We start from the raw sequence: 48121 nt of genomic DNA, 5'->3' as shown, positions 1-48121 counted from the left end.
TCTCGCAGCGGGTGTACGTGATGGGTCACGGCGCGATCGTGTTCGAAGGCACGCCCGACGAGCTGCGCGCGAATGCGGCGATCCGCAAGGAATGGCTGGAAGTGTGAGGCCGCAGGCAAGCCAGCGCAGTTGAATGCAAGCGGGCGGCATGGCGGACGGGCCGCCCGTTCGCGTTTTATATCGAGTTGTGATCCGCAGCATCTCAGGGAGGCAGCATGGCATTCATCGGACCGGATGTGGTTCTCGACGAACCCGCTTATGTACACGAAAGTGCGGCACTCTATGGCAAGGTCAGGATAGGCAGGAATGCCTCGATCTGGATGAACGTGGTGGCCCGCGCCGAGCAGAAGGAAATCGTCGTCGGCGAGTACACCAATATCCAGGACTTCGTGATGCTGCATATCGGTGACCGCACGCCGACCGTCATCGGCAGCCATTGCTCGATCACCCATCACTGCACCATCCACGGCTGCACCATCGGTGACAACTGCCTGATCGGAATCAATTCCACCATCATGGACGGCTGCGTGATCGGCGAAAACTCCATCGTGGCCGGACACAGCTTTCTCAAGGAAGGTACTGTCATTCCGCCGAATTCCATCGTGATGGGAGCGCCGGGCAAAGTCACGCGCACGCAGAACAACTTCGTGCGCAACCGCATCAATGCCTACCTCTACTATCGCAATGCGCTGGCTTATGCGTCAGGGGATTACCGGGCGTGGGAAGCCGCCTCCTTCCCGGCGGACGTCGCCGAAGAAGTCAAGCGCCTGACCGCAATGCTGGGAACAGTCGAAAAACACGACTGAGCAGGACCACTTTCATCGGTCTCTTCCATTTTTCTACGTAGTAATACGTATTTCTCTTTGGTCCTCACTGCTAAATACTTCCCGGAAACTTTTGCCGCCGATTAGCTACAACAAAACTGGTGCGGCATTGCGTTCCGACCGTCCTGCAACTATGGGGCGGCCAATCCCGGATGTGAATCAAGGAGACTAATAATGCGGATTTCACGTCGGCGCCTGATGCGCGCGTCATGTGCGGTCGCCATCATGCAGGCACTATCCATTCCCGCGCTCGCGCAGACAGGCGAGCCGCTGCGCATCGGCGTGACCGGCCCGTTCACCGGCGGTTCAAGTCCAATGGGAGAAAGCATGCGCAACGGCATCCTCCTTGCCGTTGAGGAAATCAACAATATCGGTGGCGTCAACGGCAGGAAGATCGAACTTGTCGAACGCGACGATAAGGCCGATAACGATGTGGGCGCAAAGATCGCCGAAGAGCTGACCCGCGAAAAAGTGGTGGCCACGGTGGGCATCGTGAACACCGGCGTAGGATTGGCCTCGATCGATGCCTACCAGAAGGCGAAGATTCCACTGATGGTCGCGGTATCTACCGGTACGGTGCTCACTCGAAAATATGCGCCGCCGGCGGCGGCTGAGAATTACATATTCAGGATGGCGCCTACCTTGGACCTGGAAGCAAAGGTGCTGGTCGCGGACCTCAAGCGCAAGGGAATGAAATCGGCGGCGATACTGGCCGATGCCACTGCCTATGGCGAAGCCGGTTTGAAGGCATTCCAGCAGCAAGCGACGCTGGCAGGGCTCGACGTGGTATCCGAAGAACGCTTCAAGATCGGCGACCAGGACATGAGCGCCCAGGTGCGCCGCGCAAAAACCAGCGGCGCGCAGGCGCTTGTGGTGTGGGGAATCGGCCCGGAGATGGCTGCTATCGCCCGCAATCGCAGCGAGGCCGGATGGAAGGTGCCGATGCTGGGAAGCTGGACTTTTTCCATGCGCAATTTCATCGATCTGTCGGGCAAGGCCGGCGAGGGTGCGCTGATGCCTCAGACCTTCATCCAGGATTTTGGATCGAGCAGCAAGAACAGTTTCCTGCTGGCCTACAAGCGGAGGTTCAATACCGACCGCATTCCGTCGCCGATGAGCGCGGCGCAGGGGTACGACGGCATGCACCTGCTGTTCCTGGCATTGCGGCAGGCCAACTCGACCGAAGGTCCCAAGATACGTGCTGCGCTGGAGGACCTCAAGAGCCGCTACCAGGGCGTGATCACGAGCTATAACAAGCCGTTTTCAAAAGAGGATCACGATGCCATCACGCAAAACATGCTGGTCATGGGCATGGTGTCTTCAGGGCGCGTGGATTACGCCTATGCCGACGACCAGAAACGCGGCGCGCTTCTGCGCTTGAAGAGCCAGTGAAGAGCCATTAACGAAGCAAGCAGCGCATCAACGCCGCCGGGTGAGCTGCAACTCGCGCAGGCAGACCGGGTCTATTCGAGGCCCGGTTTTTTTTGCTTAAAATAATACGGCCGTGCTATTTTGAGTTATAGTTTTGAGCGTCGCACAATAAAACCAGCCTCGCCGAATCTCGATCCGCCGGCTCCGGCGCCGGGATTTCGGACATCTAATTTAAAGGAAGAGATATGACTGCCGAATACAAGGTCAATGGCGCGGTCGCCGTCATTACGCTCAACAATCCTCCGGTCAACGGTCTCGGCCACGCCACCCGCAGCGCCATCGTCAGCGGCATGAAGCAGGCGCTCGATGACAACGCGGTCAAGGCCATCGTCATCACCGGTGCGGGCAAGGCCTTTTCCGGCGGCGCCGACATCAAGGAATTCAATTCGCCCAAGGCGCTGGCCGAGCCGACGCTGCATACCGTGATCAATGTCGTGGAAAGCTCGACCAAGCCGGTCGTGGCGGCCATCCATACCGTCTGCATGGGCGGCGGGCTCGAACTCGCCTTGGGCTGCAACTACCGTGTCGCTTCCGCGGGCGCGCAGATCGCGCTGCCGGAAGTCAAGCTCGGCATCCTGCCCGGCGCCGGCGGTACGCAGCGCCTGCCGCGCGTGCTCGGCCTGGAAATGGCCCTGAACATGATCGTGTCCGGCAACCCGGTGCCTTCCGAAAAGCTGGCCAAGACCGCGCTGTTCAATGAAATGATCGAAGGCGACCTGCTCGAAGGCGCCATCGCCTTCGCCAACAAGGTGGCCGATGCGCGCCCATTGCCGAAGGTGCGTGACATCAAGATCGATTATCCGAACTACGAAGGCTTCCTGCAGTTCTCCCGCAATACCGTCAGGGCGATGGCCGGTCCTTTCCCGGCGCCGCTCAAGTGCGTCGAGGCTGTGGCCGCTGCGGTTACCAAGAAGTTCGATGATGGCCTGAAATTCGAGCGCGAGCTTTTCGTCGACCTGGTACAGACCACGGAGTCGAAAGCCCTTCGCCATGCCTTCTTCGGCGAGCGCGCCGCCAGCAAGGTGCCGGACGTGCCGGAAGATACGCCCACCCGTCCGATCAAATCAGCTGCCGTCATCGGCGCGGGCACCATGGGCGGCGGCATCGCGATGAACTTCGCCAATGCCGGCATCCCGGTCAAAATTCTCGAGATGAAGCAGGAAGCGCTGGACAAGGGCCTGGCCACCATCCGCAAGAATTATGAAAACACGCTGAAGAAAGGCAAGCTGACCCAGGAGAAGTTCGACCAGCGCGTCGGCCTGATCACCGGCACGCTGTCTTACGAGGAAATCGGCCAGGCCGACATCGTGGTGGAAGCGGTGTTCGAGGACATCGGCGTCAAGGAACAGGTCTTCAACAAGCTCGACGAAGTGATGAAGCAGGGCGCGATCCTCGCATCGAACACCTCCACGCTGGACGTCGACAAGATCGCCGGCTTCACCAAGCGGCCCCAGGATGTGATCGGACTGCATTTCTTCAGCCCGGCGAACGTGATGAAGCTGCTCGAGATCGTACGCGGCGCGAAGACTGGCAAGGATGTGCTGGCGACGTCTCTGCAGCTGTCGAAGAAGATCAAGAAGACCGGCGTCGTGTCCGGCGTCTGCGACGGCTTCATCGGCAACCGCATGATCGAGCAATACAGCCGCCAGGCCGGCTTCCTGCTGGAAGAGGGCGCGCTGCCGGAGCAGGTCGACAAGGCGATCGAAAAGTTCGGCTTTGCGATGGGCCCGTTCCGCATGGGCGACCTGGCAGGCAACGACATCGGCTGGTACATCCGCAAGCGCCGCTACGTCGAGAAACCCGAGGTGACTTATTCCAAGACCGCCGACCTGCTGTGCGAAATGGGACGCTTCGGTCAGAAGACTTCCGCAGGCTGGTACGACTACAAGCCGGGCGACCGCAAGCCGTATCCGTCGCAGGTCGTCAACGACATGATCATCAAGCATTCGGCGGATCTCGGCGTTGAGCGCCGCAAGATCAGCGACCAGGAAATCATTGAGCGCTTGGTCTATGCTCTGGTCAACGAAGCGGCCTACATCCTGGAAGAAGGTATTGCGCAGCGCGCTTCCGACATCGACATGGTTTACCTGACCGGTTACGGTTTCCCGCTGTTCCGCGGCGGTCCGATGTTCTATGCCGATACGGTCGGCTTGCCGAACGTCGTCATGGCGATGGAAAAGTATGCGAAGGGCCGCCACGGCGAGGCATGGAAACCTGCACCGCTGCTCGCCAAGCTCGCTGCGGAAGGCAAGAGCTTTAACTAAATCCGCAGCGTATATCAAGAGCCAGACGCAGTTGCGAAAGCCCGGATCGCTCCGGGCTTTTTTGTTTCCAATTGTTAACCAGCAGCCTGCAAGTTTGATCATTGTCAAACCGGTGAAGTTGTCATGCGGCAACATGATAAGAGAGCCGGCCAAGAATCCTCCGAATATGGGATACCGACAGCAATGAGATCGGACTATATTCGAACGATGTGCCCGGAGGTACTTCTAAGCTTGGCAGGGCCATCCTGGAAATCGGGCCCGGTAGTTTTTAAGAGTAAAGGGTCGACGCTACACCGGATGAAATGTTGGGTCATTCGTCCGTTGCTTCCGAATGAATTGAAGCGATCGCACCGCGAATCCGTGCGATTGAAACAGGCTGATATGGAAAGTGCTTTGCAAAAGACGGTTCTGATTGTCGATGACGAAGAAAGAAATCGCAGGTTGCTGGAAGTGTTTGCTAGCTCGGACGGGTACCGCACACTAATCGCAACCAATGGAGAACAAGGCCTGCTGCTGGCAAGGAAGGAGTGTCCCGACGTGGTGCTTCTCGACCTGATGATGCCGGGGATGGATGGATTCGAGGTCGCCAGGAGACTCAAGGCCCAGCCCGAAACAGCCGGCATCCCGCTCATTGTCGTGTCCTCGCTGGATGACGCCGCATCGCGCGGGCGCATGCGGGAATGCGGCATCGACAGGGTCCTTGGCAAGCCGATCGATCGCTGGGAGCTTTCGCGCAGCATCGCCGAGCTGACCGGGGGAGCGCCTGCCCGATGAAGAGAAAACAGGTTGCCAGCCTCGACCGTGCCAACCGCGTGCTGACCATGCTCAGCCGCATCAACCGGAGCATCATCCGCGCCGAGTCGCCGGACTCCGTTTATCGCGATGCATGCCGCATTGCAGTCGAATGCGGCATGTTCCGCTTTGCCTGGATCGGATTGCACGATCCGGCCACCGACAGGCTCCGCATGATCAGTGCCTTCGGCGATCCCTGCGGCCCGGAAGACGTCCTCGTGGCCGAAGGCGGATTTGCCGACCTCGTGCGCAGCAGCCGCAAGCCCTGTATCTACAATGACCTGATGACCCTGGGCGACAGGATGGGCGCAATCGAACTGGTCCACCGCGGCTTCCATGCGATGGCCGGACTGCCGTTGGTCGAAGATAGCGAAGTCGTCGGCGTGTTTCTCCTTTATACCGATCAGACCGAGTGTTTCGACGAAACGGTGGAAGACCTGATGCAGGAGGTGGCGGACGATATCGGCTTTTCGCTCGGCCATATCCTCAACCACCAGCAGCGTCTCGCCGCAGAGTCAAAGCTGTATTACATGGCGTTCTACGACGCCCAGACCGGCATGCCCAATCGGCTGCTGCTCGAAAACCGTCTGCCCGCGCTGGCCGAGCGGCATGGTGCGCTCGCCATGTTCGACATACGCCTGCTGCGGGTCGATCGCGCAACGGAAGTATTCGGACGCAGCGCGCTGGAGCAGGTATTGCGCACGACAGCTTACAGGCTTGATGCAAGCCGTGGCGAGGAAGGTTTCCTGGCCAGCATCGCCACGGACGAGTTTGTCCTGGTCGTGCCGGCACTGACCGATCCCCAGGCCATCGAGCGGCTGGCAGGAGAACTGATCACGAAAATCGAAGAGCCGGTGCCGATCGGCGACAGCGAGGTTTTTCTGCATGCCTCCGTCGGTGCAGTTCATTATCCGGAACAGGAAAGCGACCCGACGCAGCTGCTGCGCCGGGCTCGGGTTTCTGCGGACCGCCAGGGTGCGGACAGCGGCTTCCGGCTTTACGGGAAGGCGCTCGATGAAGGTGCGGAACAACGCCTGCGCCTCGAGGCGGAACTTCATCGCGCCCTGGAGCGCAATGAATTCCTCCTGTTCTACCAGCCGCAATTATCGTTGCGCAACGGCGAAGTGCTCGGCGTGGAGGCCTTGTTGCAATGGAAGCATCCGGAGCGCGGCATGCTGTCGCCCGGCTCCTTCATTCCGTTGCTCGAGGAGTGCGGGTTGATGCCGCAGGTCGGGGCCTGGGTGCTCGACACCGCCTGCAAGCAGGTGCTGCAATGGCAGGAAGCCGGTTTGCCTCGCCTGAGGATGGCGGTCAACGTGTCGGCCCTGCAGTTCAGGATGTCCAACCTGACTGCGGTGGTGCGGCAGGCGCTGGCCGGTGCAAGGCTGCCGGCGGAATGGCTTGAGCTGGAACTGACGGAAAGCCTGATTCTGGAGAATGCCGAAACGACGATCCGCGCCATGCATGAGTTGAAAGCGCTCGGAATCGCGCTGTCCCTGGATGACTTCGGGACCGGTTACTCTTCGCTGAGCTATCTGCGCCGTTATCCGCTGGACCGGCTCAAGATCGACCGCTCCTTCATCAATGAGATGATGAGTTATCCGAGCAGCGCGGCGCTGGTGCGCAGCATCCTCGCAATGGCGAAAAGCCTGGAGCTGATCACCATTGCGGAGGGCGTCGAAACGATGCCGCAGATGGAGTACCTTCGTACGCTGGGATGCGAGGAAATGCAGGGCTACCTCTTCAGCAGGCCAGTGCCGCCGGAAGGCATCGTCAGCCTGATGCAGCGAGGCGAGACCCTTCAGGTCAGGGCGGCGGAGATGCAGGATGTGGAACAGCGCTGAGGCGCGGGCTTGGACTGCCGGGAGCTTGGTCCAGGCCCGCATGCTTGACAGATCCAGTGGTCGGCGGTTGCCGCTGATTACCGCTGGACCCCATTACTCGCTATCATTTGCCCATGCTCCGCGTTGGAGTCAATCGGAATAGGAGATCCGAACGTGGATGTACAAGGCAGCACCTGGCATGAGGCGATCGAGATATTGATTGCGGAAGACAGTCCGACACAGGCCGGAAAGCTGAAATACCTGCTGGAAGGAAAAGGCTACCGTGCCCGCATCGCCGTCAATGGCCGGCTCGCCCTCGAAGCCATTCGGCACAGCAAGCCGCAGTTGGTGTTGTCGGACATCCTGATGCCGGAACTCGACGGTTACGGCTTGTGCCGCGAGATCAAGTCGCAGCCAGAGCTGCGCGATCTCCCGGTGATTCTCGTGACTTCCCTGATCGATCCGGAGGATATTGTCCGCGGCCTGGAATGCGGTGCCGACAATTTCATCCGCAAGCCTTACAACGACGATTACCTGCTGGCCCGGATCGAGCAGGTGCTGATGAATCACCGGCTGCGCGACGGCAGGCAGGATGAGGACGGCATCGCGGTGTACTTCAATGGCGCGCATCACCATATCAACGCCGAGCGCCGGCAGATCCTGGACCTCCTGATCTCCACCTATGAACAGGCGGTGCTGGTCAACGAGCAGCTGCAGGCGCGGGAACGCCAGGTCAACGAACTCAACGTCCGCCTCGCCCAGCATGCCGCGCAGGTCGAGGCCACCAATCGCGAGATCGCGCATCAGAACCTGCAGCTGGAACAGGCGAGCCGGCTGAAGTCCGAATTCCTGGCCAACATGTCGCACGAGCTGCGCACGCCCCTCAATGCGGTGATCGGCTTCTCGGAAGCGCTCCGTGGCGGGCTGCTGGGAACGCTGGCCCCCATGCAGGCCGATGCGATCGGCGACATCTACGAAAGCGGCAAGCATCTGCTGTCGCTGATCAACGATATCCTCGACCTGTCGAAGGTCGAAGCCGGCAAGATGGACCTGGAGCCAGAAGCAACCGATGTGCAAAGGCTGCTGCAGAGCACCGTCAATGTCTTCCGCGAAAAGGCATCTACAGCGGAGGTCCAGCTGCTCCTGCAAATGGAAGCGGTGGGCTGGGCCACGCTCGACCAGCGCAAGATGCGCCAGATCATCTATAACCTCGTCTCCAATGCCATCAAGTTCACGCCGCCGAAAGGCAGTGTCGTCGTGCGCATGTGCCTGGCGAAGGCGGCCGACATTCCGGCGACCAAGGTGGTCGGCGGCGAGATGGGCGCTGCCGCGACGGTATCGCGTTTTCTCATGATCCGCGTGACCGATACCGGCATCGGCATCAATGAATCCGACTGTGGTCGGCTATTCCAGCCGTTCGTCCAGCTCGACAGCGGCCTGGCTAGGAAATATGAAGGCACCGGGCTCGGTCTGGCGCTGGTCAAGCAGATGGTGGATTTGCATGGCGGCGTCGTAACATTGAGCAGCCAAGCCGGACAAGGATCGGAATTCACCGTGTGGCTTCCCTATATGGCGGCGAACGCACCCGGCACTGGAATTGTCACATCGCAGTAGTCCCGGGCTGTGAGGAGCGCCGCACCTTACCAGTAATTCTCGGTAACAAAGTGGCCGGGAAGGGCGCGCCGCACCGGCCGCATTCCGCGTTCATGCAGCAGGCGCCGCATGTCTTCAATCATTTCCGGATTGCCGCACATCATCACGCGCGTCTGCGCTTCGGAAAAGGGTAGGCCGGAAGCGGCTTCCAGCGCGCCGGATTGAAGCAGGCTGGTGAGGCGTCCGTGCAGTACCTTGCCGCCGGTGGGCGGTTCATCTCGCGTGACGGAACGTATCACCTGAAGCCGTGCCGAAGAAGGCACCGGCGGCTTTGCCTGAAGGCTTGCCAGTTCTTTTTCAAAAGCGAACTCGTCGGCATGGCGCACGCAGTGCAGCAGCACCAGATTGCGGAACCGCGTCCATACATAGGGATCTCTCAGCATGGAGATATAAGGACCGATCCCGGTGCCGGTCGACATCATCCACAAGTCTTCGCCGTCGCTGAAGCGATCCGGCGTCATGAAGCCGAAGCACTGCTTGTCCAGGTAGATGGAATCGCCTGTCTTCAGCGCCTTGAGACGGGTGGTGAACAGTCCGCCTTCCACGATGATGCCGTAGAACTCCAGCTGATCCGCCTGCTGCGGAGACGACGTCATGGAGTAGGCGCGCCAGACGATGCCATGCGCATCCGCTATTCCCAGCCGCGCATACTGGCCTGCGGCAAAGGAATACTCTGGCGGCCGCGTGGTCGTAAACGTCAGCAGTCGATCGTTCCACCAGGTCAGCCCGGTAATGGTTTGCCTGGTGGCCTTGGCGGCGATCTGTTCTTCGTTCAGCATCCTGTTCCTTACCGTAAGGTGAGCGGGGATTGGTATAAGATATATTGTAAATGAATCTTTAAACAAGGATAGCCAATGACGAAAATCGTCCTACTCGAAAAAATCCATCGCACCGCCGTCGAACATTTGAATGCGGCCGGCTTCACCGACGTGGTGCAGTTGCCGACCGCGCTCAAGCCGGAAGAGCTCAAGTCGGCGCTGGCCGATGCCGACGCGGTCGGCATTCGTTCGGCCACACACCTCTCCGCGGAATCCCTTGCGCAGCTGCCAAGGCTCAAAGCTATCGGCTGCTTCTGCATCGGCACCAACCAGGTCGATTTGACCGCAGCGGCCGCTCACGGTATCCCGGTATTCAATGCGCCTTTTTCAAATACCCGGTCGGTGGCCGAGCTCGTCATCGCGCAGGCAATCCTGCTGCTGCGGCGGATTCCGGAAAAAAACGCACGCACCCATCGCGGGCTTTGGGACAAGAGCGCCCAGGGCGCCTACGAGGTGCGCAACAAGGTGCTTGGCATCATTGGCTATGGCAATATTGGCGCACAAGTCGGCATTCTCGCTGAAAGCGTAGGCATGCGCGTGGCGTATTTCGATGTTGAAAGCAAGCTGCCGCTGGGGAATGCGAGACCGGCAGCCACCATGGAAGACTTGCTGCGTCAGGCCGACGTGGTGACGCTCCATGTCCCCGGAGGCAAAACGACGGAAAACCTGATGACCGCGGAGCGCATAGCCGCAATGAAACCGACCGCGGTCCTGATCAATGCCTCCCGCGGCGGCGTGGTCGACATCGACGCCTTGAATACCGCGCTGCGCGAGAAGCGCGTGGCCGGCGCCGCGCTGGATGTCTTCCCGGCCGAACCGAAGAACGAGAAGGAGGAATTTGTTTCGCCGCTGCGCGGGCTGGACAACGTGATTCTGACCCCGCATATCGGAGGCAGCACCGAGGAGGCGCAGGAAAACATCGGGCGGGAAGTGGCGGACAAGCTGGTGCGCTTCCTGTCCGCGGGCACCACCCGCTGGGCGGTCAACTTCCCCGAGATCCGCCATGTCGCGAAGGAAGCGAAGAGCCGCGTGCTGCACGTGCATCGCAACGAGCCCGGGGTAATTGCGCGCATGAATGCCGACTTCGCCGCGGCCGGCCTGAACATAGTGGCGCAACATCTGCAGACCCGCGGCCCCATCGGTTATGTGATGACCGATGTCGATGACGTGATCCCGCAGAGCTTGCTGAAGACGCTTTGCAACGAACCGGCTGCGATTCGCTGTGAGCTGATTTGAATGGCGGATCCGGACGACGGTTCCTGAATCGGAAATCTCCCGCGGGCAGGCGTCGGAAGATGCCGATGACTGCCCGCAAGGAGGCTGTTTATCCAGGACGCATCAGACCCGCTTGCTGGTCACCACGCGCGCTTCGCCGCGCTCGCCGACGGTATGCAGGGTCACCGGCCGGCGCCATACCCTGCCAATGTATTCCAGCACGCGTTCGGCGCGGCCCAGGTCAACGCCGCGTCCATCCGTCTGGTGATCATGGATCAGCTGCAGGCTGCCATCCACATGCATGTTGTTTGCCGCGATCCGGGGCGCGCCGAAATTGAATTTCGGTGCCAGGATCGCTTCATGCACCGCATGCACATCATTGTCGGAAATGCGGATGTCGCCATCGTTGCGGGCCTCGTAGACGAACAGCTCGAGTTTCTGAATAAGGTCCTTCGTCAGATAATTCCGGACGAAGCTGAAGTCGTCCTCTTCCTTCATGATGCGGCGCGCGTTGTCGAGACCCTTTTTCTCGACGATGTCTTCCCACATCGAAAAGCCGAGGTGGTAAGGATTGACCGCGAGCGCAAGCTGACGCTCCGCCGCATAGGGCCGCACCACGTCGGAATGCGCCTTGATGGCCGACAGGTACAGGTCGTGCGGCAGGAAATCGGCTTCCCGCAGGAGACGCGCGTGCCAGTAGGAAGCCCAGCCTTCATTCATGATCTGGCAGGCGAAGACCGGATAGAAGTAAAACGACTCCTCGCGCACCGCGAGGAAGATGTCGCGTTCCCATCCTTCAAGGTCGGGAGCGTAATTCGCGATGAACCACAGCAGGTCATACTCAGGCTGCGGCGGGATCATTTGCCGCTTGCCAGGGTTGCTTTGCTCGACGAACATCTTCTCGCCCGGCAGGCTGCGAAAACGCTTCTGAAAGGCGTCGAACTGAGGTTCCGCATCCCGCTTTTCCTTGTTAGTCGGATAAAGCGGCCGGTGCAGCTCGCGATTGATGTCGATATGCGGTTCCAGCGCCAGGGCCGCGTCCAGGACTGCTTCCACGCGCTCCTGCCCGTATTCCTGGATGGCGGTTTCGATCCTGTGAGCGCGCGCTGCCGCCTGTTCTAGAATATGGCCGCCGGCCATCTCCATGAACTTGGCGAATAAGTAATTGTTCTTCGAGAAGTCGGCATGGCCAAGCACATGGGCGGTCACCAGCGTGTTCTCGGGAAGCGTATTGCCGTTGACCAGATAGGCGCGGCAGGGATCGCCGGGAAACATCACCTCGAATATCCGTGAATGGCCCATGCCTTGCCGAATGAGCTGATGGATATAGCGTATGCCGAATGACCAGTGGTGCATGCGCACCGGCAAGCCGTAGACGGCGATCTCCATCATGAAGTTGTTCGGCACCAGTTCGAAGTCGACCGGGTAATAGTCAAGTCCGAGCTTGTGCGCGAGATCCTCGATCTGCGCCGAATACTTTTTCAGCGCCTCGATCGTTTCCGGCGAATTGGTGGTTGTGCACATTAAACCAGTCCTTATTCGGATTCCTGTTGCACGAAGAACTTGCGGATGGCCTTCCACACGTCTTCATGGCGGGTGAGGATGCTGCTCCCGATCGGAGCGCCGGTGCGTTCGATCTCGCCGCACAGCATTTTCATTTCCGTCTCGCTGGTGCGCGGCGAACCGGGAACGGTCTCGACGTAACCGACGTAGTTGAGCAGGCGGCTCAAGCGGCCGAGGTAATCCGTCGCCGCGGCGCGGTCCTCGGTGAAGTTTTCGCCGTCGGACGCGTAGAACAGGTAGCCGTTGTATTGCGACGGATCGTATTCGCTCTCGATGAGTTCCAGTGCCATCTTGAATGCGGTCGAGGCGCCCGTGCCGCCGGTTCCGGTGACATTGAAGAATTCGCTCTCGGTGAATTCCCAAGCCTGGGTGGTATGGGCGATGAAGCGGGTCTCGACCTTGCCGTAACGGCGCCGTATTCCCTGCAATACGAAGAAGAAGAAACTCTTCGCCAGCTTGCGTTCCGCATCCGTCATGCTGGCCGACACATCCAGCGCAAAGATCACCACCGCATTGGTGGCCGGCTTGCGCCGGTGCACCAGTTGCTTGAAGCGCAGGTCCTCATTGGTGAACGGCACCGGGTTTTCCTGGGTGGCGCGCCGCTTTACCGCTTCCTTCACGGTGCGGCGGCGATCCAGGCGCGCACGCGCGCCATGCTTGTCCCAGCCCTCGCGCACATATTCGTCGTCAGTAACGGCGGTATTGCGCTTGGGTTGCAGATCGGGCAGCTGCAACTCTTCCCATAGCCAGTCGATGATGTCGTCGACCTTGAACTCCAGCATCAGCTTGACTTCACCTTCGCCGCTGCCGCCTTCGCCTTCGTCGCCGCCCAGGTCAGGCTGTGCCTGGCGCAGGATATCACCCGGCTTGCCTTGTCCCTGGCCGGCGCTGGAGTGCGTCTGCGATGACGATTCGGACAGGCGGAAACGCGCATGTTCCAGCATCTTCACCGGGACCTGCACCGTCCTGTCCTGCGAGCCGGTAATGACATCCGGCCCTGCCACCAGGTTGGGAAGGTTCTGCTGCACCGCCTCGCGGACTTTCTCGTTGTGACGGAGCCAGTCGCGCGAGCCCCTGGAGAACAGGTCGTACCAGGGAGTTTCAGCAGAGATCGAAATAAATTGGGTCATAGCTTGCCCTTGTGTGCAGGATTACTCCTGCGCCATCAGCGTGGTGACGTAGTTGAGCGCTTCGCGAGCGCTGTGGCTGTCGTAACCGTATTCCTCGACGAGTCGTTTTTCAACTACCGAGATCTTCTGGCGCACTTCCTCGTCCGGTCGAGTCGTGGAACTGACCAGGCGCAGCACGTCGCGGCGCTGCTCGAACAGATATTGCTGGACTGCGTTATGCAGTTGCGCATGGCTGTCGAGCGTGAATTTCTCGCCGCGCTTGTAGGCGCCCATCGCCTTGCGTACGACTTCCTGGCGGAACGATTGCTTGCCCGAATCTGAAATATGAATCTTTTCTTCGACCGCGCGCAGGAAACGCTCGTCGGGCTTGCGTTCCTCGTTGGTGATCGGATCCTTGATGTGGCGGTTGTCCAGGGTCGCCTCGACTTCATCCAGGTACTTGTCAAGCAGGTCCTGTGCCTCCTGCTCGAAGGAGACGAATAGCGCCTTGTGCACGTCTTCCTTGACCCAGCGGTTGTAGAAGTCCTTGCGCGCCAGCACCAGGTAGTCAATCCATTTGCGCTTGCGTTTCGGATCGATTCGGGCATCGTTTTCAATCGAATCCTTCAAGGCCAGCAGCGCATCCATCGTGGTGATGCTTTTCGCATTGGACTGGATGATGGCATTCGACAGCGAATTGATGACGAAGCGCGGCGAGATGCCGGATAGACCCTCGTCCGGCATGCGCTGCCTCATGCGCGCGGTCTCCGCGTGCGCATAGCCGTCCACTTCCTCGTTCGCGTAGAGCCTGACTTTCTTGCCCATTTCCAGTTCCTTGTCCTCGCCGTCATGCAGGCGGGTAAGGATGGCGAACACCGCCGCAGCGTGCAGCACATGCGGGTCGAGATGGACTTCGCGGAAGGCGGCGGCCGCGGAGGAAATCAGCTTCTTGTAGATCCGTGCCTCGTCCTTGTAATTCAGCGTATAGGGAACCTGGATGATCACCATGCGATCGAGCAGCGCCTCGTTCTCGCTCTCCTGCAGAAACTTCCGGAATTCCGCCAGGTTGGTATGCGCAAGGATGGTCTCGTCGAGGTAGATCAGCGGGAAGCGGGACACCTTCACATTCTTTTCCTGCGTCAGCGTCAGCAGCAGGTAGAGGAATTCGCGTTTGACCTTGAGAATCTCGATCATTTCCAGCATGCCGCGGCTTGCCGCATAGACCGCCCCGGACCAAGACCAAGCGCGCGGGTCGCCCTCGTCGCCATACTCGGCCACCTTGGACAAGTCGACCGACCCCACCAGGTCGGCCAGGTCGGCCGTGGTCGGATCATGCGGCGCGTAGGTGCCTATGCCAACTCGTCCGGCTTCGGAGATGAAGACCCGCTCGACCGGCATGCGCAGGAAATCGCCCTCGTAGTCATTTTCCAGGCGGGTGCGGCAATGCGGGCAGACCTCACCCTTGATATCGACGCCATAGGTGTCGCGAAAGCGCGAGCGCAGCGAATGCGGCACCAGATGCAGCGGCGACTCATGCACCGGGCAACCCTGGATGCCGTAGATGGCGCCGGCCTCGGTGTGGCTGTATTCCTCCAGGCCGCGCTTGAGCAGGATCACCAGCGTGGACTTGCCGCCGGACGGCGGACCCAGCAGCAGCAGCAGTCGCCGGCCCACTTCGGAGCCCGCGGCAGCGGCCTTGAAATAATCGACCACGCGGTCGATCGATTCGTCGACACCGAACAATTCCTGGTCGAACAGGCGGCAACGGAAATTTCCCTTTTCATCCTCTCCGCCCATCCAGCGGATCATGTCCCACATGTACTGATGCGATGTGCGCGCTGCGCCCTGAGGATCGGCAGTCATGACTCTTTCGAGGAACTCCGAGAGGGTGCCGGACCAGTATGTTGCGCGATGGTCCTTGGTGAATGCGATCAGGCTTTTCAGAAGGTCTTCTTGCTGCTCGGTACGATTGACTTCACTTTGCGTCGTCATTGCATGTGCTCCCCGCAGGTTCATCGCATGTTCAGGATGGACACACGATATCGGTTTACGTTTCTGCCGCCCTCAAGTTAAGTATAGGGCGCGCTGGAAAAATTAAATGATGAGGATCGTCAATGATTTCACGTACATCCGGTGTCCTGCTCATTCGCGATGCTTGCGCACATGGAGTCTTCTAGCAAGATGCATGCGAGCACCAGGTGCGGAAAGGCGCCATGCAATACGCGGTGCCGCACTGCGGCGAAGGGGCAGAACAGCGCATGTTTGGCACTCGCCTGCTCCTGATCGCCTTGCGGCAATGCCTTGTTATAAGAAGGGAGTTTTCCGGCGCCGCGAGGCACCGGGAGTAAAAGATTTCCATTGAAAAAATTACAGGTGATACACGCCTTATCGCCCGATGACCCCGTTATCCCTAATGAGTCGATCGCCACTGCAATGATGCATGGATCGCTGCGATGCTTGATCGTGCTCAATAGCTGCTGGCACTGTGGCTTTGCTGCTGACAGACTGACGGCTTTCTGCGCTAGCGCAGAGGATATTTGACCGCCGCCGATAGAGTGGACGGACCAATAGCGTAAAGGGAGCGCATAATGAAGTCGGTTCTGTTTCCGTTGCCGGGAAATGAAGCGTTTGCCGCCTCAGTTTCCAAGGCAATGTCCTGCGAGCTGGGCGAACTCGAAACCAGGCTTTTCCCGGACGGGGAATCGTATGTGCGGCTGCTGACGCCGGTGAAGGACCGCGAAGTGACGCTGCTATGCACGCTGCATAAGCCGGACGACAAGCTGATTCGGCTGTACCTTGCCGCCAGCACAGCGCGGGAACTCGGCGCACGCAGCGTCGGGCTGGTCGCGCCATATCTCGCCTACATGCGTCAAGATTCCCATTTCAAGACTGGCGAAGGCGCCGCTTCCATGCATATGGCGCGCTTCCTGTCAGCGTCCTTCGACTGGCTGGTTACCGTCGATCCGCATCTCCACCGGCATCATTCGCTCGATGAAATCTATTCAATTCCGACCCGGGTCGTTCAATCCGCGCCCATGATCGCCGCTTGGATAAAGCAGAACGTCAGCCGTCCGGTCATCGTTGGTCCGGATGCGGAAAGCGAACAATGGGCACTGAAGGTGGCGCGCGACGTTGGCTGCCCGCATTCGATCCTGCAAAAGACCCGCCACGGGGACCGGGATGTCGAAGTGACGGCGCCGCAGACGGGCGGTTGGGAAAACATGACGCCTGTCATCATCGACGACATCGCTTCGACCGGAAAGACGATGATCGCAGCAATACAGCATCTCCGGGCCGCCGGATTGCCGGCACCAGTTTGCATTGCCGTGCATGGCGTGTTCGCAGACGGCGCGGTCGCTGACATGCAAGCCGCGGGGGCAGGACGAATCGTCACCTGCAATACCATTGGCCACGCGACGAACGACATTTCGGTGGAGGAAGCGGTGGCATCCGCGGCAGCCGAAGTGATGCCGCAGTTATCCTTCGCGGCATAGTTTTCACTGATCCCTCCGGTCTATGTGCCCGACGTCGGTCCATTACCCGAGGGAAGAGCGCGTATTGTCGTGACGGCGATTATTCTTCCTGCCTGTTCCGCACAATTTGCTACGATTCCTTCGCCCTGCCTATGCCGATTTCCATCTCCGCTGCCGCTTGGTCGCCCCATCCCGCGAAAGGTCTTTTGCCCCAGTTGACATTCGGGCGCATTTTCGATGCAATGAAGCTGAAAGTGGCGCTGGAGAAATCCTTGCACTTGGAACAGAGTTTGCATAGCCATGTGCATGTACTTGTGCAAGCTCGGCGGTTCCGGATGGCCAGCTTTCAGAAATGATGGGTAAACCACGACGCCCGGCGGTAAAGTCGGGACTATGCAGGCAGGGGAGCCGAAAGAATTTGTAGTTTTTGCCGGCACGGTCCCATGAAGATTGCATGCGATAGAGGAGGTACTTATGACGATTACACTCGCCCGCTCACATCCAATCTATGACATGAAGGAAGTCGAGAACGCCCAGGCGAGGGCACGCGCACTGAAATCGCCCGAACTGGAAGCGTTCTATGAAAATATGCTCGAACTCGGGGCGGAACGCTTCGTCACCACGCCATCGTCCACGACCGCGCTGGAACCGTTGTACGACGACTGTCCGAACTTCGGCGAAGTGCTCGATGATCTGAAGCGCTACCTTGGACTGGCGATTGCCGGCGGGGCCGGATTCAATGTAATGCCGGTGCTGCTGCTGGGCGATCCCGGGGTAGGAAAGACGCATTTCGGCAAGCGGCTGGCGGCGGTTCTTGGCACTGAGTTCGAGTTCATCAGCATGAATGCCTTGTCCGCGGGCTTCGTGATTACCGGCAGCTCCTCGACATGGAAGGGCGCCAAGTGCGGCAAGGTTGCCGAACGGCTGGTGCGCGGCAAGTTCGCCAATCCGGTGGTACTGCTCGACGAAGTTGAGAAGGCCACCGGTTCCACCCAGTCGGATCCGATGGCGGCACTCTATCAGCTGCTCGAGCCGGAGACGTCGCGCGCTTTCCATGATGAATTCATCGATGTCGATCTCGATGCCAGCCAGGTGTTCTGGGTGCTCACCGCCAACAGCCTCGATGGCATACCCGAGGCATTGTTGTCACGCATGGCGGTGTACGACGTGCCGTCTCCGACTCCGGAGCAATCGGCGGTCATTGCCCAGCGGGTTTACGAAGGCTTGCTGAAGGAACTTCGCCTGAAAGGCGTAGACGAGGAGCTGCCTGAAAATGTGCTCGACAGGCTGTCCGATATATCGCCGCGGGAAATGCGCAAGGCATTGCTCGATGGCTTGGGTTTCGCGGTCGCGGCCGGGCGGTCCTCGCTCATCCCTGATGATTTGCGGGTCAAGTCCGAGAGTGGCAAGCGCAGGATAGGGTTCTGATCATGCAGATGCCGTTCCGCACGGGATTTTCCGAGGCAAGCCCCCATGGCGGGACTGTCGCCCATCAATGGCTGCGCGGCGTCATGCTTGCCGCGTTTGCGTTCGTCATCATGCTGGTTGCCGGCTGCGACAGGCAAGGCCGGCCGGTAGAGGAGTTCGGATTGGATAAACTGGAGAAAGGCATTTCCTCGGAATCCGATGTGCGCATGGTCATGGGCAAGCCCGAGACCGTTTGGGAAGAAGAGGACGGCACGCGTGCCTTGCAGTATCCGAAAGGACCGGAAGGTGTCCGGACCTGGGAATTCGTCATCGATAAGTCGGGCACCTTGAAAGACTACCGGCAACTTCTGACCGAGGAAAGCTTTGCACGCATCAAGACCGGCATGACGCGTGACGAAGTGCGGCGACTGCTTGGCAAGCCGCGCACTGTCGTTCAGTACAAGCTCAAGAATGAGGAGGCTTGGGACTGGCGCTACCAAGCTCTTAACGAGCCACGCTTCTTCAGCGTGCATTTCGACATCACCAGCGGGCGCGTCACGGGAACCAGCACCCAGGATGCGCGCACTTATTGAGCCGTCGGATTTTATTGTTGATACGAAATCCTTCGCTGAAACCAGCGACGGGTTCGCGGGTCCTAACCGTAGACGCGCCGCCGCAGGCGTCCGGTGACATGCCGGGTTCGCCCGGCGGACTTTTCTTCCGTATTGCTCATGGAGGCAACAATGAAAAAATCGGCACTCGCAGCGCTTGTTTGCGGCCTTGCATTTGCAGGTTTGGCCCAAGCCCAGGGATCTGCATCCGAAATACGTGAAAGCACCGACCCCGCCCGCGTAGCGGACGTTGAACAGAGGGCCGCCGACCTGCAAGCCCGCCAGCAGGCTGCGCGCATGGACATGACCTCAGGAAATGGGACAGGCAGCAGCAGTAGCAGCGGCGCCAGCGGAACGGGCGAAGGGCACACGCGCGACAAGCCGCATTCCGGACATGGAAGCGGTCATGGAAGCGGCCATGGTGCGGGCCACGGCTCCGGGCATGGCTCGTCAAGCGCGCAGGGAGGCGGTTCGTCTGGAAGGTAGGAGCCCGGCGGGCAGGCTGGGCGCCAATGGCCTCAATGCCATTCGCGCGCAACGTCGCTGGTCCAGGCCAGCACTTCCGGCCAGATCTCGGCATGGGCGTTGTGTCCAACCAGTGCGCCGACGTGCGCCAGCGCCACACCGGTATCGCCGCGATAGGCGATCAAGCGCTTGATCGGGCTGGCGGTCGCCTCGTGAAATGCGATGACAGACTCGGGTGGGATGATGGTGCTGCGCGGGTCGTAAATCGCCAGTATCGGAGAAACGATGCTTTGCGGACCGATGCGCTGTCCGGCAATGTCGAGAACGCCGCGCATGAACGCATCCTCGCGGTAAAGCCGGTCCAGCACTTCCTCGAACAAGGCCGGCGCCATCGGCGCCTCGTCCAGCGTCCAGCGCTCGACCAGCAGATGGCTGCGCATATGCCGGTTCGAGCCCATGCTGGCGAACATGTCCGCCATCCGTTCGGAACCGAAGGTCGATGGCGAAGCCACCATGCTGGCCAGGTTCAGCACCGAGCCGGGAATGCAGCCGAACACCCGGGTAACATTCTCAGTCGGCGGGCCGAAGGCGACCAGTGGTCCGAACGAGCCGGAACCGCGCGCGAAATGCAGGGGGGATTCAACCTGCACCAGTCCGGAAACGTTCTCCGGCCGGAGCGCCGCATAAACGGTGGCGAACACGCCGCCGAGAGAATGGCTGTACAGGCCGAGTCTTGTCGGGCCGCCTTCCTTGCGTATGGCGTCCAGGCAAAGATCGAGCATGTTCAGCGCATAGTGCTCGAGACCGAAGTGCCTTTCCGCCTCGCCGGGTTCCGTCCATTCCGCCAGCCATACCTGAAAGCCTTCGGAGAGGAGGCGCTGCACCACGCTGCATTCCGGGTCCAGGTCCCAGATATAGTGACGCTTGATCGGCGCCGGAACAATCAGGACGCCCTTGCCCTTGCCGTAGCCGGGAGTCCCGCTATAGCGCCGCAGGCGCATGCCCGGCACGGACAGGATGGTTTCATGCGGCGTCTCCACCGGGCCGTAGCCCATGCGGTCCATGGCCGCGCCGCGGTTACGGCGCGCCCGGTCCATCGACTCAAACCACCAGCGAATGCCGGATGACATGGGTTGCATGCGTTTCCCTCCACGAAAATGATTAATGCTGCAAGTGTTGCTTGGTCAACGCCGGGAGGCAATTGTTCAATCCGATCGTGCAACGCCGGGAGGCAATTGTTCAATCCGATCGTGAGCCATGGTTTGTGGAGAGTATGCTCCGGGCATTCGCTCGGGCGTTGACGGGCAATGCCAAATCAAGGGAACAGCGGCAATGCTTGGTTAAATTGCTTCGATGCAAACCTTGGAGTGCGCGAGGACACTACGGCAGTTGGAAAAGCCCGGGAACTTATCGCCAGCTCCGCCTTCCGTAGATAGAGGATAGTCGACTGGATGCTTCACGCTTCGAATCTGATGACCTTGCCCATATCGCCGGAAGACAATCAGGCCCAAGCCCGCCGGATGCGGGTGATAGTCATCGAGGACAACGAGGACCTGGCCAAACTGTTTTGTGACCTGCTAGAGGTTATGGGATGCGCCACCCAGGCCGCATTCAATGCCCGCACGGCACTCGAATACATACGCAGCGAACTGCCCGACCTGGTGTTCTGCGATCTGCGGTTGCCGGGCGATAAGAATGGGTTCGATGTAGCCCGGGAGCTCCGGGCAGACCCGGCCTGCGCCCATATCCCCCTGATTGCCGTCACCGGTTTTGATGATCCGGTTGAACACCAGCGCGCCCGGCAGGCCGGCTTCGAACAAGTCTTCGACAAACCGGTCAAATTTTCCCAGATCCAGGGCGTGCTCAACGGCTACGTCAAGCGAGTGCAGGCCTGAGCAGGACGCGCTTGACTGGAGCATGACGCTACTAGCCCGGTCGGCCTTGCCGGGATTTCCCGTGCATTGCCCAAGGACTCAGGCCGCTACGCGCACGCCGACGGGTCCGCCCGTCACTTCGCCAATGACAGCGGCTTCGCTGAAACCTTGCTCCCTGAAGATCGCTAGCACCTGGTCCACCGACTCGGCACTGCATGAGACCAGCAGGCCGCCCGAGGTCTGCGGGTCGGTAAGCAGGGCTTGCTGGACAGGGGAAACCGCATCGTCGAGATGCACATCCTTGCCGTAGCCCGTCCAGTTGCGGCCCGATGCGCCGGTGACAAAGCCTTGCGCCGCCAGATCCGCGACGCCCGGAAGCAGGGGAACGTTCGACACATCGATCCGAACGCCGAGGCCGGCACCGCGCGCCAGTTCAAGCGAATGTCCGAGCAAGCCGAATCCCGTGACGTCGGTGAGCGCATGTACGCCCGGGAGATCGGACAAGGCCTTTCCGGGCTTGTTGAGCTTGGTCGTGTTGGCGATCATCGCCTCGTACCCCGATGCATCCAGGGCTTCCTTCTTCAGCGCCGCCGACAGGATGCCTACGCCCAGCGGCTTGCCGAGTACCAGCTTGTCGCCGGACCTGGCATCCGCATTGCGCTTGACCCGGGAAGGATGAACAATACCCATCACCACCAGCCCATAGATCGGCTCGACGGAGTCAATCGTATGGCCGCCGGCGATAGGTATGCCCGCCTCGGCGCAAATTGACTCTCCGCCCTGGATGATCTTGCCGATCACGTCCACCGGCAACTGGCTAATCGGCATGGCAACCAGCGCCAATGCCATGATCGGCGTTCCGCCCATTGCATAGACGTCCGAGATGGCGTTTGTGGCGGCAATGCGGCCGAAGTCGAACGGATCGTCGACGATGGGCATGAAGAAATCGGTCGTCGCAATCAGCGCCTGTTCTTCATTAAGCTTGTATACGGCTGCATCGTCCGCGGTTTCGATGCCCACCATGAGCTCCTTGGGAACGGGAAAACCGCTCGACTTTTTCAGGATGTCGGCAAGGATGCCTGGCGCAATCTTGCACCCGCAGCCTCCGCCGTGGGAGAACGATGTCAGGCGGAGTGGGGACGTTGAAGGTGAGCTCATGATTGTGGAAAATGAATTATTGGGGATTTGCGAAGCTGGAGATTATCGCTGATGTTTGGCCGCGATGCGTTTGGCCGCGATACGGCTTGAGTCGGGCTGCCGGCGGTTCCGGACGGGGGCCATTCCATGAATCATGGGGGTTGGAGGGAGAAACCCTTTACAATAGCGCGGCTATGTACGATTACAAATCCTTTGACCTGATCATCGACGCGCGCAGCCCGCGGGAGTTCGATGAAGACCATATTCCCGGCGCGGTCAACCTGCCGGTGGTCGACAATGCCGAGTTTGCCGAAGTCGGCACCCTGCACCGGACCAATCCGCTTGCCGCCTACCAGCTGGGGGCGCGCTACTCCCTCGAGAACATATCAAGACATATCGAGACCCACATTTCCCGCTACGGCAGCAAGAGCCGGATCCTGGTGTACTGCTTCCGCGGCGGCAAGCGCAGCAAGGTCTGGCAGGACGTCTTGGAAACCATCGGCTACCGAGTCGAGCGGGTCAAGGGCGGGTGGAAGGCTTACCGCCGCTGGGTCAACGAGCAGCTGGCCGTGGCGCCTTCCGGTTTTCGCTACATCGTCGTGAGCGGTCCGACAGGTTGCGGAAAGACGCGCCTGTTGGCGGCATTGCAAGATAACGGGGCGCAGGTGCTTGATCTTGAAGCGCTGGCAACCCACCGCGGCTCCATCATCGGCGCAGTGCCGGGCAAGCCGCAGCCCACGCAGAAACTGTTCGACAGCCTGCTTCTCGCGCGGCTTCGCTCCTTCGATCCCGAGCGCCCGGTATGGGTCGAATCCGAGAGCAAGAAGATCGGACAGGTCCAGTTGCCCGATGCCTTGCTGAACGCCATGCGTGCCGGCATGACGGTCGCCGTCGATGCGCCAATGGCACTGCGGGTACAGCTGTTGCGCGAAGACTATGCCCATTTCGAAGACGATCCGGGGTCGATGATCGAGCGGCTGCGCTATCTGAGGCCGCTGATCGGCGGCGAAGAGTTCGACCGGTGGGAGAGCCTGGCGACCGAAAAGCGAGTGCCCGAACTGTTCGAGCGCCTGATGCGGCACCATTACGATCCGACCTACCGCCGTTCCATCCTGCGCAATTATCCGGATATAGACGCGTCGCCAAAGATCATGCTCGATGGCCTGTCGCTGGCTGAGCTCCAGCCTGTAGCGCAGGAACTTATAGCGCGCATGGAACAGCCTGCCACGCAGAATTGATTGATCAACCGGCGCCGGACGGCAGAAAAACAAAAAAGCCCCGCAGCGCTGCAAGAATGCGCTACGGGGCTTTTGAGCAAAGGTCAGTCAACCCGATCAATCAGCCTGAATAGCTACGTCAGGCAGCCTTTCTCGGCGGTTCGGTCAGTTCGGCGAGCAGCGCGAACACTTCATCTTTTGACAATACATAGCGTTCAAGCAAGGTGCCGGTCAGTGCGCTGATCAGGTCCTTGTAGTCCTTCATGGCGTCCAGGGTCCGGGTATACAGTTCGTCGGCCTTGGCTTCGACCTGGCGCAGCGCATCTTCCGGAGAGTGTTCCGACTTGAGCTGGCTGTAATCGAGCTTGGATCGCGAATACATGGACAAGCGGTTGACCATCAGGTCCAGCATCGAGGTCACCTTCTGGATATCGTTCTGGCTGCCGGTCGAAATGCCGCGCGCGCCATAGAACAATTCTTCAGCGGCAACGCCGCCATACAATTGCACAACATCCTGCTCCATTTCTTCCAAAGTGCGCAGCGAGACATCGCTGGCCGAAGAAAGCACATAGCCGAGGGCACCGATTTTCGATACCGACTCGGTACTGATCTTGAGCAAGTTGGATTTCGCCTTGACCTCATCCCAGGTCAGTCCCTGGCGGACATAAGGGTCGATCTGCATGAAAAAGTGACCGAGTTCATGTAAGGCCACGCGTTCACGTTCCTTGTTCTTTTCGGCCGTGGTTGCACGGTCGGTCAGGCCGATCGATGCACGCTCGAAGGCGCGGAACAGGACGTCGGTATCGATTAGGGTTTTTTCCTGGATGGCGATCATGCTGGCGCGATCAACCACCGTTTCCAGCAGCGCCGGGCTCAGGTTCGCCGTAATTTCGGCAACATAGTCGAGATTGAGATTGCTCCAGTCGATGCATTCCACGTTCTTGCGCGACAGGAAGACGTTGAGCAATTCCCTGCGTTCGGACTTGTTCGGCAGGCGGAAGTTGATCTTCACGGCGAAGCGGCGCAGCATCGCCTCGTCCATCTGGCTGTTGGCATCGTCGAAGTTGGAGGCGACGACCCAGATCACCCCCGAACCTTCTTCGCTCTTGACGCCGTCGAGCAGGCCGAGCAGGGTATTTGCAGTGTCGTCATCCCATTTCTTGTCTCCGCGTCCGCGCGGCATAAACAGGCTCTGCGCCTCGTCGAGGAAGATGATGCAGCGGCCCTGGGCAACGGCTTTCTTGTAGATGGCATTGAGCGCCTTGGAGCCGCCGCCGACAAAGCCCGATTCCAGCCCGGAGCCTGAAGCCTGGATGAGCGGAATATCGAGTTTCTTTGCAAGATAACCGGCCAGCTTGGTCTTTCCGGTGCCTGCGGGGCCCGTCAGCATGACATTGAACGGCTTGTCGATATTGTGCGAACGGTAAAGGTCGCGGTTGATGATCATTTCTTCAAGATGGGCGACTTCACGCTTGATGTCTTCCATGCCGACGAGGTCGTCCATGCTGCCCTTGAGGTTTTCCGGCTTGATTACGGAAGCGCCGCTTCCGAGGCCGAGGCTGGGCATCCCCTTGCGCAGGCCGATGAAAAGAAATACGAGCAGTGCGATGCCGATCGCATTCCGGGCAAGGAAGGCGCCGGCTTCGGCCAGGGCGCTGCGCTGCGCTTCCTCGTCTTCCAGAATCGCGCGATTGGCGTTCAGGAATTCATCCTTGGCGATTGCGTAGGGAATGGCATGCTTGAGCAATACCTCGCGCTCGAGATTGGTATGAGAGGTGCTCGGCACCTTGACCACATTGATTTCGTCCGCGTCTTTGTACTTAAACACATACCGGGGAAAATCCGACAGGGGCTGCGCGAGCAGCAGGTATTCCAGCTTGTGGCGGTTGCCGACGAGCTTGGTGATTTCGGAAATGTCCTGCGACTGGACGACGGGATTGCTTTTGGTGGTGAGCGGCTTGTACACCACGGCGGCCACCGCGATGAAGGCTAGAAGAACGGAAAGCACCGCAACGACATAACCGTTCTTGAATGAGTCATAAAGCTTGGAAAAACTGGGCATGCGTGTTCCTGTGGAGAGTCAATATTTGCGAGCAGCTCAATGGACTTCGGTACCCGGTGCGCGCAAAGTTTCTGATAAGCAGTGATAGGACAAAGCAAGCCGGCATTGGTTGCCTCGGACAAAATTTTTTCGCCGCATTTTTTCTATGGATGCGATGAGATCTTCCTATCTGGACCCCGAAAGGCCGAAAGTTGGCAAGTTTCCTTATCTCCCTTATTTAAAGGTTAATGACGTGGCACATGCGCCTTGGCTGGCGGAGCCAATATTAAGTCGGGTAACAGAAGCTTGATTAAGCGCAATCATTTCCTATGTGCAAATGCTTAAATGGGCAAGCAATCCTCGTCCATACCAGGAAACTGACGGAGGCCAATGATGGTTTCACTGATCATACTGCTGTTGGGCTTGTTTACCGCTGGAGTCGTCGTCGGTGTCTTCATCATGGCTCTACTTGAGTTCAGGCAGATCGATGCCGTAAGCGGCAAGAAAACCGGGGCGGGTACTGGCAATGCATCGCAGCCGCCAGATAATGCGACTACGGTCGCGACTACGGTCAAACAGACGTAGTCTAACGAGATTAAGGGGCCGGATCAACGCATACTCCCGTGCAATGACGGCGGTCGACAGCGGTTTGCAATAGCGCCCTGAGCTACGGAAATACGCTTGTCGGTACTGAATATCTCAGCACAAGCCTTTCTATCCGCTGGTCGTTACGGTGTTGCAATATCGGTTAAGCCAGTTAAGCCTGTGCCACAGGTCACCAACGCAGTTTCAAATTGCGCGGAGTCTTATTACAAATCCGGATTACTGCCCAGTGGTAACATTGCAGGCATGGAAAAATATCTCGTCCTGCCGGTGTCCCCGAGCCGGCAACCCGCACGTTCATCGTCGATCGGCATTCTGCGCCAACTCGCTGACGGTGCGGGCGTCATCGTGTGGGAAGCGAAAATCGACGGCTCTTATCTCTATATTGGTTCGGCGGCACAATTCGGCGCCTCCTTCGGTGAAGTGCCGGAGCTTGCCATTTCGGACTGGCTTGCATTCGTTCATCCGGATGACGCGGACCGGGTGGAGCGGAGCGCGTTTCAGGCACGACAGGAGCGCCGGGAGTACCAGATCCAGTATCGAATACTGTGCAGCGACGGCGTCGTGCGATGGATAACCGAAGCCGCGGCGCCCAGGTTCGGACCGGATAGCGCTTCGGATACTTACGTGGGCACCTGTTTCGATATATCGGACAGCCACGAGGCGAGAGCAAGACTTGTCCGCAGCGAAATGGAGCATCGTCTCCTGACGGAGAATGCGCGCGACATGATTTCGCATACCGATGCGAACGACATCTATGTCTATGTCTCGCCATCGCACAAGGATACCCTCGGCTACGAGGCGCATGAACTGCTGGGCACGCGGCTGTACGACCATATTCATCCGGACGATCTCGCGCCCAGGCGCGAACAAACCAAGCGACGCGGCCTTCTGCATATCCGTTTCCGGCACAAGAACGGCTCCTGGATCTGGCTGGGCGCAACCACGCGCACGCTGCGCGATCCGGTCACAAATGCCAAGCTCGGCACGGTATCGATCGCCCGCGACGTAACAGCGCAGATCGAGGCGAAAAGGGAGCTCGAACGCAGGGAAGAGCGCTTCCGCAGCCTGATATCGCTTTCCTCCGACTGGTATTGGGAAACGGATGCCGACCTGAGATTCACATTCTTTTCCGACGGCATTTATCAGAAGTTGAGAGTCAAGCCTGAACAGCTGCTCGGTTCGAATTTCCGCGAACATGCGCAAGACCCGCATGCGCCGGGCCTGCTAATTTGCCTGGAAAGCATACGCGAACTTCGCTCGTTCCACGATGTGATCTTTCCGGCGGCATCGCCCGCCGATCCGGAACTGGTTCGCTTTCTGCGGATATCCGGCGAGCCCGTCTTCGACAACGGGACTTTCCGTGGATACCGTGGCGTCAGCCGCGACGTCACCCGCGAGGTGCGCACATCCCGGGCGCTCGAAAGACTGGCAACCCGCGACATCCTCACCGAGCTGCCCAACCGCGCCCTGTTGCAGACCACCCTCAGGAGGCGCCTGGACAGCAGGGAGGCCGGAGTCTCTCTTGCCGTATTCTTTATCGACCTGGACAATTTCAAGGAGGTAAACGATTCCTTCGGGCATGCTGCCGGCGATTTGATGCTCAAGGAAATTGCCCTTCGTCTGAACCGATGCGTGGGCTCCGGCGACACGGTGGCAAGGCTTGGCGGCGACGAGTTCGTGGTGGTCGCGGAATGCCTGAACGGCGAGGTCTCGGCAAGAAGACTGGCGGAAATGCTGACGCGTTCGCTCGATCAGCCGATCTTGATCAAGGGCCATGAGGTCAACGCCAGTGCATCTATCGGCATCAGCATGTATCCCCAGGATGGTGACACCAGCGACTCCCTGCTGCAGAGTGCCGACACCGCGCTTTACCGGGCAAAGGCATTTGGTGGAGGCACTTACCGCTTCTTCACCGCCGACATGGGGGCCGCGTCGCGCTCCCGTATCCTGATGCAATCGGCGCTTCGGCATGCGGTGGCACGCAACGAACTCCTGGTGTATTACCAGCCGCGCGTACATCTGAAGAGCAACACCATTACCGGAATGGAGGCCTTGCTGCGCTGGGTGCATCCAGAGCTTGGAGCGGTGTCACCAAGCGATTTCATTCCGCTGGCGGAGGAAATCGGCCTGATTGACGAGATCGGGGAATGGGTGCTTCGCCGCGCGACCATGCAGACGCAGCAGTGGAGCCGGCGCTTCGGCAGGCCGCTCAAGATTTCGGTGAATCTCTCGGCGCGGCAGATCCGCACCAGCGCGTTGGTGAACTCGGTCACCGAAGCCTTGCACGCCAGCGGCCTTCCATCGTCCCAGCTGGAGCTTGAATTGACGGAATCGGCTCTGATGGAAGATACCGATATTGCTGCCGGCCTGCTCAAGGAACTCAAGTCGCTCGGTCTGCGCCTCTCGGTCGATGATTTCGGCACCGGATATTCGTCGCTGGCCTACCTGGGCCGGTTTCCGCTCGACAGCCTTAAACTTGATCGTTCCTTCCTGGCTCAAGCCGTAAAGGATGGATCATGGAAACTGGCGGAAGCCGTCATCAATCTCGCGCATACCCTGGACCTGTCGGTCGTGGCCGAGGGAGTGGAAAACGAGGAACATCTCGCATTCCTGCGCACCACGGCCTGCGATGAGATCCAGGGCACCTGCATCAGCGAACCGCTGGCGCAGCAGGACGCCGAACGGCTCCTGGAAAATGCATTCCGCCAGCCGCCGCGGCGTCAGGAGGCATTTGCAAGGCGGTCGTCCGAGTCGCGATAAATCCGTTCACGCCATTCCGCGTGTGCAACGCCGGAAGACCAGACATTGAAATGCAGCCTGGACATGGCGAGCGGATCGTCGAGCAGGATCTTGCAGTCCGCTGCACTCAGGGCGCCTGGCCCTTCCTGCAATGCCGTGTCGGCAAGCGCCTGGCGCGCTTCTATGGCTGGCCGGGGCAGGCCAGGGTGGGGACGCGCCGCAGCGCACACCACGGCATTGAGCAGCGGGTCCACGACCGCTTCCACGAAATCCGGACTTGGTTGCCCGGCCTCATTCCTGGCATAGGCATAAGTCGCGGTGAGCTCCTTCGGAGGAGTCGATTCCTCGGGAATCAGGAACAGGCCGGCACCGCGGGTCCGACGTCCAAGCGATACCCGGCTCGACAGCACCGATATCGGAATCGACAGTGTCAGCGCTCCGGCGATCGGCAGCAGCCACCACAGGAAGGACGGGTTCAGGTAATAGACCGCCGCTCCCCATGCGATCCCGAGAACCATGTGCAGGCCGTGTTTGCGGAAGGCTTCGCCCCAAGTGGTTTCGGTGTCATCGCGCGGAGGCGATTTCCAACGCATTTCCCAGCCAAGGAAGGCGGCGGTGACGAACATCGTGTGGAACAACATGCGGACCGGCGCAAGCATCATCGAGAACAGCAGCTCCAGCAGCATGCTCGCGGTGAGGCGCAGCGTTCCGCCGAAGCCCCTTGCGTCACGCAGCACGATGACCAGAACACTCAGGAACTTCGGGAGAAACAGCAAGGTCGCAGTGGCGCTGAACAAGGCCAGCGCCTTTTCCGGATGCCACTGCGGCCAGATCGGGAACAGCTGGCGCGGCTCGACGAAGTATTGCGGCTCGACCAGCGTATGCATGGCGAGCATGGCCGTGGAAAAGGCAAGGAACAGGAACCAGAGCGGCGCCGACAGATAAGCCATGACGCCGGTGACGAAAACCGCGCGGTGCACAGGATGCATGCCGCGTGCCGGGAACAGCCGGAAATTCATCAGGTTGCCATGGCACCAGCGGCGGTCGCGCTTGAGTTCGTCCAGCAGGTTGGGCGGCATTTCCTCGTAGCTGCCGTGCAGATCGTAGGCGATCCAGACCGCCCATCCGGCGCGGCGCATGAGGGCAGCTTCGACAAAGTCGTGCGACAGGATTTCACCGGCCAGCGAGCCGCGCCCGGGAAGGGGCGCAAGCGCGCAATGACGAATGAAGGGCGCCATGCGAATGATCGCGTTATGTCCCCAGTAATGCGATTCTCCCAGCTGCCAGTAGTGCAGGCCCGCCGTGAACAAGNATGAAGGGCGCCATGCGAATGATCGCGTTATGTCCCCAGTAATGCGATTCTCCCAGCTGCCAGTAGTGCAGGCCCGCCGTGAACAAGGGACCGTAGACGCGGGTGGAAAACTGCTGGATGCGCGCATAGAGGGTATCGCGGCCGGCCGCGATGGGGGCTGTCTGAATGATGCCGGCACCCGGGTTGACTTCCATCAGCCGGACCAGGGTCGTGAGGCAGGAGCCGCTCATCACGCTGTCGGCATCGAGCACGACCATGTAGCGGTACTGGTTGCCCCAGCGCCGGCAAAAATCATCGATGTTGCCGCTTTTGCGCTTGACCCGGCGGCGGCGGCGGCGATAGAAGATGCGACCGAAACCGTTCACTTGCCGGCACAGTTCATTCCAGGCGGCGAGTTCGGCAGCGCAGGTATCGCTTTCGTTGCTGTCGCTCAGAATGAAGAAATCGAAACGCTCAAGCTCACCGGTGGCGGCCACGGATTCATACGTCGCCCGCAGTCCGGCCATCACGCGGTCGACGTCTTCATTGCAGATAGGCATGACGATCGCCGTGCGCGCGCCTTCGTCTATCGGTTTGTCGTCCGCATCATGGCGCGAGATCGTGAAGCGGTCAGTGCCGCGCAGCATGACGAGAAAGCCGGCCATCGCGGTCCAGAAGCCGGCGGACACCCAGCAGAACAGGATCGAAAACAGTGCGAGCAGGGCGATCTCGTCCTTGGCGGTACCTTGATAGGGCAGCACCTTGCTCATGAACCAGGTGGCGACGGCAGTCTGCGCCAGCATGAGAGCAAGCAGGATCATGCGTCTGACATTGCCCTGGTGCTGCCAGCGGCCATGGCCGTCGGGCCCGTCGGCGGATTCGTCGGGCGGCACCTCGGCCGGCCACGGGCGGCGGCCGTTTTCATGACGGCGCTCGACCCATTGCGCGCGCCTCCGGGTCACCGCTTGTGCCCAGCGCTTGACCGGATTAAGCGGATTCCAGGGGTGCGGCACCATCGAGGCCCGGTTCAGCGGCGGCGCCAGCGGCAGGATGGCCGCGCTCTCTTCGGCAGGCATCGACCGCGGGCTTCCGCAGGCAAGGCTTACCCGCGCGCCCAGCGAATGAAACGCCGGGTTGCCGTTCATCGAGGTGTCGCCGGCAAGCGCATCGTGCAGGATGGCGAGGGCTTCGTCTTCGGTTTGGGGAGCCGCCGCATCGATTGCGGCGACGACTTGGCTGCGTTGGTTCGCCGAGAGGCGCAGTCGCTTCATGTATAGGCTGCATAGCGGCGAGCTGCTGTACACGCGTTTCAATCGGGCGGAAGAATGTAGCTCCACGTTTCTGACAGTGTAGTGTTGTTGTGGCGCAGATAGCCGCGCAGTTCGACTGGCTTCTTGTCATCGATTCGCTTGAAGCGGACCGCGGTTCGCCAGCCACCTTTCATCTGGTTCGGATACGTATTTGTTTCCAGCACCTTCGCATTGGCATCGGTTGTAATGCTTGCTTCGAGTTTGGTGCCTTCTTCCAGTTTCTTCAGCGCCGGGCCTTCGAAATCGATGAAGAGCGCGATGCTGTCGTCCGGTTTGCGTACATAACCATGACCGCGCCTGGTCTGCGCTACCCATGCCAGTGGCGGCTTCTTGTCGACATCCTTTTGCCAGAGCATCCGGTATTCCAGGTTCAGCGGCGAACCGGGCTTCGGCGGCACATCGGGAATCCAGTGGGCGACGATGTTATCGTTGGTTTCATCGGGCGTCGGAATCTGTACGAGTTCGACGCGGCCGGGTCCCCAGTTTCCGCGCGGCTCTATCCATGCGCTCGGCCTGCGCTGATAATGTGCTTCGAGGTCTTCATAACTGGAAAATTCCCGATCGCGCTGCATAAGACCGAAACCTTGAGGATTATTAAGCGCAAACGAGGTGATCAGCAGGCGTTTCGGGTTCACCAGCGGTCGCCAGATCCATTCCCCGGTACCTGACTGGATCGAAAGGCCGTCGGAATCATGCACTTCCGGGCGGTGGTCGTCGATGTTCGGACGGTGGTTTTCGCCGAAGAAGTACATGCTGGTCAGCGGCGCAATGCCTAGCTTCGAAACGTTTTCCCGCAGATACAGTTCGGCCTTGACGTCCACGACGGTATCGAATCCCGGCCGGAGGATGAAGCGGTAGGCCCCGGTGACCCGGCGTGAATCGAGCAGGGCATAGATCGTGAGCTCCTTGTCGCTGGGATCGGGGCGCTCGATCCAGAATTCGGTGAACTGCGGAAACTCTTCGCCTGACGTCAATCCGGTATCCACTGCCAGGCCGCGTGCAGACAAGCCGTAAAGCTGATTCTTGCCGACGGCACGGAAGTAACTTGCCCCGAGAAAGACAATGACTTCATCCTTGTACTTCGCGTTGTTCAGCGGATAGTGAACCCGGAAACCTGCGTAGCCGAGATTGGCGAGGTCTTTAGGATCGAGATGCGTGTTGGCGCCGTAATTGAAAAGCTTGGGGTCGAACCGGATTTCGGTAACGGATTTACCGGATACTTCGTGAATCCTGACCGGCGTATCGAAATACTGCCCCTGGTGAAAGAACGCGAGCTCGAAGGGCAGGCGCGAATTGCGCCAATGGGATTTTTCGGGATTGAAACGGATATCCCGGTACTGGTCGTAGGTGAGCGTCTGGAGAGACTTCGGAAGATTTTTTTCCGGTGTGACATACGATGCCGCTGCCAGCTTCTTTGCTTTGGCGGCCACATCGGCGAAGCCAAACGCATGTGCTCCGGCGACAGGTAAAGCAGACAGCAGCACGAATCCCATGCACGCAAGGATGGCGTGAACCCGCGCTGCGCATTTGGGTGCTGCGGATTGGTACTGTTGATATAGTCGGTACAGTTTCAGACGCATTGGATAATTCGATAGGCATGAAAGACTCGATAGGGCCTTATGTTGCCAGCCTCAGGTCTTGTCCGTTTGACACTAGGCAATATCTGATTGACTTGGTTGCGACATAGTCGTAACAAAGTGTGAGAAAAATGTGAAGCCGGCGATGTGAGGAAGAAGCGGAAAAGTCGTGGAGGTAAAGCGCGGCAGCGTCCGGTCGGAAACCGTGGCAGAGGAGGGGAAAGTGCGAAAACGTGAAGAACGAAGATGAGTAGGGCGGTGGAGCATGTTTTAACGATGAAAACATGCCCCGCACTGGAGGCGTGTCCGGAACGGAGGTTCTTGCACTTATTCCTTCAACGGAATGGCACGCGACCTGCGGATGGCGGACTTGCGAGCGTCGACCACCTCTCGCAACGCAGCCGCGAGCATCTCCTGCCGGCGCTGGTAGGACACCATACGGGTGGTGATGCTATAGGCGCGTACGGTTCGCTCAAGGTTACGAAGTGCGCGTAATTCTTCACTGTGTTGTTCGTCAAGCATCATGATAGGACTCGTCAATAAAACGGATGCACTCTAGACCTGAAAATCTGCAACTTGTTCCCTGACGGAAAAATTTCCCGCGGCAATACCGCACGGCGGTGACAGAAACCCGGAGCAAACGCATACGCTATCAACGGCGCAGCAGCGAGCCGACGGGATTTAAACTATAGTCTTCCTACGCCGCATGCACGAATAACAAGCCATCGCCAAGGAGACCCAAGCTTGATCACACTGAATGTCAACGGTGCTGATATCCAGTCCGAAGCCGATCCCGCCACCCCTGTTCTCTGGGTGTTGAGGGACAGCCTCGGCATGACGGGAACGAAATTCGGGTGCGGGGCTGCGCTTTGCGGCGCCTGTACGATTCACTTGAACGGCCAGCCGACCCGGTCCTGCGTGACGCCAGCCTCCGCCGCCCTGGGTCAAAAGATCACCACCATCGAGGCAATGGAAAATGACTCGATCGGCAGGGCGGTGCAGGCGGCATGGATCAAGCACGACGTGCCGCAATGCGGCTATTGCCAGAGCGGGCAGGTCATGAGCGCGGCAGCGCTGCTGCGCATCATCAAAAACCCTACCGACGCGGATATCGATGCCGCAATGAGCGGCAATATCTGCCGCTGCGGCACCTACCAGCGCATCCGCGCGGCCATTAAAGACGCATCCAGGACGCTTGCATGGACAGTATCGACCTCGAAGTCTTGAAAAGCTGCGCGCGCTGGCTGGCCGACGGCCATCGCTGCGAGCTCGTGACCGTGATTCGTACCTGGGGCTCCAGCCCTCGTCCGGAGGGTGCGATGCTGGCGGTGCGCGACGACGGGCATGTGATCGGATCCGTGTCCGGAGGCTGTATCGAGGACGACCTGATTGCCCGCGCGAGAGAAAACGGCATCAGCCGCGTTTTCCCTGAAATCGTCAGGTACGGCATTACTGCCGACGAGGCGCATCGATTCGGGCTGCCTTGCGGCGGCACCATTGAGCTTGCCATCGAGCCCTTGTCGGAAACGAGCAGGATTCCGGAGCTGCTCGACCGCCTGGCGGCGCGCCAGTTGGTTGCCCGCCGATTGCAACTTGCCACCGGGGAGGTATCCTACTTGCCGGCCGGGCCGGGCATGTCGCTGCAGGTGTCGGAATCCGTTCTGACCACGGTGCACGGTCCGCGCTGGCGTCTGCTCATTATCGGTGCTGGCCAGCTTTCCCGTTTTCTGGCGCAAATTGCAGTCGGCATGGACTACCATGTGACGGTATGCGATCCGCGTGACGAATACCGCGACACCTGGGATGAGTTGCCTGGCGTCGAACTGGTCCGCGAAATGCCGGACGATCATGTCGTTGCGATGCAGCCGGACAGCCGCAGCGCCATCATCGCGCTGACCCACGATCCGAAGCTGGATGATCTTGCGCTGATGGAAGCGCTCAGATCGGATGCCTTTTACGTTGGTGCGATCGGCTCCCGGGTGAACAATGCAAAGCGGCGCGAGCGGCTCAAGCTGTTCGAACTGACCGACGCTCAGCTTGAAAAGCTGCATGGACCGGTGGGGATTTACATCGGCAGCAAGACTCCGGCCGAAATCGCCATCTCGATCCTCGCCGAAATGACGGCCGCCAAGAACGGGGTTGCGTTGCCTGATGCGGTCAGGGTTGCCCGCGCCAAGGAGGGCATTCCCAGGAGTGGCGGCGATGCGTGCGCTGCGGAGCATGGCGGAGACTCGTCTTCGTCGGCGTAAGACGGGTAGCGCGCTTGCAGATGAATAAATTTCAAGCATTCAATGATGCGGCACCAGGCACGCCTGAATTACACTTGCGCATCACTGTAAGGAGCAGCCCCCCATGCCCGTAATCACTACTATCGAAGACCTGCGCAAGCTGGCGCACAAGCGCGTACCCCGCATGTTCTATGACTATGCCGACTCGGGGTCCTGGACCGAGTCGACCTACCGCGCCAACAGCACGGATTTTGAACAAATCAAGTTCCGGCAGCGCGTCGCGGTCAACATGGAGAACCGCACCTTGAAGTCGACTATGGTAGGGCAGGAGGTTGCCATGCCGGTTGCGCTCGCGCCCACCGGATTGACCGGCATGCAGCATGCCGATGGTGAAATCCTTGCAGCGAAGGCGGCCGAAAAATTCGGCGTCCCCTTCACACTGTCGACGATGAGCATCTGTTCGATCGAAGACATCGCCGCCCATACCAGCAAGCCGTTCTGGTTTCAGTTGTATGTCATGCGCGACCGCGAGTTCATCAAGCGCCTGATCGCCCGCGCCAAGGCGGCGCGCTGCTCGGCACTTGTGCTGACATTGGATCTGCAGGTGCTCGGTCAGCGGCACAAGGATCTCATTAACGGCCTGTCGGCGCCGCCGAGACTGACCGTGCCTAATATCCTCAACATGATGACCAAGCCGCGCTGGTGCCTTGGCATGCTGGGTACGCAGCGCAGGACCTTCGGCAACATCGTCGGCCACGCGAGCAGCGTGTCCAACATGTCCTCACTGTCTTCATGGACAGCTCAGCAGTTCGATCCGCGCCTGTCATGGGACGACGTGAAGTGGATCAAGGATGAATGGGGCGGCAAGCTCATCATCAAGGGCATTCTGGACGAGGAAGATGCGCGGCTGGCCGCCGCAAGCGGCGCCGATGCGTTGATCGTGTCGAATCATGGCGGACGCCAGCTCGACGGCGCGCGCTCCTCGATATCTGCGCTTCCGGGAATCGTCGAGGCGGTGGGCGACAAGATTGAAGTTCACATGGACGGCGGTATCCGTTCCGGTCAGGATGTTATCAAGGCGCTGGCCCTTGGCGCCAAAGGGGTCTATATCGGGCGAGCATTCCTTTTCGGATTGGGGGCAATGGGCGAGGAGGGTGTCTCGCAGTGCCTCGAAATTATCCGCAAGGAACTCGACCTGACGATGGCCTTCTGCGGACTCACCGATGTCCGCAAGGTGGACAAGGGCATCCTGCTGCCCGGCACCTATTGACGGGCTCGTATCTACAAGGATGGATCGCCGCCGACGCAACACCGGCGGCAGTTCTGGCAACATCGTCTCCGGAACTATCGCAGCTCTTGGCATGACAAACCGCTACCGGAAAGACATCGCGCGGAAGACTAGCGAAAGCGCCATTCGCAACGGATTGCGCAACATTCTGGTCTGGCACACCGAGGAGACGCACCATGAACGCTTACATCATCAAGACCCCGGACGGCTATCTTTACCCGTTTGCCGATGATCTGTCATTGACCGACGACCTGTCGCAGGCAGGACGCTTTCGCAGCGTGGAAGAAGCGCGCGCCACGGCCGAAGAGCGCGGCTACTACGACGGCGGATTCGAAGTTGTCCGTCTTGATCTCGAGAACGAAAAAGCAAACCGGCATTGATTGCTCTTGGATGGGAGGCGTACGATGGCGGACTGCCAAGAATGCTTGAACCTCGTTGGCGCCAGTGCAATGACTTCGCCGCACGCCAATCTACTATTGCATTCGGATGCGCTAATCAATTACGGCGCTACTGCGAGCGGGCGCATCGAATACTATCGCTGCAATCGATGCGGGGCAAAATGGGAACGCGTACGCGCCAGGAGTGAGCCTGATGCGCGCTGGCTCCGCACCAGCAAGGAACTCACGTAGCCGTGGTCATGTCAGCCATTCTAGTAAGCGGGCAGCGATATGCGGTACCGGGGTGGACACCGTGGTCAACGTCGTATCCAATCTATAAATACATAATTCAATTTTACATAATGCGAAGACTTGTAAATTCCAGCTAACTTTTATGCTGTTACTACAGGGGAGGGTTAAGCAACCCTCCGCCCGTTAGCGAGTGGTAACAGCGTGCGAAAACCCTTAAAAATCTCTTCCCAAATGGATCGTTCGGCGGGCGTCTTTGCTCGCTCGCGGTGCATGTCTAGCATTACCAAACCCGGATGCATCTTTAGGACTTTGGCTACTTCCGCAGCGGTTTCGTCGCTCATTGTTCCGCCATGGCGAAGTTTGCTGATACTGCTGCGCGTCAGTTTGAGCGGCTTTTGAAGTGCGTAGTCAGAGGTAATGCCGAGTTCGGCTTTTACCTTGTCAAGGTATTCCTGTGTGTTCATGACTTCTCCTAGGTCTACACGCGCTTATGCCTAAGCGCGCAATGTGGCAACTATAGTCAACTGTCTGGATACGTGCAACGTATCAAGTTGTAGGACGTACGAAAGTAGTTGACTAGTGTCGTGCCACCGAACTATATTGCGGCCATGCCACCCGGAAATTGATTTTTATCAATGCTCTCCTAGGCATCCGGCCTTGCAAGCCGAATCCGGGTGGCTGTTCTGCATAGGAGAGTAGACCTAGGGAGCCATCATGAACGATACAACTCGTTACAAAAAACCAAGCAATTTCGTCATGCGCTGCGCTGCTTGCGGGCTGTTTCTGGCCGATGCAACGTCGCATTTCGATGTAATCGCGGTGACATACAAAGCGGACAAGGCGTTGACCTTTCCGGACGGCGAAGCGGCGGAGCATGCCCGCAAATTCATGTCCTCTCTGTATGGCTCCTTTGACTGGCGGGCGGTCGAGCTCGATCCGTATTTAGACCGTAAGGCGGAAGTATTCCTGTTAAAGCGTCAGGCTGCTTAAGGGGCAATCATGGGTGCTCGTGATCTTGATGGCGACATTGGCGACTTCGACAGCGGCGACTACGACCATACCGAAGTAGTGCGCCGCGTTTCCGATGTGTGGCACCCGTCCTTTATGGCGGCATCTGCGCCGGTCACTGCCTGCGGTCCTACCGCTACAGGGCGGGCGCTCGCAAAAGAGGCGCTGGCTGCGGCAAAGCGTCTGGAAGCACGCCAATTAGCGGATGCGGAAGCGGTGCGGGCGGCTTATTGGAACAGGCTTCCGCAGCGCATGCGCATGATGGCATGCCACATGGCCGGTATTGACGCGAAAAAGGGTAAGGGGCCGTTGCTGGCATTGGATGCAGCGGAACGTGCTCGAGTACATGCGGAAATCGGTCACATGCTGCGCTTCCTGCCTGACATGCAGCGTTGCTGCACTGGCGGCAGAGTCAATGATCACGGCGAAATGGCGGCGCATCGTTTCGATGGCATCGCAGCGAAAACTACGCTGCAATGAATCAGTCTCCGTACATTCCGGGCGTGCCTCGTCGCATGGGCGTAGCGCTTTCTGCGCTGTTCGCTCGTGATGGCATCCGGAAGCATCTGGATAAGCTTGACGTGCTGGCTGAGGCTGAGGACGCGCCGTTGCCTTTGGATGCGGGCGACGATGCAATTTATCAGGCGGCTGACGCGGCGGCGCGGCACTGCTACGCCGTATCCGATCGGCTCATGATGGTCGATGCCATCCTTGACGCGATTCGCCAGGAATGCGGGCGGCGCGGCGTGTCGGAACCACAGGGGGAAACCAACAGTGAAAGGATTGCTCGTGCGGTTGATCGTGGTTGGTGGATGCGGGCTATCCGCAAAGCTCATGCTCGCCGTTTTGAGCATGCAGCAATCCGTCTTGGTTTCACCAGCTATCGAACCGGCCCGTATCTCTCCAATGAGAGCGCAACACGGCAGGCTCGGCGCAATACGCAGAATGCCAAGCTGTTGGCATCTATCGAGGTGCAAAACGAACTCGGACAGACCTACTCACTTGCGCAACTGGCCGCCCTAGGTACGGGTAACAAAGCGATAAGACGCGGCGAACTCATGACACGTATCCGGGGGTTTGAGGAAGTCGCGCAAGACTTGAGGCATGTGGGCGTTTTCGCGACTCTCACATGCCCGTCTAAGTATCACGGCGTATTGTCGGCAAGCGGGGAAGCAAACCCAAAATACATCGCTTTCGGGTCTCCTACTCCTAGGGATGCGCAAGCGTACCTTGTAGGCGTGTGGGCGCGTACGCGGGCGGCGCTGCATAGGCGCGGCATCCATGCATACGGTTTCCGCATCGCTGAGCCACATCATGACGGTTGCCCGCATTGGCACATGCTGATGTTCGTGGCGCCAGAGCATCAGGAAACGTATGAAGCCATTATCAGGAAACACGCTCTCGCTGAAGACGGCGATGAGGCAGGCGCGGAAAAGAACCGCGTTAAGTTCGTCAGCATCGATCCGGGCAAGGGAAGCGCGGCGGGATACATTGCAAAGTACGTATCTAAAAACATCGATGGAGAGTCTGTCGGAGATCATCGAACAGTCGATGGGTATCTTGTCGTTACAGACCTGACCGGCGAGCAGGAAATTACGCCTTCGCAGCGCGTTACCTACTGGTCGCAGACATGGGGCATTCGTCAATTTCAACAGATCGGCGGTGCGCCGATAGGGGTGTGGCGTGAACTACGTCGTATACAGGCTGAAACAGTGGCAAATGCGCCGGAAGCTATTAAAGGCGCTTGGGAGGCAGCTCAACGGCGCGATGATGTACAGGCTTCATTTGCTGACTACCTCCGAACTCAAGGAGGCCCAACAGTGGGTCGCAATGGACTTGTTCAACTCGCTAAACGGCTATGCAGTATCGAAGGCCGTTATGCGACATATGACGCCGGAAAACCGTGCGGCGTATTTCATGCGAAAAATGAAAACAAAGTCTATGAATCGTTGCGCTATGTGTGGACACAGAAAAGGTTAGAGGCTTTGGCCGTTGCCGTTCCTTGGACTGGTGTAAATAACTGTACGCAATTTGACTATCCAGACCTACAGCAGCGATTCAAGGAATCAACCGATAGGTTAGGCGCGGCGGCAAAAAATCAAAAAATTTCCGCTCCCGCGTGGGTGGATTGGCCGGAAGTTCGCAGGCAGGCAAAGCAAGTAGAGCAAGACTCCAACAAATTCGCGTGGCGAAGGAACAACCGTGGGTGAATCTCAGGAATTGGAGCGCGAAGCAATCGCGCTCTGGAAGGAATACAAAATTTTTTTGAACCGTCCGAAGCCAAAAGCTTTTTTATTGCGGCTGGCGGCTTTTCTTCAATGGCAGGAACTACATAAGGAACTGGCGAAATGAAAAAGGGTGATCAGGTGCGCGTGAATGAAACGGTGCGCGTCAACGTCGGGAAGCTGTCGGGGCTGGCCGGGGTCGTGCAGGCCGTGGAAGGTGACACGGTGACAGTCCATATCAGCGGCGTGAAGGACGGCGAAGAAATCGACGTGACGCAACAATTCAATGAAAAGGCGCTCGGGAGGCTGAACTATGCCTAAGGTACGCAAAGGAATCATGGCATGCGAGGGTCAGCGATGCGAGTCGCACTCGCACAATGCGCCGGTCGTGGTTTTCGAGAACGAAAAGGGGACGCTCTCCTATTCCTGCGACTGGTGCGGGCGTGCGCCGTATGCACGGCAGGGGACCGGGCAGCATGCAGAGTGGCTGGAAGAAATGCAGCGCCGCGCTCCTAAGCCGGTCGCTGCGCCGGTTCCTGTGCCTGCTGCGCCGGTACCAGCAAAAGCGCCAGGTAAAACAAATGAGCCGCCCGCGAAATCGGGCGCTGGAACGTTTTTCGGATAGGGGGTGAGTGATGGAACAGAATGAACAAGAAAACGGCGCTGTGGCCGGTCCTGACGATCAGGCGCGGGCGGAATCGCTTGCAGCTATTCAGGGGGAAGTGTTAGACGCGGAGCCGGTAGAAGGGACCGGCGAAGGGGGGTATTCAGGGACGGTCCCAATGAACCCTGCCGATGAGGCCAAGGATTTGATCCAATTCGGCCTGTCGCTGTTCATGCCGTTGTATCCGTCGCTGGAAGTCATCTATACGCCGGAAAAGCAAGAGCGGCTGGCGGCGGTGACGGGGCCGCTGATGGCGAAATACAACCTGTCTCTGGGGTCGATCTTCGAGAAGTGGGGCGCGGAAATCAATTTCGCCATTGTGGCGTTGCCACTGGCGGCGGAAACCGCGAAGGCCGTCAGGGCGGACAATGCGGCGCGCGAGGCGGCGGCAAGGAAAGCAAAGGAAGATGAGGAGGCGCGGCGACGGGAGGCGGGCGCATGAAAACCGATGACGGACGCATAGTCATCATTTCCGGCAAGTCTCGCTCGGGCAAGTCGGTCTATACGGAGCGGCGGACGCGCTCTGACCGGCGCGTTTTCGCATGGGATCCTGAGGACCAATGGTCGAAGATACGGGGATATCAGCGCGTTACCTCGCGGGCGGAACTGGCACGTCTAGCGGATAAGACAGGGCAAATGAAAATCGCCTATGTGGCGAGTGCAAACCTAAAGGAGGAGTTTGAGTTTTTCTGCAGGTGCGCATTCCATTGGGGACGTTTTCATGGGGGCGGCGTGGTCATTGCGGAAGAACTTGCGGACGTGACTACGACGGCGAAAGCACCGGATGCATGGGGGATTCTCATTAGACGGGGGCTCAAGAGGGGTATTACGCTGTACTGCATTTCGCAGCGGTGGGCGGAGGCTGACAAAACCGCGTTCGGGAACGCTTCTGAGTACGTCTGTTTCATGTCTGCCAGCGCGGACGATGTGGCCTATCTGGGGCGGAAAACACGTATCCCGCAAGCCGATCTAGACGGCCTTATGCCGCTCCAATACATACGATTCGAGCCGGGGAAACCTTTGGAGAAGGGGAAAATCCGGTTTTAGACGGGGGTTCCTGAGAGGGTACGCAATAGCAGCCTGCGCACATGCGCGGGCTGTTTGTTTTTGGACGGTCGGGAGAAGACACTGAGGGCTCGTTTTGACAGGAGGCGCAAGCCATGAACCAAACCGTGAAAACAGTCCTGATCGTGCTGGCGACGATGGCAATTGTCCATCGTGTCACTGACGTTCGCAGGCTGGTCACCAATTCTTTCTAAGGGAGCAAACATGAACGCATATCTGAAAACTGCTTTGATCGCCGTCGCTGCTATTGCAGTGATCTCGCGTGTCGATGCCGCGAAGAAGATCGTTTTCAACGTCGCCTAAGGTCCGCACATGCAAATCGTTAAAAACCTCCCTTTCTTCAACGTCGTAGCAACTGGCGTTGCCTCGCTGTCTCTGCCGCTCGGCATGACTTTCGAGCGCATCATTCTGGAACTCGGCGGCAATGCCTTTACAAAGGCCATGATCACGGACCTGAAAGCCAAGATCAATGGCAAGGTGATCTGGCAGACGACCGGACCGAAGCTCGATGCATTGAACCTGTATCGTGGTCTGGCGACGGACGCAACGCATCTGGTGTTGGATTTCACCGAAATCTTTGCGCGTGATGAGGTCGGCCAATCGCTCGGCGCTATCGGCACGGCTGAAGGCGTCGGCAACTTCACACTGGAAGTCACCATTACAGGCGCAACCGCTCCGACATTGGAAAGCTGGTCGGTCCTGTCCGGTCCGAAAAAGCTCGGCGTGATCAATAAACTGCTGTCGTATAACGTCAACCTCGGCGCGGCAGGTAAATTCCCGGTGCAACTGCCTTACGGTAGCCAGGGCGGCTCCATCATCAAGCGCGTGGGCTTCTTCAATGCCAACATGACTGAACTGGAAGTCAAGAAGAACGGCCTCGTGATTTTCGACGCCAAAAAGGCCATTAACGAATACTGGCAGAAGGAGAATAAAAAGACTCCGCAGGCCGGTCTGTTCGTTGCCGATTTCGTGGTGGATAACAACCAATCCGGCATGCTGGTCACAGCGGACGCACGCTCGATGGAATGGAACGTTACCGTTAGCGCGGCGGACGTGATTACCGTGCAGGTTGAATACCTCGATCTGCTCGGCAACCTGTAAACGGGGGCCGTCATGGATGAAAACCAAGTAACCACTACGGCGGACAGTGGTCCCGCGTGGTGGGAAAACACGATTGATTTCGTGGTGCGGGCGGCAGCGGCGAAGCGATTCGCAACGCCGCAACTGCAAAACGGACAGACTTACTATGTTGACGCGGCTGGAAACGTAGTGCCGACAGGCTATCCGGTGCCGGGGCAAGCGCAAGTTAACCCTGTGCTGAACAATCCCATGGTAATGGTGGCTGGTTTGCTTTTCGCAGGGGTCATCCTTTACAAGCTGGTGAAGTAATGGATCTGACCATTCCTACGGGGTCGCAAGTGATGGAAGCAACCGGCAATAAGCTGCTAAGCCAATTGCTCAATGCGCCATCTGTCGCAAAGATGGCGAATCCATACGCGGCGGCGGCGGGTGCTCTGCTGTCGCCGGATCATGTGGCGGCTACGTCTGCGTCAAATGGCAACCGGGGCGAAGCCAGCATCGACAATTCCGGCTGGAACGTGAATTTCGGTAGTGGCTCGATCACGAGTAGCGCAACGCGAGAAGCAATAAGCCAGTGGATCGGAATTGCGGCGGGAATCGTGACGGTACTCGTTGCCTTGAAATTGCTTAAGAGGTAATCCATGGGGCTATTCAGCAGCAGCAAATCTAGTAGTACAACCTCCTACCTCACCGAAAACAACGATAGGCGCGTTGCGGTCGATGGGCAGTCGCAGGGTATTTCCGGCGACGGTAACTCGCTCTATGTGCAGGCAACTGACTATGGCGCGATTCTGCAAGCCATTGGCGCCAGCAATACGGCGGTTACCGGAGCTAACAATTCCCTTGAACTGGCCTTGGCGCTAGCTGGAAATGCGAACGCTGGAGGCGTCACGGTAACGCGGGACGCGCTAATGGCGACATCGCAGGCAACGCAGGCGGCATTGGCAGCGGTGACAAGTTCAAACCGTGATTCGCTTGCTTTCGCATCGGGAGTGAGCCGTGATTCGCTCGGTATGGCGGCAACGATCAACCGGGACTCTCTGACGCTTGCGGAGCGCGGTCAATCGCTGATCGCCACTAGCGCGGCATCCTCGCTAAACATGGTCGGCAACATCGTGGATTTGGCCTTCAAGGCAAATGAGGCGCAAAGCAAGCGCCTTGCGGACGCGGGCGCAACGGCTAACGCTTTGGTGGGTCGTGCCTATGAAACGGCGACGGGATACCAGGCGGAGAAGCAAACGGCTGATAGCAAGTATTTGGTCGTTGCCGGACTGATCGCAGTCGCGCTGGTCGCAATTCGGGCTTTCGGAAAGTAGAGGCGTCATGCAGCAATTCATTCAAGCGGTAACTGCTGGTAAGCCGTGGCAACTGCAAACCATGGGCGACTATTTCCGGCTCGTCGCCTGTCCATTGCCGGTTGATGTAAAGTTTTTCCGCGCAAATCAGGAGATTGCAAGCGCGGTACAAATGGATACCGGCTTTTACCTGAAACCGGCTGGCGGCTTTGACCGTATCGAGGTAGTCAGTGCGCAGGCTCAGACTATCAAGATCATGGTATTGGACGGCGACGGCGGCTATGACCGCTTCAACGTCGATGTGACAAGCGCTTTGCAAGCAATCGCGGTCAATATCAGCGGCGCGGCAGAAATGACGGTCAAGCAGGCGGCGACAATCAACAATATTGCGCCTGTGGCAGTCGGCACGGCGCAAACGTTGCTGGTCGCGGCGGACGCAACGCGGCGCGGACTGCGTTTCACCAATAACGGCTCGTCGGTGGTGTATATCGGCGGGAACGGTGTGACGGTCGCCAATGGCGCAATAGCAATTGGCGCGGGGCAAACGTGGATCGAGGATCAAGCAGCGCCGGGCGCATGGTATGGAATCAGCGGCGTGGCGGGTCAGCAAATGCGAATTCAGGAGATTAAGTAATGGCGGGATTCTTCCAAAGCTCGGGTAGCGGGCGATTGCGGGTCATGGAGTTTCGGGCGTCTGGATCGTTTCCTGTTCCGGCAGGCTTGAAGACGGTAAGCCTATTCCTTGTCGGCGGCGGCGGCGCGTCGAACGCTCAGACCTATGCCGGGCAGGGCGGAAATATTGTAAAAATAAACTATGACGTAACCGGAAAAGCATCTTGCGTTGTGGTGATTGGTGCGGGCGGTACAAACGGCGGGGATGGTGGAAGTACCACGTTTGACGGCGCGGTAGTTGCGGTAGGCGGAAAGGGAAATGTTGGAATAACCAATCCCATGTCCATTGCAGACGGCGGCGAAGACGGGTTTGGTGGCCACGGAATCGGATATGCCTCGACTGCGGCATTTATTACCGCCAACGGCGGAGCGATGAACGCGGCTGCGGGGGCAAATTCAGGCGGTGGCGGCGGTGGTGCAACTGGTACTGGCGGCTCGGGATATCTTCGCGTGGAGTGGTACGAATGAAAAAGACGGAACAAACTTTCGCGCTCATCTCGAGCGGTATCGTGCAAAACATCATCGTGGCGGACCAATCCTTTGCGGACATCATGGCGGCGGACTATGACTCCGTTGTGGACTGCACCGGAATTCCTGATGCCTATATCGGCGGCGAGTATGCGGACGGCGCGTTCGTGCCGCGTCCTGCTGAGCCGGTGGCAGATGGAACGCAATAAGGTACTGCTGTGCGCCTATGGCTTGCTGCTCGGCGTGGTGATCTACGAATGGAACAAGCGCCAGGGCGAAACGGGGACCGATGATGAGGACAGCGATTTTATCGGCGGCGTAACTTCGGAACTGGAATCGGCGGCCTATGCAGCAGCGGATTTCATCGACTCGGCAACGGGGGGAATCTTGAAAATTTCAGCAATGCGCACGGTCGATCTGAACGTGCTGAAGCATCCAAACATGCGGGCTTTCTTGAGTGTCATTCGTGCAGGCGAAGGCACATCGGACGCGCAAGGATATAGGCGCATCTTCGGCGGGCAACTGTTCACTTCCTATGATGATCATCCGAGAATCACGGTTCGCAAGAGCGGATATACCAGCTCGGCGGCGGGCGCATATCAAATCCTGACATCGACATGGGATGAAACGCGGCAGATGATGGGCCTTAAAGACTTTACGCCAGCATCGCAGGATGCGGCAGCAGTCGGCCGTATCGCAGCGCGTGGTGCGTTGTCAGATGTGATTGCAGGGCGCTTCGAGATTGCAATCAAAAAGGTGGCGAAGGAATGGGCTAGCTTGCCGGGTTCGCCATACGGTCAACCGACAATTTCGCTAGACCGCGCGCGGCAGCTATACGCCAGCGCGGGCGGCTCAATGGGAGTGGTCGCATGAACATGAAAGACCTTCTGATTTTCGCGGGCGTAGCGGTCGGCGCATTCATGCTGCTAAAGCGCAAAGATGCCGTGTCGTTGCGAGCGAACGAAATCGAAAACAAGGCGTTGCCGGGGCAGTCTGGGTACGGCTGGCGATACTTCACGGACGGAACTGCAATTTCGCCGGATGGGACGTATTACTACAAAGGACAGATGGTGTATCAGGCGTCATATGACGGCGTTAGCGTCGGCGCGAACTACTCGAATCTCACATGATCACGAATCGCACATTGATCATTGCCGGGGCGGCGGTCGGTGTCGCGGTCCTTGTGTGGGTGTCCACGCGGGGCGTGAAGGGAGTCGGAACGGATATTGGAAGCGGGGCCGTAAACCTCGTAGACGGCGTAGTGTCGGGAGCAGTGACAACGGCGGGAACGTTCCTTGGAATCCCTTTGACAGATGCGCAGAAAGCGGCGAAGGCAAGGAAAGACGGTGATATGTGGGCGGCATCGCTATACATGCCTGCTCCTGAATTCTTAAAGTGGGTAGCGGCAGGAATGCCGAAAAACTAAGGGGGAAATATGGATAGGCTACAAGAACCATCAACGTGGGCGGGCGTCGGGGCTCTGATTCCGGCTATCGGTGAATTGTTCGTCACTGGCGGCAAGAGTGCAACGGCGTGGGGGGCAATCATTGCGGGGCTGATTGCGATTGTGAAGCGCGAAGGCCGGTAGTCATGACCATAGCAGAGACACTACAACTGCTGAACGGTGCGGGCGTTTTGTCTCTGGCCGGTGCAATTTTCAAATGGGGCGTTGCTATGGAAAAGCGCGTCACAGTTCTCGAAGTCATCAACAAAGTGAAGGAGTCGAATCATGGCGACAAAGCGTAAGACAAAGGCGAAACCGAAGAAGCGGACGCCACCGCGCAAAGCGAACGGTCAATTCCGCAAGCGGAAAAAGTCCTAATCAAAGGACTGCAGAAAGAGCAAGCCGGGCATGCCATTGTGTGCTCGGCTTTTCTATTGTTTGATGAAACGTTCCGGCTGCTTTGGCGGCGCGGATTTTGGCGGGAACGTCCCATGATCGGACGTAGCGAAGGTAGGCGGATTCGGGATGTAGCCAGCGGGGAGCAACTGCGGCAACCCACTGGTAAACTTCATCTTCTAAAACGGGGATTTCACCAAAAAGATCGTAAGGCATGTGCTGGCTGTGGCTGGCTTCTTTGGTCTAATTGTGTTGCATGCCAGAAACAAGGTGCATCCCATGAATGCGGTATTTTTAACTAGCTGAAATTTTACATAATGCGAATTCTATTATTTATAGATGTGGGAGCAAAGTTGTAATGTCCGGTTTCAGCAAAGTTCAAATGTCCGTTTTTCCGCAGGATAACCCTATTACAGACG

The 48121-nt window shown here is 58.8% G+C and carries 48 protein-coding genes and 2 pseudogenes; 37 read left to right on the top strand and 13 right to left on the bottom strand.

The genetic code is table 11. The features are described 5' to 3' along the window. The 7 genes and pseudogenes from RY831_RS27905 to RY831_RS27875 form a co-directional block, all read left to right on the top strand. Positions 1 to 107 (top strand): annotated as a pseudogene (locus tag RY831_RS27905) (ABC transporter ATP-binding protein); the annotation flags it as partial. A gap of 108 nt (positions 108 to 215) precedes the next feature. Further along, entirely contained in the window at positions 216 to 806 is a 591-nt protein-coding gene (locus tag RY831_RS27900; protein WP_326509606.1) for a gamma carbonic anhydrase family protein, read from the top strand. A gap of 192 nt (positions 807 to 998) precedes the next feature. After that, positions 999 to 2216: an ABC transporter substrate-binding protein gene (locus RY831_RS27895; protein ID WP_326509605.1), complete on the top strand. Its 1218-nt coding sequence runs from the start codon at positions 999 to 1001 to the stop codon at positions 2214 to 2216. Between the two features lie 224 nt (positions 2217 to 2440). Beyond that, a complete protein-coding gene (locus RY831_RS27890) occupies positions 2441 to 4519 on the top strand; it encodes a 3-hydroxyacyl-CoA dehydrogenase NAD-binding domain-containing protein (RefSeq protein ID WP_326509604.1) in 2079 nt (692 codons plus the stop codon). A 393-nt stretch (positions 4520 to 4912) separates the two neighbouring features. Further along, positions 4913 to 5293, top strand: coding sequence for a response regulator (locus tag RY831_RS27885; protein ID WP_326509603.1), 381 nt, complete (start codon positions 4913 to 4915; stop codon positions 5291 to 5293). Beyond that, on the top strand, positions 5290 to 7155 hold the full coding sequence (locus RY831_RS27880; RefSeq protein WP_326509602.1) for a putative bifunctional diguanylate cyclase/phosphodiesterase: 1866 nt from the start codon (positions 5290 to 5292) through the stop codon (positions 7153 to 7155). Before RY831_RS27885 ends, RY831_RS27880 begins: the two co-directional genes overlap by 4 nt. Positions 7156 to 7308: 153 nt before the next feature. After that, positions 7309 to 8748 carry a hybrid sensor histidine kinase/response regulator gene (locus tag RY831_RS27875; RefSeq protein ID WP_326509601.1) on the top strand — a complete coding sequence of 480 codons (1440 nt, stop codon included), beginning with the start codon at positions 7309 to 7311 and terminating at the stop codon, positions 8746 to 8748. Positions 8749 to 8774: 26 nt separating this feature from the next. On the opposite strand, the gene RY831_RS27870 is transcribed toward RY831_RS27875, so the two are convergent. Further along, entirely contained in the window at positions 8775 to 9566 is a 792-nt protein-coding gene (locus RY831_RS27870) for a ferredoxin--NADP reductase (RefSeq protein WP_326509600.1), read from the bottom strand. Positions 9567 to 9641: 75 nt separating this feature from the next. On the opposite strand from RY831_RS27870, the gene serA reads away from it, so the two are divergent. Continuing rightward, positions 9642 to 10841, top strand: a complete 1200-nt coding sequence (serA, locus tag RY831_RS27865; protein ID WP_326509599.1) for a phosphoglycerate dehydrogenase — start codon at positions 9642 to 9644, stop codon at positions 10839 to 10841. A 102-nt stretch (positions 10842 to 10943) separates the two neighbouring features. On the opposite strand, the gene RY831_RS27860 is transcribed toward serA, so the two are convergent. The 4 genes from RY831_RS27860 to RY831_RS27845 form a co-directional block, all read right to left on the bottom strand. Continuing rightward, the gene (locus tag RY831_RS27860; RefSeq protein WP_326509598.1) at positions 10944 to 12344 is read right to left on the bottom strand and encodes a SpoVR family protein; all 1401 of its coding nucleotides are present in this window, start codon (positions 12342 to 12344) and stop codon (positions 10944 to 10946) included. 11 nt (positions 12345 to 12355) lie between these two features. Then, positions 12356 to 13513 carry a DUF444 family protein gene (locus RY831_RS27855; RefSeq protein WP_326509597.1) on the bottom strand — a complete coding sequence of 386 codons (1158 nt, stop codon included), beginning with the start codon at positions 13511 to 13513 and terminating at the stop codon, positions 12356 to 12358. A 21-nt stretch (positions 13514 to 13534) separates the two neighbouring features. Next, positions 13535 to 15484, bottom strand: coding sequence for a serine protein kinase (locus RY831_RS27850; protein WP_326509596.1), 1950 nt, complete (start codon positions 15482 to 15484; stop codon positions 13535 to 13537). 128 nt (positions 15485 to 15612) lie between these two features. Next, positions 15613 to 15963 (bottom strand): hypothetical protein, encoded by a 351-nt coding sequence (locus tag RY831_RS27845; protein WP_326509595.1) that lies wholly within the window; start codon positions 15961 to 15963, stop codon positions 15613 to 15615. A 117-nt stretch (positions 15964 to 16080) separates the two neighbouring features. Between RY831_RS27845 and RY831_RS27840 the strand changes: the two genes are divergently transcribed. From RY831_RS27840 to RY831_RS27825, 4 genes are all read left to right on the top strand, one after another. Beyond that, positions 16081 to 16986 (top strand): ribose-phosphate pyrophosphokinase, encoded by a 906-nt coding sequence (locus RY831_RS27840; protein WP_326509594.1) that lies wholly within the window; start codon positions 16081 to 16083, stop codon positions 16984 to 16986. Positions 16987 to 17439: 453 nt separating this feature from the next. After that, on the top strand, positions 17440 to 18393 hold the full coding sequence (locus tag RY831_RS27835) for an AAA family ATPase (RefSeq protein ID WP_326509593.1): 954 nt from the start codon (positions 17440 to 17442) through the stop codon (positions 18391 to 18393). Between the two features lie 83 nt (positions 18394 to 18476). Then, a complete protein-coding gene (gene bamE / locus RY831_RS27830; RefSeq protein ID WP_326509608.1) occupies positions 18477 to 18965 on the top strand; it encodes an outer membrane protein assembly factor BamE domain-containing protein in 489 nt (162 codons plus the stop codon). Between the two features lie 150 nt (positions 18966 to 19115). Then, a complete protein-coding gene (locus RY831_RS27825) occupies positions 19116 to 19469 on the top strand; it encodes a hypothetical protein (RefSeq protein WP_326509592.1) in 354 nt (117 codons plus the stop codon). Positions 19470 to 19501: 32 nt separating this feature from the next. Here RY831_RS27825 and RY831_RS27820 read toward each other — a convergent pair whose 3' ends face one another. Next, complete coding sequence (locus RY831_RS27820; protein ID WP_326509591.1) at positions 19502 to 20587, bottom strand: alpha/beta fold hydrolase; 1086 nt, start codon at positions 20585 to 20587, stop codon at positions 19502 to 19504. A 333-nt stretch (positions 20588 to 20920) separates the two neighbouring features. On the opposite strand from RY831_RS27820, the gene RY831_RS27815 reads away from it, so the two are divergent. Then, positions 20921 to 21343 (top strand): response regulator, encoded by a 423-nt coding sequence (locus tag RY831_RS27815; protein ID WP_326509590.1) that lies wholly within the window; start codon positions 20921 to 20923, stop codon positions 21341 to 21343. 78 nt (positions 21344 to 21421) lie between these two features. Here RY831_RS27815 and selD read toward each other — a convergent pair whose 3' ends face one another. Further along, positions 21422 to 22480 carry a selenide, water dikinase SelD gene (gene selD / locus RY831_RS27810; RefSeq protein ID WP_326509589.1) on the bottom strand — a complete coding sequence of 353 codons (1059 nt, stop codon included), beginning with the start codon at positions 22478 to 22480 and terminating at the stop codon, positions 21422 to 21424. Positions 22481 to 22653: 173 nt separating this feature from the next. On the opposite strand from selD, the gene mnmH reads away from it, so the two are divergent. Then, positions 22654 to 23697: a tRNA 2-selenouridine(34) synthase MnmH gene (mnmH, locus tag RY831_RS27805; protein ID WP_326509588.1), complete on the top strand. Its 1044-nt coding sequence runs from the start codon at positions 22654 to 22656 to the stop codon at positions 23695 to 23697. 118 nt (positions 23698 to 23815) lie between these two features. Here mnmH and RY831_RS27800 read toward each other — a convergent pair whose 3' ends face one another. Further along, positions 23816 to 25738, bottom strand: coding sequence for an AAA family ATPase (locus tag RY831_RS27800; protein WP_326509587.1), 1923 nt, complete (start codon positions 25736 to 25738; stop codon positions 23816 to 23818). Between the two features lie 369 nt (positions 25739 to 26107). Here RY831_RS27800 and RY831_RS27795 point away from each other — a divergent pair, with 369 nt between their 5' ends. Then, positions 26108 to 26302: a hypothetical protein gene (locus RY831_RS27795; protein WP_326509586.1), complete on the top strand. Its 195-nt coding sequence runs from the start codon at positions 26108 to 26110 to the stop codon at positions 26300 to 26302. Between the two features lie 264 nt (positions 26303 to 26566). Continuing rightward, the gene (locus tag RY831_RS27790; protein WP_326509585.1) at positions 26567 to 29083 is read left to right on the top strand and encodes a sensor domain-containing protein; all 2517 of its coding nucleotides are present in this window, start codon (positions 26567 to 26569) and stop codon (positions 29081 to 29083) included. On the opposite strand, the pseudogene mdoH reads toward RY831_RS27790, so the two are convergent. From mdoH to RY831_RS27775, 3 genes and pseudogenes are all read right to left on the bottom strand, one after another. Beyond that, positions 29044 to 31624 (bottom strand): annotated as a pseudogene (mdoH, locus tag RY831_RS27785) (glucans biosynthesis glucosyltransferase MdoH). The gene RY831_RS27790 and the pseudogene mdoH overlap by 40 nt on opposite strands. A gap of 38 nt (positions 31625 to 31662) precedes the next feature. Then, on the bottom strand, positions 31663 to 33156 hold the full coding sequence (locus tag RY831_RS27780) for a glucan biosynthesis protein G (protein ID WP_326509607.1): 1494 nt from the start codon (positions 33154 to 33156) through the stop codon (positions 31663 to 31665). Between the two features lie 411 nt (positions 33157 to 33567). Next, positions 33568 to 33765 carry a hypothetical protein gene (locus tag RY831_RS27775; protein ID WP_326509584.1) on the bottom strand — a complete coding sequence of 66 codons (198 nt, stop codon included), beginning with the start codon at positions 33763 to 33765 and terminating at the stop codon, positions 33568 to 33570. A 219-nt stretch (positions 33766 to 33984) separates the two neighbouring features. Here RY831_RS27775 and RY831_RS27770 point away from each other — a divergent pair, with 219 nt between their 5' ends. The 4 genes from RY831_RS27770 to RY831_RS27755 all read left to right on the top strand — a co-directional run bounded on the left by RY831_RS27770 (position 33985) and on the right by RY831_RS27755 (position 37136). Then, positions 33985 to 34467, top strand: a complete 483-nt coding sequence (locus tag RY831_RS27770; protein WP_326509583.1) for a (2Fe-2S)-binding protein — start codon at positions 33985 to 33987, stop codon at positions 34465 to 34467. Next, on the top strand, positions 34440 to 35489 hold the full coding sequence (locus tag RY831_RS27765) for an XdhC family protein (RefSeq protein WP_326509582.1): 1050 nt from the start codon (positions 34440 to 34442) through the stop codon (positions 35487 to 35489). Before RY831_RS27770 ends, RY831_RS27765 begins: the two co-directional genes overlap by 28 nt. Positions 35490 to 35592: 103 nt before the next feature. Next, positions 35593 to 36738 (top strand): alpha-hydroxy acid oxidase, encoded by a 1146-nt coding sequence (locus RY831_RS27760; RefSeq protein ID WP_326509581.1) that lies wholly within the window; start codon positions 35593 to 35595, stop codon positions 36736 to 36738. Positions 36739 to 36932: 194 nt separating this feature from the next. Then, the gene (locus RY831_RS27755) at positions 36933 to 37136 is read left to right on the top strand and encodes a hypothetical protein (protein ID WP_326509580.1); all 204 of its coding nucleotides are present in this window, start codon (positions 36933 to 36935) and stop codon (positions 37134 to 37136) included. Between the two features lie 413 nt (positions 37137 to 37549). Here the strand turns inward: RY831_RS27755 and RY831_RS27750 are convergent, their stop codons facing one another. Beyond that, on the bottom strand, positions 37550 to 37849 hold the full coding sequence (locus RY831_RS27750) for a hypothetical protein (protein ID WP_326509579.1): 300 nt from the start codon (positions 37847 to 37849) through the stop codon (positions 37550 to 37552). 250 nt (positions 37850 to 38099) lie between these two features. On the opposite strand from RY831_RS27750, the gene RY831_RS27745 reads away from it, so the two are divergent. The 17 genes from RY831_RS27745 to RY831_RS27665 all read left to right on the top strand — a co-directional run bounded on the left by RY831_RS27745 (position 38100) and on the right by RY831_RS27665 (position 47608). After that, positions 38100 to 38375: a hypothetical protein gene (locus RY831_RS27745; RefSeq protein ID WP_326509578.1), complete on the top strand. Its 276-nt coding sequence runs from the start codon at positions 38100 to 38102 to the stop codon at positions 38373 to 38375. Positions 38376 to 38384: 9 nt separating this feature from the next. After that, entirely contained in the window at positions 38385 to 38873 is a 489-nt protein-coding gene (locus RY831_RS27740) for a hypothetical protein (protein WP_326509577.1), read from the top strand. A gap of 35 nt (positions 38874 to 38908) precedes the next feature. Next, on the top strand, positions 38909 to 40603 hold the full coding sequence (locus RY831_RS27735; RefSeq protein WP_326509576.1) for a replication endonuclease: 1695 nt from the start codon (positions 38909 to 38911) through the stop codon (positions 40601 to 40603). After that, on the top strand, positions 40596 to 40745 hold the full coding sequence (locus RY831_RS27730; protein WP_326509575.1) for a hypothetical protein: 150 nt from the start codon (positions 40596 to 40598) through the stop codon (positions 40743 to 40745). Before RY831_RS27735 ends, RY831_RS27730 begins: the two co-directional genes overlap by 8 nt. Next, positions 40742 to 40939 carry a KOW domain-containing RNA-binding protein gene (locus tag RY831_RS27725; protein WP_326509574.1) on the top strand — a complete coding sequence of 66 codons (198 nt, stop codon included), beginning with the start codon at positions 40742 to 40744 and terminating at the stop codon, positions 40937 to 40939. Before RY831_RS27730 ends, RY831_RS27725 begins: the two co-directional genes overlap by 4 nt. 314 nt (positions 40940 to 41253) lie before the next feature. Further along, a complete protein-coding gene (locus RY831_RS27720; RefSeq protein WP_326509573.1) occupies positions 41254 to 41724 on the top strand; it encodes a hypothetical protein in 471 nt (156 codons plus the stop codon). After that, positions 41721 to 42329, top strand: coding sequence for a hypothetical protein (locus RY831_RS27715; RefSeq protein WP_326509572.1), 609 nt, complete (start codon positions 41721 to 41723; stop codon positions 42327 to 42329). The genes RY831_RS27720 and RY831_RS27715 overlap by 4 nt, the downstream gene beginning before the upstream one ends. A 330-nt stretch (positions 42330 to 42659) precedes the next feature. Next, on the top strand, positions 42660 to 43448 hold the full coding sequence (locus RY831_RS27710) for a major capsid protein P2 (RefSeq protein WP_326509571.1): 789 nt from the start codon (positions 42660 to 42662) through the stop codon (positions 43446 to 43448). Positions 43449 to 43460: 12 nt separating this feature from the next. After that, entirely contained in the window at positions 43461 to 43736 is a 276-nt protein-coding gene (locus tag RY831_RS27705) for a hypothetical protein (RefSeq protein ID WP_326509570.1), read from the top strand. Then, entirely contained in the window at positions 43736 to 44065 is a 330-nt protein-coding gene (locus RY831_RS27700) for a hypothetical protein (protein WP_326509569.1), read from the top strand. Before RY831_RS27705 ends, RY831_RS27700 begins: the two co-directional genes overlap by 1 nt. Before the next feature lie 3 nt (positions 44066 to 44068). Beyond that, positions 44069 to 44743, top strand: coding sequence for a hypothetical protein (locus RY831_RS27695; RefSeq protein WP_326509568.1), 675 nt, complete (start codon positions 44069 to 44071; stop codon positions 44741 to 44743). Positions 44744 to 44750: 7 nt separating this feature from the next. Beyond that, positions 44751 to 45356, top strand: coding sequence for a hypothetical protein (locus tag RY831_RS27690; RefSeq protein ID WP_326509567.1), 606 nt, complete (start codon positions 44751 to 44753; stop codon positions 45354 to 45356). Next, complete coding sequence (locus RY831_RS27685) at positions 45356 to 45862, top strand: hypothetical protein (protein ID WP_326509566.1); 507 nt, start codon at positions 45356 to 45358, stop codon at positions 45860 to 45862. Before RY831_RS27690 ends, RY831_RS27685 begins: the two co-directional genes overlap by 1 nt. Continuing rightward, a complete protein-coding gene (locus RY831_RS27680) occupies positions 45859 to 46071 on the top strand; it encodes a hypothetical protein (RefSeq protein ID WP_326509565.1) in 213 nt (70 codons plus the stop codon). Before RY831_RS27685 ends, RY831_RS27680 begins: the two co-directional genes overlap by 4 nt. Then, entirely contained in the window at positions 46058 to 46735 is a 678-nt protein-coding gene (locus RY831_RS27675; RefSeq protein ID WP_326509564.1) for a glycoside hydrolase family 24 protein, read from the top strand. The genes RY831_RS27680 and RY831_RS27675 overlap by 14 nt, the downstream gene beginning before the upstream one ends. Continuing rightward, positions 46732 to 46992: a hypothetical protein gene (locus RY831_RS27670; RefSeq protein WP_326509563.1), complete on the top strand. Its 261-nt coding sequence runs from the start codon at positions 46732 to 46734 to the stop codon at positions 46990 to 46992. The genes RY831_RS27675 and RY831_RS27670 overlap by 4 nt, the downstream gene beginning before the upstream one ends. Before the next feature lie 460 nt (positions 46993 to 47452). Continuing rightward, the gene (locus RY831_RS27665; protein ID WP_326509562.1) at positions 47453 to 47608 is read left to right on the top strand and encodes a hypothetical protein; all 156 of its coding nucleotides are present in this window, start codon (positions 47453 to 47455) and stop codon (positions 47606 to 47608) included. A 76-nt stretch (positions 47609 to 47684) separates the two neighbouring features. Here the strand turns inward: RY831_RS27665 and RY831_RS27660 are convergent, their stop codons facing one another. Then, positions 47685 to 47918, bottom strand: coding sequence for a hypothetical protein (locus RY831_RS27660; protein ID WP_326509561.1), 234 nt, complete (start codon positions 47916 to 47918; stop codon positions 47685 to 47687). Positions 47919 to 48121 lie beyond the last annotated feature (203 nt).

This window comes from Noviherbaspirillum album (genome assembly GCF_035916955.1).
Classification (GTDB): Bacteria; Pseudomonadota; Gammaproteobacteria; order Burkholderiales; family Burkholderiaceae_D; genus Noviherbaspirillum; species Noviherbaspirillum album.
The sequence above is the reverse complement of the archived record's forward strand: the minus strand, read 5'-3'. Positions and strand labels throughout refer to the sequence as shown.

Excerpts from the sequence above, each read along its gene's own strand:
- RY831_RS27900 (WP_326509606.1), top strand. The coding sequence starts at position 216 with ATGGCATTCATCGGACCGGATGTGGTTCTCGACGAACCCGCTTATGTA.
- RY831_RS27895 (WP_326509605.1), top strand. The coding sequence starts at position 999 with ATGCGGATTTCACGTCGGCGCCTGATGCGCGCGTCATGTGCGGTCGCC.
- RY831_RS27890 (WP_326509604.1), top strand. The coding sequence starts at position 2,441 with ATGACTGCCGAATACAAGGTCAATGGCGCGGTCGCCGTCATTACGCTC.
- RY831_RS27880 (WP_326509602.1), top strand. The coding sequence starts at position 5,290 with ATGAAGAGAAAACAGGTTGCCAGCCTCGACCGTGCCAACCGCGTGCTG.
- RY831_RS27870 (WP_326509600.1), bottom strand. The coding sequence starts at position 9,566 with ATGCTGAACGAAGAACAGATCGCCGCCAAGGCCACCAGGCAAACCATT.
- serA (WP_326509599.1), top strand. The coding sequence starts at position 9,642 with ATGACGAAAATCGTCCTACTCGAAAAAATCCATCGCACCGCCGTCGAA.
- RY831_RS27860 (WP_326509598.1), bottom strand. The coding sequence starts at position 12,344 with ATGTGCACAACCACCAATTCGCCGGAAACGATCGAGGCGCTGAAAAAG.
- RY831_RS27855 (WP_326509597.1), bottom strand. The coding sequence starts at position 13,513 with ATGACCCAATTTATTTCGATCTCTGCTGAAACTCCCTGGTACGACCTG.
- RY831_RS27850 (WP_326509596.1), bottom strand. The coding sequence starts at position 15,484 with ATGACGACGCAAAGTGAAGTCAATCGTACCGAGCAGCAAGAAGACCTT.
- RY831_RS27840 (WP_326509594.1), top strand. The coding sequence starts at position 16,081 with ATGAAGTCGGTTCTGTTTCCGTTGCCGGGAAATGAAGCGTTTGCCGCC.
- RY831_RS27835 (WP_326509593.1), top strand. The coding sequence starts at position 17,440 with ATGACGATTACACTCGCCCGCTCACATCCAATCTATGACATGAAGGAA.
- bamE (WP_326509608.1), top strand. The coding sequence starts at position 18,477 with ATGCTTGCCGCGTTTGCGTTCGTCATCATGCTGGTTGCCGGCTGCGAC.
- RY831_RS27825 (WP_326509592.1), top strand. The coding sequence starts at position 19,116 with ATGAAAAAATCGGCACTCGCAGCGCTTGTTTGCGGCCTTGCATTTGCA.
- RY831_RS27820 (WP_326509591.1), bottom strand. The coding sequence starts at position 20,587 with ATGCAACCCATGTCATCCGGCATTCGCTGGTGGTTTGAGTCGATGGAC.
- RY831_RS27815 (WP_326509590.1), top strand. The coding sequence starts at position 20,921 with ATGACCTTGCCCATATCGCCGGAAGACAATCAGGCCCAAGCCCGCCGG.
- selD (WP_326509589.1), bottom strand. The coding sequence starts at position 22,480 with ATGAGCTCACCTTCAACGTCCCCACTCCGCCTGACATCGTTCTCCCAC.
- mnmH (WP_326509588.1), top strand. The coding sequence starts at position 22,654 with ATGTACGATTACAAATCCTTTGACCTGATCATCGACGCGCGCAGCCCG.
- RY831_RS27800 (WP_326509587.1), bottom strand. The coding sequence starts at position 25,738 with ATGCCCAGTTTTTCCAAGCTTTATGACTCATTCAAGAACGGTTATGTC.
- RY831_RS27795 (WP_326509586.1), top strand. The coding sequence starts at position 26,108 with ATGATGGTTTCACTGATCATACTGCTGTTGGGCTTGTTTACCGCTGGA.
- RY831_RS27790 (WP_326509585.1), top strand. The coding sequence starts at position 26,567 with ATGGAAAAATATCTCGTCCTGCCGGTGTCCCCGAGCCGGCAACCCGCA.
- RY831_RS27780 (WP_326509607.1), bottom strand. The coding sequence starts at position 33,156 with ATGGGATTCGTGCTGCTGTCTGCTTTACCTGTCGCCGGAGCACATGCG.
- RY831_RS27775 (WP_326509584.1), bottom strand. The coding sequence starts at position 33,765 with ATGATGCTTGACGAACAACACAGTGAAGAATTACGCGCACTTCGTAAC.
- RY831_RS27765 (WP_326509582.1), top strand. The coding sequence starts at position 34,440 with ATGGACAGTATCGACCTCGAAGTCTTGAAAAGCTGCGCGCGCTGGCTG.
- RY831_RS27760 (WP_326509581.1), top strand. The coding sequence starts at position 35,593 with ATGCCCGTAATCACTACTATCGAAGACCTGCGCAAGCTGGCGCACAAG.
- RY831_RS27755 (WP_326509580.1), top strand. The coding sequence starts at position 36,933 with ATGAACGCTTACATCATCAAGACCCCGGACGGCTATCTTTACCCGTTT.
- RY831_RS27750 (WP_326509579.1), bottom strand. The coding sequence starts at position 37,849 with ATGAACACACAGGAATACCTTGACAAGGTAAAAGCCGAACTCGGCATT.
- RY831_RS27745 (WP_326509578.1), top strand. The coding sequence starts at position 38,100 with ATGAACGATACAACTCGTTACAAAAAACCAAGCAATTTCGTCATGCGC.
- RY831_RS27740 (WP_326509577.1), top strand. The coding sequence starts at position 38,385 with ATGGGTGCTCGTGATCTTGATGGCGACATTGGCGACTTCGACAGCGGC.
- RY831_RS27735 (WP_326509576.1), top strand. The coding sequence starts at position 38,909 with ATGGGCGTAGCGCTTTCTGCGCTGTTCGCTCGTGATGGCATCCGGAAG.
- RY831_RS27725 (WP_326509574.1), top strand. The coding sequence starts at position 40,742 with ATGAAAAAGGGTGATCAGGTGCGCGTGAATGAAACGGTGCGCGTCAAC.
- RY831_RS27720 (WP_326509573.1), top strand. The coding sequence starts at position 41,254 with ATGGAACAGAATGAACAAGAAAACGGCGCTGTGGCCGGTCCTGACGAT.
- RY831_RS27715 (WP_326509572.1), top strand. The coding sequence starts at position 41,721 with ATGAAAACCGATGACGGACGCATAGTCATCATTTCCGGCAAGTCTCGC.
- RY831_RS27710 (WP_326509571.1), top strand. The coding sequence starts at position 42,660 with ATGCAAATCGTTAAAAACCTCCCTTTCTTCAACGTCGTAGCAACTGGC.
- RY831_RS27705 (WP_326509570.1), top strand. The coding sequence starts at position 43,461 with ATGGATGAAAACCAAGTAACCACTACGGCGGACAGTGGTCCCGCGTGG.
- RY831_RS27700 (WP_326509569.1), top strand. The coding sequence starts at position 43,736 with ATGGATCTGACCATTCCTACGGGGTCGCAAGTGATGGAAGCAACCGGC.
- RY831_RS27695 (WP_326509568.1), top strand. The coding sequence starts at position 44,069 with ATGGGGCTATTCAGCAGCAGCAAATCTAGTAGTACAACCTCCTACCTC.
- RY831_RS27690 (WP_326509567.1), top strand. The coding sequence starts at position 44,751 with ATGCAGCAATTCATTCAAGCGGTAACTGCTGGTAAGCCGTGGCAACTG.
- RY831_RS27685 (WP_326509566.1), top strand. The coding sequence starts at position 45,356 with ATGGCGGGATTCTTCCAAAGCTCGGGTAGCGGGCGATTGCGGGTCATG.
- RY831_RS27680 (WP_326509565.1), top strand. The coding sequence starts at position 45,859 with ATGAAAAAGACGGAACAAACTTTCGCGCTCATCTCGAGCGGTATCGTG.
- RY831_RS27675 (WP_326509564.1), top strand. The coding sequence starts at position 46,058 with ATGGAACGCAATAAGGTACTGCTGTGCGCCTATGGCTTGCTGCTCGGC.
- RY831_RS27670 (WP_326509563.1), top strand. The coding sequence starts at position 46,732 with ATGAACATGAAAGACCTTCTGATTTTCGCGGGCGTAGCGGTCGGCGCA.
- RY831_RS27665 (WP_326509562.1), top strand. The coding sequence starts at position 47,453 with ATGACCATAGCAGAGACACTACAACTGCTGAACGGTGCGGGCGTTTTG.
- RY831_RS27660 (WP_326509561.1), bottom strand. The coding sequence starts at position 47,918 with ATGCCTTACGATCTTTTTGGTGAAATCCCCGTTTTAGAAGATGAAGTT.